51 protein-coding genes and 2 pseudogenes (2 of these 53 running past the window's edge) are annotated in these 56868 nt (G+C 62.5%); 30 read left to right on the top strand and 23 right to left on the bottom strand.

Translation table 11 applies throughout. The annotated features are described in order from the left end of the window. The 5 genes from AC788_RS06340 to AC788_RS06320 all read right to left on the bottom strand — a co-directional run. Positions 1–430: the start of a dihydrolipoamide acetyltransferase family protein gene (locus AC788_RS06340; RefSeq protein WP_049859752.1), read on the bottom strand. It extends 836 nt beyond the left edge of the window; 430 of the gene's 1266 nt are visible here — the first part of the coding sequence; it begins with the start codon at positions 428–430; its stop codon lies off the left edge, out of view. Next, positions 431–1480 carry an alpha-ketoacid dehydrogenase subunit beta gene (locus AC788_RS06335; protein WP_152965717.1) on the bottom strand — a complete coding sequence of 350 codons (1050 nt, stop codon included), beginning with the start codon at positions 1478–1480 and terminating at the stop codon, positions 431–433. 10 nt (positions 1481–1490) lie between these two features. After that, on the bottom strand, positions 1491–2723 hold the full coding sequence (locus tag AC788_RS06330) for a 3-methyl-2-oxobutanoate dehydrogenase (2-methylpropanoyl-transferring) subunit alpha (protein ID WP_049859750.1): 1233 nt from the start codon (positions 2721–2723) through the stop codon (positions 1491–1493). 267 nt (positions 2724–2990) lie between these two features. Further along, the gene (locus tag AC788_RS06325) at positions 2991–4184 is read right to left on the bottom strand and encodes an NAD(P)-dependent oxidoreductase (protein ID WP_049859749.1); all 1194 of its coding nucleotides are present in this window, start codon (positions 4182–4184) and stop codon (positions 2991–2993) included. Positions 4185–4360: 176 nt separating this feature from the next. Next, positions 4361–5443, bottom strand: coding sequence for a glycosyltransferase (locus AC788_RS06320; RefSeq protein ID WP_082223583.1), 1083 nt, complete (start codon positions 5441–5443; stop codon positions 4361–4363). A gap of 799 nt (positions 5444–6242) precedes the next feature. Here AC788_RS06320 and AC788_RS06315 point away from each other — a divergent pair. The 6 genes from AC788_RS06315 to AC788_RS06290 all read left to right on the top strand — a co-directional run bounded on the left by AC788_RS06315 (position 6243) and on the right by AC788_RS06290 (position 14467). Next, on the top strand, positions 6243–7790 hold the full coding sequence (locus AC788_RS06315) for an MBOAT family O-acyltransferase (RefSeq protein ID WP_049859748.1): 1548 nt from the start codon (positions 6243–6245) through the stop codon (positions 7788–7790). Positions 7791–7808: 18 nt separating this feature from the next. Next, complete coding sequence (locus tag AC788_RS06310; protein WP_049859747.1) at positions 7809–9728, top strand: HAD-IIIC family phosphatase; 1920 nt, start codon at positions 7809–7811, stop codon at positions 9726–9728. Further along, a complete protein-coding gene (locus AC788_RS06305; RefSeq protein WP_049859746.1) occupies positions 9725–9976 on the top strand; it encodes an acyl carrier protein in 252 nt (83 codons plus the stop codon). The genes AC788_RS06310 and AC788_RS06305 overlap by 4 nt, the downstream gene beginning before the upstream one ends. 3 nt (positions 9977–9979) lie before the next feature. After that, positions 9980–10993, top strand: coding sequence for a hypothetical protein (locus AC788_RS06300; protein WP_049859745.1), 1014 nt, complete (start codon positions 9980–9982; stop codon positions 10991–10993). Between the two features lie 132 nt (positions 10994–11125). Beyond that, complete coding sequence (locus AC788_RS06295) at positions 11126–13492, top strand: ATP-binding protein (RefSeq protein ID WP_049859744.1); 2367 nt, start codon at positions 11126–11128, stop codon at positions 13490–13492. Positions 13493–13597: 105 nt separating this feature from the next. Then, a complete protein-coding gene (locus AC788_RS06290; RefSeq protein ID WP_049859743.1) occupies positions 13598–14467 on the top strand; it encodes an EthD domain-containing protein in 870 nt (289 codons plus the stop codon). A 54-nt stretch (positions 14468–14521) separates the two neighbouring features. Here AC788_RS06290 and AC788_RS06285 read toward each other — a convergent pair whose 3' ends face one another. Together AC788_RS06285 and AC788_RS06280 are read right to left on the bottom strand one after the other, a co-directional pair. Continuing rightward, positions 14522–15844, bottom strand: coding sequence for a Gfo/Idh/MocA family protein (locus AC788_RS06285; protein ID WP_049859742.1), 1323 nt, complete (start codon positions 15842–15844; stop codon positions 14522–14524). A gap of 126 nt (positions 15845–15970) precedes the next feature. Next, positions 15971–18367: a DUF3772 domain-containing protein gene (locus AC788_RS06280; protein ID WP_442965526.1), complete on the bottom strand. Its 2397-nt coding sequence runs from the start codon at positions 18365–18367 to the stop codon at positions 15971–15973. A 249-nt stretch (positions 18368–18616) separates the two neighbouring features. Here AC788_RS06280 and pstS point away from each other — a divergent pair, with 249 nt between their 5' ends. The 6 genes from pstS to AC788_RS06250 all read left to right on the top strand — a co-directional run bounded on the left by pstS (position 18617) and on the right by AC788_RS06250 (position 23797). After that, positions 18617–19648 carry a phosphate ABC transporter substrate-binding protein PstS gene (pstS, locus tag AC788_RS06275; protein WP_049859740.1) on the top strand — a complete coding sequence of 344 codons (1032 nt, stop codon included), beginning with the start codon at positions 18617–18619 and terminating at the stop codon, positions 19646–19648. A 77-nt stretch (positions 19649–19725) separates the two neighbouring features. Further along, positions 19726–20691: a phosphate ABC transporter permease subunit PstC gene (pstC, locus tag AC788_RS06270; protein ID WP_049859739.1), complete on the top strand. Its 966-nt coding sequence runs from the start codon at positions 19726–19728 to the stop codon at positions 20689–20691. After that, positions 20691–21584, top strand: coding sequence for a phosphate ABC transporter permease PstA (gene pstA, locus AC788_RS06265; protein ID WP_049859738.1), 894 nt, complete (start codon positions 20691–20693; stop codon positions 21582–21584). The genes pstC and pstA overlap by 1 nt, the downstream gene beginning before the upstream one ends. A 76-nt stretch (positions 21585–21660) precedes the next feature. Beyond that, entirely contained in the window at positions 21661–22422 is a 762-nt protein-coding gene (gene pstB, locus AC788_RS06260; protein WP_010210300.1) for a phosphate ABC transporter ATP-binding protein PstB, read from the top strand. A gap of 54 nt (positions 22423–22476) precedes the next feature. Next, positions 22477–23178, top strand: coding sequence for a hypothetical protein (locus AC788_RS06255; RefSeq protein WP_049859737.1), 702 nt, complete (start codon positions 22477–22479; stop codon positions 23176–23178). Positions 23179–23239: 61 nt separating this feature from the next. Further along, entirely contained in the window at positions 23240–23797 is a 558-nt protein-coding gene (locus AC788_RS06250; protein WP_236690471.1) for a hypothetical protein, read from the top strand. Between the two features lie 9 nt (positions 23798–23806). Here the strand turns inward: AC788_RS06250 and AC788_RS06245 are convergent, their stop codons facing one another. Next, positions 23807–25744, bottom strand: a complete 1938-nt coding sequence (locus tag AC788_RS06245) for a sigma-54-dependent Fis family transcriptional regulator (RefSeq protein ID WP_049859735.1) — start codon at positions 25742–25744, stop codon at positions 23807–23809. A 233-nt stretch (positions 25745–25977) separates the two neighbouring features. On the opposite strand from AC788_RS06245, the gene AC788_RS06240 reads away from it, so the two are divergent. The 3 genes from AC788_RS06240 to AC788_RS06230 all read left to right on the top strand — a co-directional run bounded on the left by AC788_RS06240 (position 25978) and on the right by AC788_RS06230 (position 29020). Further along, positions 25978–26859 (top strand): DUF1932 domain-containing protein, encoded by an 882-nt coding sequence (locus AC788_RS06240; RefSeq protein ID WP_049859734.1) that lies wholly within the window; start codon positions 25978–25980, stop codon positions 26857–26859. A gap of 10 nt (positions 26860–26869) precedes the next feature. Next, positions 26870–27574 (top strand): S-adenosylmethionine--2-demethylmenaquinone methyltransferase, encoded by a 705-nt coding sequence (locus AC788_RS06235; RefSeq protein ID WP_049859733.1) that lies wholly within the window; start codon positions 26870–26872, stop codon positions 27572–27574. An 84-nt stretch (positions 27575–27658) separates the two neighbouring features. Beyond that, positions 27659–29020, top strand: a complete 1362-nt coding sequence (locus tag AC788_RS06230) for a CitMHS family transporter (RefSeq protein WP_049859732.1) — start codon at positions 27659–27661, stop codon at positions 29018–29020. A 262-nt stretch (positions 29021–29282) separates the two neighbouring features. On the opposite strand, the gene AC788_RS06225 is transcribed toward AC788_RS06230, so the two are convergent. After that, the gene (locus AC788_RS06225; RefSeq protein ID WP_049859731.1) at positions 29283–30200 is read right to left on the bottom strand and encodes a carbohydrate kinase family protein; all 918 of its coding nucleotides are present in this window, start codon (positions 30198–30200) and stop codon (positions 29283–29285) included. A gap of 226 nt (positions 30201–30426) precedes the next feature. Further along, positions 30427–31323 carry a LysR substrate-binding domain-containing protein gene (locus AC788_RS06220; protein ID WP_049859730.1) on the bottom strand — a complete coding sequence of 299 codons (897 nt, stop codon included), beginning with the start codon at positions 31321–31323 and terminating at the stop codon, positions 30427–30429. A gap of 173 nt (positions 31324–31496) precedes the next feature. Here AC788_RS06220 and AC788_RS06215 point away from each other — a divergent pair, with 173 nt between their 5' ends. The 9 genes and pseudogenes from AC788_RS06215 to AC788_RS22195 form a co-directional block, all read left to right on the top strand. Beyond that, positions 31497–32438, top strand: a complete 942-nt coding sequence (locus AC788_RS06215) for a branched-chain amino acid ABC transporter permease (RefSeq protein ID WP_049859729.1) — start codon at positions 31497–31499, stop codon at positions 32436–32438. Next, positions 32435–33526, top strand: a complete 1092-nt coding sequence (locus AC788_RS06210) for a branched-chain amino acid ABC transporter permease (RefSeq protein ID WP_049859728.1) — start codon at positions 32435–32437, stop codon at positions 33524–33526. Before AC788_RS06215 ends, AC788_RS06210 begins: the two co-directional genes overlap by 4 nt. After that, positions 33523–34296 (top strand): ABC transporter ATP-binding protein, encoded by a 774-nt coding sequence (locus AC788_RS06205; protein ID WP_049859727.1) that lies wholly within the window; start codon positions 33523–33525, stop codon positions 34294–34296. The genes AC788_RS06210 and AC788_RS06205 overlap by 4 nt, the downstream gene beginning before the upstream one ends. After that, a complete protein-coding gene (locus AC788_RS06200) occupies positions 34289–35005 on the top strand; it encodes an ABC transporter ATP-binding protein (RefSeq protein WP_049859726.1) in 717 nt (238 codons plus the stop codon). The genes AC788_RS06205 and AC788_RS06200 overlap by 8 nt, the downstream gene beginning before the upstream one ends. A gap of 144 nt (positions 35006–35149) precedes the next feature. After that, the gene (locus tag AC788_RS06195) at positions 35150–36304 is read left to right on the top strand and encodes a branched-chain amino acid ABC transporter substrate-binding protein (protein WP_049859725.1); all 1155 of its coding nucleotides are present in this window, start codon (positions 35150–35152) and stop codon (positions 36302–36304) included. A 44-nt stretch (positions 36305–36348) separates the two neighbouring features. After that, positions 36349–36840: an L-2-amino-thiazoline-4-carboxylic acid hydrolase gene (locus AC788_RS06190; RefSeq protein WP_049859724.1), complete on the top strand. Its 492-nt coding sequence runs from the start codon at positions 36349–36351 to the stop codon at positions 36838–36840. Further along, a complete protein-coding gene (locus AC788_RS06185) occupies positions 36837–38069 on the top strand; it encodes a Zn-dependent hydrolase (RefSeq protein WP_049859723.1) in 1233 nt (410 codons plus the stop codon). Before AC788_RS06190 ends, AC788_RS06185 begins: the two co-directional genes overlap by 4 nt. Before the next feature lie 123 nt (positions 38070–38192). Further along, positions 38193–39239, top strand: a pseudogene (locus AC788_RS22060) (PAS domain-containing protein); the annotation flags it as partial. 63 nt (positions 39240–39302) lie between these two features. Beyond that, positions 39303–39527, top strand: a pseudogene (locus AC788_RS22195) (methyl-accepting chemotaxis protein); the annotation flags it as partial. Positions 39528–39639: 112 nt separating this feature from the next. Here the strand turns inward: AC788_RS22195 and AC788_RS06175 are convergent. After that, positions 39640–40311, bottom strand: coding sequence for a Crp/Fnr family transcriptional regulator (locus AC788_RS06175; RefSeq protein WP_049859721.1), 672 nt, complete (start codon positions 40309–40311; stop codon positions 39640–39642). A 93-nt stretch (positions 40312–40404) separates the two neighbouring features. On the opposite strand from AC788_RS06175, the gene AC788_RS06170 reads away from it, so the two are divergent. Further along, the gene (locus tag AC788_RS06170; protein WP_049859720.1) at positions 40405–41076 is read left to right on the top strand and encodes a hypothetical protein; all 672 of its coding nucleotides are present in this window, start codon (positions 40405–40407) and stop codon (positions 41074–41076) included. A gap of 22 nt (positions 41077–41098) precedes the next feature. Here AC788_RS06170 and AC788_RS06165 read toward each other — a convergent pair whose 3' ends face one another. Together AC788_RS06165 and AC788_RS06160 are read right to left on the bottom strand one after the other, a co-directional pair. Next, the gene (locus tag AC788_RS06165) at positions 41099–42034 is read right to left on the bottom strand and encodes a sensor domain-containing diguanylate cyclase (RefSeq protein ID WP_049859719.1); all 936 of its coding nucleotides are present in this window, start codon (positions 42032–42034) and stop codon (positions 41099–41101) included. A gap of 90 nt (positions 42035–42124) precedes the next feature. Next, positions 42125–42439 (bottom strand): DUF7693 family protein, encoded by a 315-nt coding sequence (locus tag AC788_RS06160; RefSeq protein ID WP_049859718.1) that lies wholly within the window; start codon positions 42437–42439, stop codon positions 42125–42127. 14 nt (positions 42440–42453) lie between these two features. Here AC788_RS06160 and AC788_RS06155 point away from each other — a divergent pair, with 14 nt between their 5' ends. Then, entirely contained in the window at positions 42454–43281 is an 828-nt protein-coding gene (locus AC788_RS06155) for a YoaK family protein (RefSeq protein ID WP_330218325.1), read from the top strand. 92 nt (positions 43282–43373) lie between these two features. Here AC788_RS06155 and AC788_RS06150 read toward each other — a convergent pair whose 3' ends face one another. From AC788_RS06150 to AC788_RS06130, 5 genes are all read right to left on the bottom strand, one after another. Beyond that, positions 43374–44447, bottom strand: coding sequence for a polyamine ABC transporter substrate-binding protein (locus AC788_RS06150; RefSeq protein ID WP_049859716.1), 1074 nt, complete (start codon positions 44445–44447; stop codon positions 43374–43376). A 44-nt stretch (positions 44448–44491) separates the two neighbouring features. Beyond that, the gene (locus AC788_RS06145; protein ID WP_049859715.1) at positions 44492–44833 is read right to left on the bottom strand and encodes a cupin domain-containing protein; all 342 of its coding nucleotides are present in this window, start codon (positions 44831–44833) and stop codon (positions 44492–44494) included. Then, positions 44830–46254: an NAD(P)/FAD-dependent oxidoreductase gene (locus tag AC788_RS06140; protein ID WP_049859714.1), complete on the bottom strand. Its 1425-nt coding sequence runs from the start codon at positions 46252–46254 to the stop codon at positions 44830–44832. Before AC788_RS06140 ends, AC788_RS06145 begins: the two co-directional genes overlap by 4 nt. Positions 46255–46311: 57 nt before the next feature. Further along, the gene (locus AC788_RS06135) at positions 46312–47112 is read right to left on the bottom strand and encodes an AraC family transcriptional regulator (protein ID WP_049859713.1); all 801 of its coding nucleotides are present in this window, start codon (positions 47110–47112) and stop codon (positions 46312–46314) included. A gap of 315 nt (positions 47113–47427) precedes the next feature. After that, a complete protein-coding gene (locus AC788_RS06130; RefSeq protein ID WP_049859712.1) occupies positions 47428–48387 on the bottom strand; it encodes a DNA replication terminus site-binding protein in 960 nt (319 codons plus the stop codon). A 115-nt stretch (positions 48388–48502) separates the two neighbouring features. Here AC788_RS06130 and AC788_RS21260 point away from each other — a divergent pair, with 115 nt between their 5' ends. Beyond that, positions 48503–48655 carry a DUF2256 domain-containing protein gene (locus AC788_RS21260; RefSeq protein ID WP_082223581.1) on the top strand — a complete coding sequence of 51 codons (153 nt, stop codon included), beginning with the start codon at positions 48503–48505 and terminating at the stop codon, positions 48653–48655. 9 nt (positions 48656–48664) lie between these two features. On the opposite strand, the gene AC788_RS06125 is transcribed toward AC788_RS21260, so the two are convergent. Beyond that, on the bottom strand, positions 48665–49666 hold the full coding sequence (locus tag AC788_RS06125; protein WP_049859711.1) for a LacI family DNA-binding transcriptional regulator: 1002 nt from the start codon (positions 49664–49666) through the stop codon (positions 48665–48667). Between the two features lie 193 nt (positions 49667–49859). Here AC788_RS06125 and AC788_RS06120 point away from each other — a divergent pair, with 193 nt between their 5' ends. The 3 genes from AC788_RS06120 to AC788_RS06110 are packed head-to-tail and all read left to right on the top strand — an operon-like array spanning position 49860 to position 53384. After that, positions 49860–51032, top strand: a complete 1173-nt coding sequence (locus AC788_RS06120; RefSeq protein ID WP_049859710.1) for a Gfo/Idh/MocA family protein — start codon at positions 49860–49862, stop codon at positions 51030–51032. Then, complete coding sequence (locus AC788_RS06115; RefSeq protein ID WP_152965709.1) at positions 51029–52108, top strand: sugar phosphate isomerase/epimerase family protein; 1080 nt, start codon at positions 51029–51031, stop codon at positions 52106–52108. The genes AC788_RS06120 and AC788_RS06115 overlap by 4 nt, the downstream gene beginning before the upstream one ends. A 52-nt stretch (positions 52109–52160) precedes the next feature. Further along, positions 52161–53384, top strand: a complete 1224-nt coding sequence (locus AC788_RS06110; RefSeq protein WP_049859709.1) for a nucleoside permease — start codon at positions 52161–52163, stop codon at positions 53382–53384. A gap of 14 nt (positions 53385–53398) precedes the next feature. Here AC788_RS06110 and AC788_RS06105 read toward each other — a convergent pair whose 3' ends face one another. The 4 genes in view from AC788_RS06105 to AC788_RS06090 are tightly spaced (at most 5 nt apart) and all read right to left on the bottom strand, a layout consistent with a single transcriptional unit that may run on beyond the window. After that, positions 53399–55012: an ABC transporter ATP-binding protein gene (locus tag AC788_RS06105; protein ID WP_049859708.1), complete on the bottom strand. Its 1614-nt coding sequence runs from the start codon at positions 55010–55012 to the stop codon at positions 53399–53401. After that, positions 55005–55826 carry an ABC transporter permease gene (locus tag AC788_RS06100; protein ID WP_049859707.1) on the bottom strand — a complete coding sequence of 274 codons (822 nt, stop codon included), beginning with the start codon at positions 55824–55826 and terminating at the stop codon, positions 55005–55007. Before AC788_RS06100 ends, AC788_RS06105 begins: the two co-directional genes overlap by 8 nt. Before the next feature lie 3 nt (positions 55827–55829). Further along, on the bottom strand, positions 55830–56825 hold the full coding sequence (locus tag AC788_RS06095) for an ABC transporter permease (protein WP_049859706.1): 996 nt from the start codon (positions 56823–56825) through the stop codon (positions 55830–55832). 5 nt (positions 56826–56830) lie between these two features. Continuing rightward, positions 56831–56868 carry the final stretch of an ABC transporter substrate-binding protein gene (locus tag AC788_RS06090; RefSeq protein ID WP_049859705.1) on the bottom strand. 1507 nt of this gene lie beyond the right edge of the window, so only the last 38 of its 1545 coding nucleotides appear in the window; its start codon lies off the right edge, out of view — the gene reads right to left on this strand; the stop codon is at positions 56831–56833.

Here is a 56868-nt window from a genome sequence, read left to right as displayed (position 1 = left end):
GCACGGCGGGCGAGGCGAGCGGACGGGCGCTGGCCTCGCAGGTGGGTTTGCCCGAGGCGGCGGTGGCCTTGACTTCGGCTTTGGCCAGCGTTGCGCTTGACGGCGCCGCAGGCGCGGCTGCGAACTCGACGGAAATGTCGGGTTCGGCCGCCACCACGGGCGTATCGGCCTGGTGATGATTGCCGCTGCCGTGCACCTCGATGCGGATCAGCTCCGCCCCGACTGCCATCACCTCGCCCGGCACGCCACCCAGAGCGACCACGGTGCCCGCTACCGAGCTGGGAATCTCTACCGTCGCCTTGTCGGTCATGACGTCGGCCAAGACCTGGTCTTCACTGACGGCATCGCCGACCTTGACGAACCACTCCACCAGCTCGACCTGCGCGATGCCTTCGCCGATGTCCGGCATACGAATCACATGCGTGCCCATTCAGACCTCCATCACACGTTGCAAGGCAGCGCCGACACGCGTCGGGCCAGGGAAATAGGCCCATTCCTGGGCATGCGGATAGGGTGTATCCCAACCGGTGACGCGCTCGATGGGCGCCTCCAGGTGATGGAAGCAGTGCTCCTGCACCAGGGCCACCAGTTCGGCGCCGAAGCCGCAGGTGCGGGTCGCTTCGTGGACCACCACGCAGCGTCCGGTTTTCTTCACCGAGGCGACGATGGTGTCCAGGTCCAGCGGCCACAGGCTGCGCAGGTCGATCACCTCGGCGTCGATGCCGGTTTCTTCGGCGGCAGTGGCCGCCACGTAGACGGTGGTGCCGTAGGTCAGCACCGTGACATCGCTGCCCGGCCGGACGATGGCAGCGCTGTCCAGCGGCACGGTGTAGTAGCCCTCGGGCACGGCACTGGCGGCGTGCTTGGACCACGGGGTCACCGGCCGGTCGTGATGACCGTCGAAGGGGCCGTTGTACAGGCGCTTGGGCTCCAGGAAAATCACCGGGTCGTCGTTCTCGATGGCCGCGATCAGCAGGCCCTTGGCGTCGTAGGGGTTGGACGGCATCACCGTGCGCAGGCCGCAGACCTGAGTGAAGATCGCCTCGGGGCTCTGGCTGTGGGTCTGTCCGCCGTAGATACCGCCGCCGCAGGGCATGCGCACGGTCATCGGCGCGCTGAACTGTCCGGCCGAGCGAAAGCGCAGGCGTGCAGCCTCCGACGCCAGTTGGTCGTAGGCCGGGTAGACGTAGTCGGCGAACTGGATTTCCGCCACCGGACGCAGACCGTAGGCGCCCATGCCGACGGCGATGCCGACGATGCCGCTTTCCGAAATCGGTGTGTCGAACACCCGTGAGCGGCCGTATTTGGCCTGCAGCCCTTCGGTGCAGCGGAAGACCCCACCGAAATAGCCGATGTCCTGACCGAACGCGACCACCTTGGGATCTCGTTCGAGCATGACGTCCATGGCCGATCGAATGGCCTGCACCATGCTCATGATGGCCGTACTGTTGTGCTGCTCGATGCGTGTTTCTGTAGGCATGTTCATGGTGTCAGACTCCCATCTGCTGACGTTGCCGACGCAGGTGCTCGGGCATGTCCTTGTAGACGTCTTCGAAAATCGTCGCGGCGCTGGCCACCCGACCGCTGACCAGGGTGCCGAACTGCTCGGCCGCCTTCAGCGCGGCGCTCACCTGGGCTTCTATCTCCCCATGCAGCGCGGTGTGCTGATCCTCGCTCCACACACCTCTGACGATCAGGTGCTGCTTGAGCCGTGCGATCGGATCGCCCAGCGGAAAGTGCTGGCCATCGTCGGCAGGGCGGTACTTGGAAGGATCGTCGGAGGTCGAGTGCGGGCCAGCACGGTAGGTGACCCATTCGATCAGGGTCGGGCCATGATTGCGTCGGGCGCGTTCGGCGGCCCAGCGCGAGGCGGCGAACACGGCGAGGAAATCGTTGCCGTCCACTCGCAGCGAGGCAATCCCGCAGCCCACGCCGCGGCCGGCGAAGGTGGTCGCTTCACCGCCGGCGATGCCCTGGAACGAGGAGATCGCCCACTGATTGTTGACCACGTTGAGAATCACCGGCGCGCGGTACACGTGGGCGAAGGTCAAGGCGGTATGGAAGTCGGCCTCGGCGGTGGAGCCGTCCCCGATCCACGCCGAGGCGATGCGCGTGTCGCCCTGGATGGCCGAGGCCATGGCCCAGCCTACGGCCTGCACGAACTGGGTCGCCAGGTTGCCGGAGATGCTGAAGAAACCTTCGTCCTTGTAGGAATACATGACCGGCAGTTGGCGGCCCTTGAGCGGGTCCTTCTCGTTGGAGAACAGCTGACAGATCATGTCGACCAGCGGCAGCTTGCGCGCCATCAGGATGCTCTGCTGGCGGTAGGTGGGAAAACACATGTCGTCGTTGCGCAGCGCCAGCGCATGGGCGCTGCCGATAGCTTCCTCGCCCAGGCTCTGTATATAGAAGGACATTTTCTTCTGGCGCTGGGCGGTGACCATCCGCGTGTCGTAGATACGGGTGGTCAGCATCGCCCGCAGGCCGTCATGCAGCACCTGCTCGGGAATGTCTTCAGCCCATGGACCCTGGGCCTGGCCATGCTCGTCGAGGACCCGCACCAGGCTTGCGGCCAGGTCGGCCGTGGCCTGCGGCTCTATGTCGACAGAAGGTTTGCGCACGGCGCCCGCAGCGCTGAGTTGCAGGTAGGAGAAATCGGTCTTGCAGCCGGGGCGGCCGCTGGGTTCAGGCACATGCAGCCTGAGGGGAAGATAGTCGTTCACGTCGTCACTACCCTTGATCTTGTTGTTGTGGGTGCAGCGCTAGGGTTGAGTCTAGTCGGCCTTGGCGGGCCGCTCGGAACTTATGCTACGGCGCGGCGATGGCGAAATCATGTCCAAAACGCGGCTTGGCAGCGCATGTCTTGCATGAATCATGCGTCGTTGCATGACATTCAACAGAGTTCATGCGCGTTCCAGGCAAGCGCTTTGCGCAGCCCGGAAACGCAAAAACCCGCCGAAGCGGGTTTTTGTGATGAAGCGGGCAGGGCGTCAGCCCAGAACGGCTTCCGCGCCAGCGAACAGAGGCTGCGCGGCGGAACGACCGGTCACCAGGGACAGGTCGTCGACCAGAATGCGCGGCCCCTTGCGCTGCTGCATAACGATGTCCAGCGCACGGCTAGGCTGCAGCTCGACGTCGTCGAAGGTGATCATCTGACCTGGCTCCACGGCGCGCTTCATGATGGCATGGCTCATCAGACCGATCGGAACATGGTCTTCGTGACGGTCGATGATCACACTCTCGCCGCGCAACTGGAAACCGCCGATGCCACGGCTGATCAGCTCGCCCGCCGGCATGGCATGCTTGGCGATGGCCGCGACGCCCACGGTGGGGTTGGTCGAGTTGTTCAGCAGGATGCCGCCGCCGTTGAGTACCCGACGCAGGGTCTTGCCCACTTCCAGCGAGCACAGGTGGAACGGGCGCAGCAGTGCGTAGTAGGGGCCGGCGCCCAGTTTCAGGTACTGCAAGGCCTGGCTCTGGATGCGGTCGTGGCGACCGACCAGGAACACACCGCCGGCGGCGTAGCCGCTGGGGATGACGTAGTCGACGATCGATTGACCCAGGCCGTCTGCCAGGGCGCCGAGCACGGCGGCGCTTTCATCGAGATTGGTCGATGGCAGACCTTCCATGCCCTGGCGGGTGATGGTGGCGCCGAAACCGTTGGCGACCAGCGCCTGTTCGATCTGTACTTTGGTGCCGTCGGTGAAGGAGGTGGTCTGCTCGATGCTGATGCCCTGGCGCGAAGACCAGTAGGCCATGTCCGCGTGGGTCGGATTGTGGTTCAGATAACCCTTCATGTTGCCGTACACCAGCGGTTCGAAGCCCATCATGATGGCTTCTTCACGCAGCGCAGCCAAAGAGCCGGGCTGATCGCCTTCGGCTTCGGTGATGAAACCCTGGCCAGCCAGGTAGGAACCCGTTGTTACCTGCAGTTCGGCGTTCACCGTGATGACCCGCAGACCGGCACTGAACGCACGCTCGATCACCACCGTCCCGTGGCACACATCGCCGCTGCACTCGATCACCAGGTCGCTGTGGTCGATCAAATCATCGAGCGAATTGGTGAGGACGCCGTCCAACGGAAAATTCGCCAACTCCCGTACCGGGCGACGGGTCAGGACCCGCGTCACCTGTACGTCCTTGTAATGCTTGGCCAGAAGCAGGACCAGGGCGCGTGCAATCATGCCGGTTCCGCTCACACCAATTCTGGTAACAGTCGTTTTGTCCATGGGGCGTACTCTCGAATAGTTGAACAGCAGGAAACGGCTAGGCACAACAGGCCGTCCGCGATCCCTGGTCGGGGACGGCGCCTGGGGTGTGCAGGTCCATCAGGGCACAGCAAAATCAGGTACAGGCAGCATCAGCGCAGCGGGAACGTCGAACTCATGCCCAGCTTCGAGTTCTCGCCGTCATGAATGGCCCGCTGCAGCAGTGCCAGGCGATCCTGAGCATTGCGACGACGGGCGAAATAAGTCAGTAGCGAATTGAAGATCTTGCGGTTCAGGCGGTACATCCAAGGCGATGCCAGCCACACGTGTTTATCGAACCAGGCCTGGTTGCGCGCCGAGTAGTAGGCGCGGAAATCCGAGTTGCCGAGCAGGAACGACTCATAGATGTTGCGAGTGTTGGCCTTGTTGTTCCAGGAGTCCTCCAGCTCGTCGATGACCGCATCGGTAAGCAGGTACAGGTGTCCACCGTTGGCGGTGATGCGCCGGGTGTACTCGGTGTCGTCGACATACAGGACCAGCTCGCGGCGTGGCACGCCGATGCTTTCGTACAGGCTGCGGTGGCCGAGCATCCCGCCGTAGGGCGCGAAAGGCAGGCTGAGCATGGCCGCCGGTTTGCTGCCGCGCTTGCCCCAAGGGCGACGACGCCACAGCTTGTAGGGAATCTGCGCAACGTGGAAACCGAAGTAGCTCGACGGCCGCTGGGTGGCGAAACGCAGGGGCACGCCTTGGGCGATGTCTTCCTGCTGGCCGGGGCGAAAGCCCAGCACCGCGACCTGGGCGCTGCCGTGTACGCCTTCCAGGCGCTTGAGCTCGGCGTGCAGCAACTCGACGGCGGCCGGTGTCGGGGTATTGTCGTCGTCCATCATCCAGATGTATTCGGCGCCATTGGCCAGTGCAGCTTCTATACCCACCGCGTAGCCATTGGCCGAGCCGCTGTTTTCCGCCAGCTGGATCACCCGTACCCGGCCGGGCCAGCGTTCGGCCAGCTCGTCCACGGGGGCGGTCGCGGCATTGCTGACGATCAGCACTTCGTCGATTTGAGCGAAGCTCAAGGCGTCGGCAACCAATTGTTCGAGGTAACCCAGGCGATCGCCATAGGTCACCGTGACGATGGTCGTGCCCTCTCTTGGGCAGGGCTGCTCTCCGGAAAACACTTCGAGGTAAGAGTAGCCATCGATGAGGATCGTCGAGTGTTGTTGATGTGTATCGACCATGTGGATGCCTTCGCTTGAAAAGAGGAGGGGGTTTGCACCGCCTAGGGATTAACGCTGTTTTCCGCGTGTTGCAGCGGAACGCATTGAAACGAATTCCAAGCGAGGCAATAACACTGCATGTTCTGTACTTGCACTCAACGACACGTTTGACACTGTTCTCGATACACCGCACCCACGCGATACCGGACTTAACTTCTCGTTATCGAAAGTTAAAGCTACCGCCGGTCCTTGCCTAAGCAGTGGGTCAACTCATTCATGTGCCTAAACGGCGCTTTCGCCAGAACGGCTAAACGCTCTTCTTGCCTTCGAAAAGTCTCTGGAGCGAGGTTTCACGGGCGTTGAAGCGAATTTAAGGTGGCGTTGCCATGTAAGTCAATGCGCGGTGTCGCGATTTTTGACAAAAATTTTACATTTGGCCTTGGATTTTCATAAGTCATTGATTTATAAGGCAGTCAATGTTTTGTCGTGGCTATCTGTCAATAATCCGCGCGCCAAATCGGCCGCGTCAAAAAACTAATTGGCGGTATTTAAATAGTTTTCCGGCGGTGCTGTAAGTAAATAACCAGGTACTTTCACGAGGACTTGCACGGTGCCAAAGTTTGAGAGATGCTTATTTCCGTTCGTCAGAGGCAGTGAACTTTCTTCGCGCCTTGCACATGACTGCGTTTGTACGTGATCCACTTCTTGGCGTGGCCATTGGCACCCCAAGAGCGTGGAGCGCCTGGCTGTGTGCACCGTGAGCGAGCACCGAACTTCAAAAGATTTATCAATCGTCGCGCCATGCCGCGGGGTCATACCGATGTTGTTCAACTCGATGGTATTCATTGCCGGTTTTCTACCCGTGGTCCTGCTGGGGTTCGTCATGCTGGCCGGGACCGGGCGCAGGCGCCTGGCGGCGGTATGGCTGACCCTCGCCTCGCTGGTGTTCTACGGCTGGTGGAATCCGGCCAATGTCCCCCTGCTGTTGGGGAGCATCGTGTTCAACTACGTACTGGCGGGGCAATTATTGCGCACCCGTTCCAAGGCACTGCTTATCCTGGGGGTAAGCGCCAACCTGTCGCTGTTGCTGTACTTCAAGTACACCGGTTTTCTGTTCGGCAGCCTCAACGAAGCGTTCGGCCTGGGCTGGACATTGCAGAACATCACGCTGCCGCTGGCGATCTCGTTCTTCACCTTTCAGCAGATTGCCTATCTGGTGGACACCCATGACGGCGAGGTGGTCGAGCACGACTTCGTCAACTACTGCCTGTTCATCACCTTTTTTCCGCACCTCATCGCTGGGCCCATTACCCACCACAGGGAAATGCTCGAGCAATTCCGCGACGGCGACAACTTCCGGCCGCGACTGGTCAATCTGTCCATCGGCGCAACTGTTTTCTTCATGGGCTTGTTCAAGAAAGTGATCATGGCCGACCCCATGGGCGAGAAGGCTGCCCCGGTATTTGCCATGGCCGCCGACGGTACGTTGCCTGCTCTGCATGATGCCTGGATCGGGGCGCTGAGCTACACCCTGCAGATCTACTTCGATTTTTCCGGCTATACCGACATGGCCATCGGGCTGGGGCTGCTGTTCGGCATCAGCCTGCCAGCCAACTTCAACAGCCCGTTCAAGGCGCGCAACGTGATCGACTATTGGTCGCGCTGGCACATGACGCTGACCCGCTTCCTCACCAGCTACATCTACAACCCGATCGTGCTGCGCATCACCCGTCGGCGCATGGCCGCCGGTTTGCCGATGCCCAAGCGCGGCAAGATGAGCCTGGGTACGTTCTGCATGGTGGTGGCTTATCCGACCGTGCTGACCATGTTCATTTCCGGTGTGTGGCACGGCGCGGGTTGGCAGTTCGTGGCCTTCGGCCTGGTGCACGGTTTCTACCTGGTGGTGGCCCATGGCTGGCGCGCCTGGAAAGCGCGTCGTGGCTGGGCGGTGGACAGCGATCGCTGGATCCATCGGGTACCGGCGGTGCTGTTGACGTTCGTCTGCGTGGTGGTGGCGATGGTGTTCTTCCGCGCGCCCAGCCTGACCGGCGCTTTGGCGGTGCTGGGCGGCATGCTGGGTATGAGCGAACTGCCCACCCAGTTGGCACCCCAGCACCTGCGCAGCTCGATCATGATCGCGGCCCTGCTGGCGTTCGTCTGGTCGCTGCCCAACCTCCAGCAGTGGATGGGGCATTTTCGCACGGCGCTCAATGCCAAGCCGGATCTGCACTGGCTGCAGCGCCGAGTGCCTGCCAGCGCCTGGCAGCCCAGCGCGGCGATCGGCCTGAGCATCGGCGTGCTGGCCTTTTTCGCGCTGGCCACCGCGTTTTCGGTGGCGCCCAGCGAGTTTCTCTACTTTCAGTTCTGACAGATCAAGGTGCCGACGATGGAACAGTTAGCCTGGCTTGCACAACACCCCGACCTGGGCGCGGCGATCACTTCCGCCAAATCATTGAGCGATCCTGTAGCGCGCCTGCGCGAAGCTGCCCGGCTGGCCGGCTATCGTCGCGATTTCACCCTGACCCTGCGCCTGGATCGCCTGGCCAGGGAGGGCATCGATCTGCTCGCTGGTGACGGGCAGTCGGCAGTGCCCGGTTTCACCGCGTTGCGCATGGCCGTGCTGGCCTCGCACACCGTTGACCACTTGCTGCCGGGCATCCGCGTCGCCGCGCTGCAACGTCAGGTCGGTGTGTCGCTGTACCTGGCGCCTTATGGCCAGTATCGCCAGGCGTTGCTCGGCGACGATCCGGCGCTGGAGGCGTTCGCTCCGCAAATCATCCTGCTGGCCCTGGATGCCCTGGACTCGCCTCCCGCTTGCCCTCTGCATGCCAGTGCGCAAGAGGCCGAAAGCGCCGTGCAGGCGCGCGTCGCCGAGTTGCGCGGGCTCTGGCGCAAGGCCCGCGAGCGCTACGCCGCCCAGGTCATCCAGCAGACCTGGGTGCCTGCCGGCCCGCCGCTGTTCGGACACTTCGACGCGCAGGTGCCGGGCTCGCCGCGGGCCTTGCTGGAGCGCCTGAACAGCGAGATTCGCCGCGCCGCAGCCGAGGACGGCGTGTTGCTCATGGACCTGGCCTGGAGCGCTGCCTGCGGCCAGTACGGTGACGGCCTGGCCAATCCGGTGCGCTGGCATCAGGCCAAGCAGCTGGTCAGTCCGGTCTGGGCACCGCTGTATGGCGACCAGTTGGCGCGCATTGCCGCCGCCGTGGTCGGTCGGTCGCGCAAGTGCCTGGTGCTGGATCTGGACAACACCTTGTGGGGCGGCGTGGTCGGCGACGATGGCGTAGACGGTCTGTACCTGGGGCAGGGCAGCGCCACCGGCGAAGCCTTTCTGGCCTTCCAGCACTACGCGGTGCAACTGGCACGTCGCGGCGTGATTCTGGCGGTGTGCAGCAAGAACGACCAGCAGGTTGCCGAAGCGGCCTTCGATCACCCGGAAATGGCCCTCAAGCGCAGCGATATCGCGGTGTTCGTAGCCAACTGGGAAGACAAGGCGAGCAACCTGCGGCGGATTGCCGAGCAGTTGAACATTGGCCTGGACAGCCTGGTGTTCGTTGACGACAACCCGGCCGAACGTGACATCGTGCGCCGCGAGTTGCCTCAGGTGGCCGTTCCGGAACTGCCCGATGACGTCGCCGACTACCCGGCGCGGGTCGCGGCTGCGGGTTACTTCGAGGCTGTCGCCTTCACCGCCGACGATGGTGCGCGCGTGCAGACCTACCGGGCCAACAGCGAGCGTCAGACGGCCATGGCCGAGGCCACCGACATGGCCGGCTACCTCAAGGGCCTGCAGATGGTCATGCAGGCGCGGCCCATAGGCACTGCCGAGCGGGCCCGAGCCACGCAACTGATCAACAAGACCAATCAGTTCAATCTGACCACCCGGCGCTACAGCGAGGCAGAGGTGCAGCAATTGGCGGACAGCCCCGGCGCACTGGCGTTGAGCCTGCGCTTGACCGACAAGTTTGGTGACAACGGCCTGATCAGTGTGGTGCTGGCACGTGCCGATGCGGCCTGCGCCAGCGACGAATTGTTCATCGACACTTGGCTGATGAGTTGCCGCGTGCTGGGGCGCCAGGCTGAACAGGCGGCCTTGCAAGTGCTTGCCCAATACGCCACGACCGCTGGCTACAGCGCCTTGATCGGCGAGTATCGCCCGAGCGAGCGCAATGCGATGGTCGCCGAGCATTACCCGCAACTGGGTTTCGTTCACCAGCCGAACCCTGATCCTGCCTCGACTGCCACGTTCTGGCGTTACCCGCTGGCGACCCCACCTCACTTCAACCACCACATCGAGATACGTCCATGACTGAAACCACTACCGTATTGCAGGAACTGACCGAGCTGTTCCGTGACCTGTTCGACGACGAAAACCTGGAGCTGAACGACGACACCACGGCCGATCAGGTCGAGGGTTGGGACAGCCAGATGCACGTGATGCTGATCGTCGCCGCAGAGCAACGCTTCGGCATCAAGTTCCGCACGGCGGAGCTCGAGTCATTGCGCAACGTCGGACAATTCGTCCAGTTGATCGAAAGCAAACGTTCCGGGAGTTGACTCATGCAGCCGACCGTACAGCCACAAGCGTCGCCCGCCGATCGGGCGGCCATGGGTCCTGCCTACTTGATCTGGATAGCGGTCGGGCTGTTCGGCAGTCTGGCGCTGTTCGCCAGCGTGATCATGGGTCTGCACGTCACCGGCAACCTGCCGCCGCCGGCGTTCTCCAACAGCCTGTGCGCAGACGAAAAACTGGGGTTCATGCGTGAGCACCCGGTGCCGGCGCCCAACGTGCTGGTGATCGGCTCCTCGGTGGCCTGGCGCCACTTCGACGGGCAGACCGTGGCTGAACGAGCGCCCGGCGTGCGGCCACTCAATGGCGCGTTCTGTGGGCTGCACGCCAACCAGTCGGTGTACGTCGCCAACTGGCTGCTGGACCGCGAAACCACGGTCGAGCAGGTCCTGATGATCGTCGATCCGCTGGATTTCGCGGGATGCAGCACGGTTGCGACTGCGGTCTTCGATCGCCGCGACGCCGATGCCTATGTGTATGGACAAGGCTCGGCGTGGCTGCCCTACATGCGTTATTTCACCCCCGGCTCGCTGCTGCGCAACGCCCGCACGGTCAAGGCCCAGCGGGCCGGGCAGGTCGAGTTCGATCCACTGGTGTTCAACCGCTATGGCGACGGCCCGCTCGACACGCAGAATTCCCGGGATTTGCTCTATGGTCAGCCCGAACCGCTGGACCCGACCTGCTTTGCGGCGCTGGACAGCCTGGCCCAGCGCTTGAAGCGTGAAGGGCGCCCGTTGACCGTGGTGGCGACGCCGCTGCATCCGCAGTGGAAAGCCGAACACGAAAGCCGGGGCCGCTTGCTGGCCGAGTTCGACAGCCGGTTGCGCCAGACCCTGGCGCACAGCGGCGCGCAGTTCTGGAACGCCGATACCGATCACCGGATCAGCGAGACGGCCTTCGTCGATGCCATCCACCTGCGCTGGAGTGCGGCCCAGGCACTGTCCGTCGATATTGCCGCGCGCCTGGCGCCGGCCTCGCAGATGGCTGTGGTACAGCGCCAGTAGGCTTCGCTGCTGGCGCTTCGAGCGGCATGCAGGTCGCTGAAAAAATCCTTGCACAACCCGCCGAAACGTTAAAAACCTGTCACGCTTCGGCGCTGCTAGTCTGCCCGTACGCACCCTACGGGCAACTGCATCATGAAGGCTTGGGTCATTTCCCTGATCGCGCTGGGCTGCAGCGCTGCGCTCGATGTCCAAGCGCTGGCGTTGACTGACCCCGAGCGCGCCTGGATACGCGACAACCCGGTGGTGGAGTACGCGGTCGATCCGTATTGGCCCATCGAGTATGTAGAAAATGGCCAGCACCGCGGCTTGACCCGCGACTACATCGATCACATTCAGCGCACCACTGGCCTGCGCCTGGTTCGAGTGCCCAGCGCCAACTGGCAGGCGACCCAGCAGGCCTTGGTCACGGGACGATTGATGCTGGCCTCGGTCGTGTCCGAGCGGTTGCTGGGCGCGCAACCCCGCAGCCAGATGCTGTTGACCCAGCCGTATTTCTTTGGCGCAACGGTGGCCATCACCCGCGCCAGCACGCCGATGCTGTTCACTGCCAGCCGCCTGGCCGGGCAGACTGTGGCGGTGAAGGGCGGGGGTGGCTATGAAAACTACCTTCGCCAGCACCATCCCGATGTTCACCTGCTGCTGATTGCCGATGCCGAGCAGGCCCTGGCCGCCGTGGCCGAGCAGCGCGCTGATGTGGCGATCGGCCTGGATGCAGTGCTGCAACCCATGCTGCGCCGCAAATATGCCGGTCGCCTGCACTTGGCCGGGGTGGTGACAGACATGCCTGTGGTGCTGGCCATGGGCGTGTCACCCAGCGAGCCGCTGTTGCTGAGCATTGTCGACAAGGCGCTGCAGAGCCTGACGTCCAAGGCTACCGACGACATCTACGAGCGCTGGTTGGTGCAGACCGATTTCGGCGCGCCGACTTGGCAGACCCTGGCGCAATACTACTGGCCGGAAATCGTCGCCGGTGTCCTGCTACTGCTGCTGCTCGGGGCCCTGGCTCGCCGTGCCCGTTTAGCGCAGCGCCGCGCGCAAAGCAGCGAGCGACGCATGGCGCGTTTTCTGGCCATGCTCAGCCACGAGATCCGCACGCCGATGAACGCGGTGCTGTCGGCCATCGAATTGCTGTCGCGCAGCGCTTTGGGTGCCCGCGAGCAGCAATGGGTCGGCCTGGCCAACGATTCGGCCGTGAACCTGCTCGAGCTGCTCGACGATGTGCTGGAGATCACCCGCCTGGATGCGGGCGCCGTTCGACTGGACCCGCAGCCCACCGATCTCGTTGCATTGGGCCGCAGCGTCGCCGAACTGTATCGCCTGCAAGCCCACCGCAAAGGCCTGACCCTGGAGTACCACGCTCGCGGGTTGGATCACGCGTCGGTCAGGATCGACCGGCTGCGGCTGCGCCAGATCCTGTCCAATCTGCTGTCCAACGCGGTCAAGTTCACTCACCAGGGTAGGGTCGGTCTGGCCCTGGACTGCGGGATGATCGACAACGGCTCGGCCGCACAGCTCACCATCGAGGTCAGCGACAGCGGGGTCGGTATCGCATCGGATCGCCAGAACGAGGTGTTCGATGCCTTCACCCAGGCCCACGACGGCACGGCCGAGCGCTACGGTGGCAGCGGGCTGGGCTTGGCCATCTGCAGAGAGCTGGTGCAACTGATGGGTGGCAGCATTGCCCTGCACAGCATCGTGGGCCGGGGTACTGAGATCACCTGTCGCTTGCCCGTGGTGCTGGAAGCGCCTGCATCGGTCGTGTCGATAACAGTGGCGCCGGTTGTGCAAGACGCGCCGCTGGCGTTGCGCCAGACGGTGCTGGTGGTGGAAGACCACGTACTCAATCAACACGTCATCGCCCAGCAACTGGAGACGCTGGGCTACCCGAGCACCGCGGCCGGGACCGGCGCACAGGCCCTGGCCGCCATCACCGAGCAGGACGACCTAGGCCTGATATTGCTGGACTGCCAACTGCCGGACATCGATGGCTACACCCTGGCCCGGCGCATCCGGCAACTGTCCGGAACCAGCGCGCACCTGCCCATCGTCGCCATCTCCGGCGCCAGCGACCCCGAGCACGTCGAACGCTGCTACGCCAACGGCATGAACGATGTGTTGCTCAAACCCCTGCAACTGGCAGCACTGGCGCGGGTGTGCAGCCAATTCCTCTCACTGGATTCGCAGCGGGCCGCGCCACTGGTGATGACAGTCGATGCTGCGACCCAACAGGCCCTCGACCAGCTGCTGGCAGGCACCTGTCGGGACGATCTGCGCGACCTGACTCAGGCTCTGGAGAATCAGCAGCTACCAGCCGCTTTCGCCTTGGCGCACCGCATGCAAGGCGCTGCGCGCATGACCGGCGCCATGGACCTGGCCGATGCGTTGCATCGGCTGCAGCAGCGCCTGGAGTCGGGCCCGCTGCCGCTCGCAGGCTGGCAGTCGTGGGTAGAAGAGGTGTACCAGGCGCTGGAAGACCACGAGCGGTTGGCGCTGCGCTGAACGAATGGGCAACGAACGTGCACTCAAGTTGAACCCGTATGGAACCACCGGGCTCAGAACAGACACTGTTTCCCAAGATACGCTTTCCAATCCCACGGGTGATGCATGATCGAAATCAACAGCTATACCACTGTCAAACGTCGACCACGGGTACCGCACGACGTCTTCGCTCACTACTGGCGCGATGTGCACGGCCCCTTGTGTGCGCGCCTTCCAGGGCTGGGCCTGTACATTCAGCACCATCTTTCCCGCGAGCAGGATGCCCACTTGTGGCCCCTGGCCGAGGGTATCCAGGAAATCAGCGACTACGAACTCGACGGCGGTGTGGAAATCGGCTTTCTGTCTGCAGCGGATCAAAAGCAGTTTCAGGACGCCAGCTCGCTGCTGTTCAGCGACGAGCAGAACATGTTCGAGGAAACCCTGGCCTATGATCTGCCCGAAGGTTCGATCAATCTGGTCAACCGCACCGGCGATGAAGTGATGAATGGCCTGGACCAGGCGGATCGCATTCATCTGCACCTGAGCCCGCGCGGCACCCTGGAAAGCCTGCACAACTACCTGCGCGACGAGCTGGGCCCATTGCTGGCGGCCAGCGACGCGGTGCTCAAGGTGCGTCTGCACCTGTGCGCGCCGTTCAACAACGATGGCATGCATCCGCCGGCGCCGGATGTCGCCCACACCGCGACGCCGGTACGTGAGCAACTGGCCGTGCTGGAGATCGCATTCGTCAGTCCGCTGGCGCGTCGGAAGTTTTTCCAGAGCGACGAATTCCAGCAGTCGCAGGCAGCACAGGCACGGCATATCGCCCAACTCAAGGCCTTTGCGGTGTCCGGCGTGTATACCTATGTGTATGACGGCGAAATCACCACGGCTGGCCTGCGTGGCAGTCGCGCTGCCGAGCTGATCGACTACCTGGGCGCCAACAACCAGATCACCGCCGACATCAACGCCTTGTTCTCACCCGAGCGCAGCTGACCACTCGACTGGACTGGCGCGAGGGCGTGCGTCTGTACGCCCTAGGCCGATCCTTCAGCTCTGCTTGGGCGGCGTCCCACGGAAGTGATCCAGGCCCGGCACCGGTTCCAGCTTCACTGGCTGGCCGGTGCGGGCGCTTTCGTAGATCGCTTCCATCAGCTTGTGGTCCTGCACGCCTTCCTCCCCCGGTGTCCAAGGCTGCTGGTCGTGCAGCACGCACTGGGCCATGTGGTCCAGCTCCTGAGCAAACTGGTTCTTGGGTTGCAGGGTCAGGCGACCGTTGCGGGTCGCGTCACCGTCGCGCTCGATGATGGACAACTGCTGGCCCTGATAGAGAAACGCATTGGGCATGTCGACGCAGGCGCTTTCCAGATTCAGGCGCTGATACTTGTCGTCGCGCGCACCGTAGCTGGTGAGGCAGTTGGCGAAGGTGCCCGAGGGAAAGCGCAGGGTGAATTGAACGGTTTCCTCGACCTGCGCGTAACGCGGGTCACCGGCCGGCGAGTACAGTTGGGCGAACACTTCGACCGGCTCTTCGCCGGTGATGAAGCGGGCGGTATTCAGGCAATACAAACCGATGTCCGGCAGCGAACCGCCGCCGGCCATGTCCTTCTTGTGCCGCCACTGTCGCTCGCCGTCCTCGGCCACCGTCTGGGTATTGGTCGCGGTGTAGGCGACTAGGCGACCGTGCTCTTTGTCCTGCACCAGCTTGCGCGCGCGCAGGTTGTAGGGTTCGTACTGAATTCGGTAGGCGACCATCAGCTTGACCTTGGCCTGACGGCAGGCTTCGACCATCGCCTGACCGTCCCTGGAAGACACCGACATCGGCTTTTCGGTCAGCACATGCTTGCCTGCGGCCGCCGCCCGCTCGCAGAACTGGCGGTGCATGGCATTGGGCAGGACGATGTACACCACCTTGATGTCCGGATTGTCGGCGATCCGCTCGAAGTCCTCGTAGCTGTAGCAGGCCTCGGGCTTGATGCCGTACTGGGTCGCGACCGCCTTGAGCTTGTCCGGGGTACCGGACACCAGCGCCACCGGCTTGGCGTACAGCGATTCACCGAAGGCGGGAAGAATTTCCTCGAGGGACAGTCGACCCAGGCCGACGATGGCGAAGCCGACGCGCTGCTCAGGTGGCAATGGGCTAGCCGGTTGCGAGGAGGGCGTGTCGGCGGGACCGCGCCAAGGCGGGAAGGTCACGCTGCCGTTCTCGACCTTGCCCACGTCCACCACCGTAGGGGGCGTGAACCCCTCGGCCATGGCCTGAGGCGCGAGGGCCGCGGTGCCCGCCGCTGCAGCAAGCAGCTTGCACAGTGAGCGACGGTTGAGTTCGGGGGGGTTGAGTCCGGTGGGACGGTCGGGCGGGACGGAAGTCATGCAGCTTCTCCTTGAAGGCGACGGAACCGAGCGGTCGCTTGCGCACACGACCGCTACAGAACCGACCTTCGCGCCGCGGCTACGGTTTCCTCGCCTTGGGCAGGGACAGACCAACGGCGCCGGGCATCAAGCCACGGGCTTCGGCTCCTGCACAGGCGCGGCGTCCACCTTGTCGTTGATCAGCAACATGCTCTGCGGCGCGGACAGCGCCACGCCCATGGTGCGCAGGCGATCCAGAATGGTGAACAGCAGGTCGCTGCGCGTGCCGCCGACCGAGCGCGGGCTGTTGACGAAACCGCTGACGCTGATCAGCAAGCCAGCGCTGGTCAGGTCCTTGAAGGTCACCGAAGGTGCCGGGTCGGCGAGTACCGCTTCATGCTCGGTGTAGGCGGTCATCAGCAGTTCGCGGATCTTCAGGACATCGGTGTCCAGCGGCAGGGTGAGGGTGATGCCCACCACACCCAAGGCGTTGCCCATGGTCACGTTGCGCACGTTCTGGGTGATGAACTGCGAGTTGGGCACGATCACCGTGGAACGGTCGCCCATCTGGATCTCCGTGGCGCGGACATTGATGCGGCGAATGTCGCCTTCCACACCGGCCAGGCTGACCCAGTCGCCGACCTTGACGGGCCGCTCGGTCAGCAGGATCAGGCCGGAGATGAAGTTCTGCACGATCGCCTGCAGGCCGAAGCCGATACCCACCGACAGCGCACTGACCACCCAGGTCAGGTTGGTCAGGCTGATGCGCAGCGTCGACAGTACGCCGATCCCCAGCAGTACGAAGCCGATGTAGCCCACCAGCGTCACCAGCGAGGCGCGCATGCCGGCGTCCATGTTGGTTTCCGGCAGCAGGCGATCACCCAGCCAGTTCTTCAGGATGCGGATGCTCAGCAGTCCCCCGACCAGCAGCACCACGGCCAGGAGGATGTCGCCGGGAACGATATTGAGATCGCCAAGGGATTTGCTGCCCACGTCCAGGCGGGCGAAGCTGGCCAGCAGTTCGCTGGGGTTCGAGCCGGATGGCATGAAGGCCAGGATCAGCGCAATGCACAGCAGCAAGGTCCGGCCGATACCGGCGAGCAGGGTGCTGGCCTGGGCCTGATGGCGTGGCGACAGCCCGAGCATGGCGCCCAGGGCCTGACCGCCCGCTTGCTTGGGCGACAGCAGGGTTTCGCAGATGTCGACGAAGAACACGGTCAGCAGGTACGCCGTGGAGGTTACCAGGCCGATCCACAGCAGCTTCACGGTCAGCACGTAGGCCAGGGTCAGATAGCCGCTGAGCAGCCCCAGCAGGATGATGCCGACCCAGACCGCGAGAATGAACGGGATAAGCCCGACGAAGCCTGCGGTGCGCTCCAGCGCCAGGCGGCGACGGGTCCGGCGCACGCGCACCAGGCCGTAGACGAAGATCAGCGCGACCAGCAGCGCGGTGAGGCCGTTCACCGCGACCGACAGCGCGAGGCTGCTGGCGATCACGCTGTTGATGCGCTCGAATGTGCCGGTCACCATCAAAGACAGCGCCAGCACGGCCGGAAGACCACCGATGGCGGTGGCCACCGGGTCGGGAATGTTGGGCAGACGCCACGACGGATTGGGCAGCATCAGCAGGGCGCGGCCCATGCCCACCAGGAACGCGCAGAACAGGATCAGCGTCTGCACCTGATCGATCAGGTTGAGCACATTGGCACTGGGCTGGGAGTGGCTGACGATGCCCCACTGCAGCAGCGAGGTCGCGGCGCTGATGGTCAGCACCGTGGTCAATCCCGTGGCCAGGGCCAGGGTACTGCGGCGCAACCGACCCTCGGGAAACCAGCGGATCATGGCCCGCACGAGCAACCGTTCGATCAGGCGTCGGGCCACCACCCACACCAGCAGGGCGGACAGCACGATCATCACGAAGGTCCCGCGCGAGCCGGGCGCCATGGCGGTGTCGAAGACTTGCCTGACGTCTTGCCACAAGCCGCCGAGTTTTCGCACGTCCTCTTCGGTGGGCCGAATCAGGCTGGACCAGAAGGCCGAACTCAATGGACTGGCCGAGCGCGTGCTGATCTGGGTGTCGAGCAGGTTGCGGCGCAGGTTGAGGATCTGCGCAGCCAGGTCGCTGGCCGAGGTGCTCAGGGCAGTGGTGTCGGTCTGGTCGGTGGTCAGCGCTTTTTTCTGGTTGACCAGGGTCCGACGCTGCGCGGTCAGGGTCTGCGGCTCGTCGGGTTGGGCGGCGCCGAGCACGTTGAGCTGGTCGTCCAGATGGCCCATGTCCACGCTCTGGCGGGCGAGCAGGGCTTCGGCCTGACGCTGCACCTGCAGGGCGGCCTGGCGCAGACTGGCGAGCAGGTCATCATTGGCGGCGGTGGACACCTTCTGCCGGATCTGGTCGAGCTGGTCGCTGAGCTGCGCCGGCGTGGCCAGGACTTCGACCGGCGCGCTGTCGGTGCTGGCCGAGGGGGCCGGCGCGGGTTCGGCAAGGGCGGGCACACTGGCCCATAGGCACAAGGCCAGCAAGCCCATACACCAACGATTGATCATGGATTGCCGCATCTTTCGATTCTCTTTGAGCGGAGGTCCGCACGCGCGGACCTCGGAAACGTGAAAACACCGATTGCCCTTGCCTGACCACCGAGGATGGACACGCAAGGGCCGGGGGAGGTTACAACATGTGAATGAGATTGAGGCCCCCGTTTTGCACGAATTGGACTGCACCGGTCGTCGGATTCATCAAACCGTCACAAAAGCTGTGCACAGTTCCGTTGCCCTTTATCTCAGTGAGTTTCTTAGATGAAAAGTTTGATGAAGTCTGCCGCGCTCGCCGTTGCCGTTTCGCTCAGCGCCAGCTCCATGGTTTTCGCCGCTGACGGCATTCGCCTGACCGGCTCTGGCGCCAGCTTTCCGGCCCCGATCTACCTCACCTGGTTCAAGGACTTCAGCAAGAAATCCGATGGCGTGACCGTCGACTACCAGTCCAAGGGGAGCGGTGCGGGCGTACAGGACTTTTTGAACAAGACCGTCGATTTCGCCGCCAGCGACTCGGCCATGAAAGATGAAGACATCGCCAAGGTTGCCGAAGGCGCCCAGCTGCTGCCGATGACTGCGGGCGAGATCGTTCTGGCCTACAACCTGCCGGGCAGCCCCAAGGGCCTGAAACTGCCACGCGACGTCTACTCCAACATCTTTCTGGGCAAGATCACCAAGTGGAACGATCCGCAGATCGTGGCCGCCAACCCGGACCTGAAACTCACCGACATGCCGATCACCGTGGTCGTGCGTGCCGACTCCAGCGGCACCACCGCGGTGTTCACCAAGCACCTGGCGACCATCAACCCGGCGTTCAAGGCTGACCTGGGCGAGGGCAACACCGTCAACTGGCCTGCCAGCGACAAGTTCATCAAGTCGCCCAAGAACGATGGCGTGACCGCCACCGTGCGCCAGACCCCGGGCGCGATCGGCTACATCGAATACGGCTTCGCCAAACTGGCCAAGGTCGACTTCGCCGTACTGCAGAACAAGGCCGGCAAGTACGTGGTTCCGAACGCCGAGAGCGGCGCCGAGGCCTTGGCCGCGGTGAAGATGCCGGAAAACCTGGTGGCTTGGCTGCCGGACCCCGAGGGCGAGAAGTCCTACCCGATCACCACCTACACCTGGATGATCTTCCGCAAGGACAACGGCAACCCGGCAAAAGCCAAGGCCATGCGCGACATGATCGAGTACAGCCTGACCGAAGGCCAGAAGATCGCCGACTCGATGGGCTACATCCCGCTGCCGCCGTCGGTTGTCGAGCAGGTTCGCAAAGCCAGCGCCAACATTCAGTGACAGACGCGGGACCTCGCTCGGCAACGGCTTGACGGCCCTGGCCGGCGAGGTCTTCTTCCACACCCCGGAACTTATCGATGAACAGCCCTTTCGTTGTACCGGATAACCCGGACTCAGCCTGCCAGCCGCCTTCGACGAAGGACTTTCTGGTCGACCGCACGTTTCGTGCGCTTGCGCGCGTCGGTGTGGTACTGATTCTGGCCGTGGTATTTGCCCTGATTTTCGAAGTAGGGCGCAAGGCACTGCCCGGCATGGAAAAACATGGTTTCGACGTACTGTTCGGCAGCGTGTGGGACGTCAACCAGGGCAAGTACGGCATTCTGCCGGCCATCTGGGGCACGCTCTACAGCGCCTTCATCGCACTGGTCATCGCCGGTTTCTTCGGCATCAGCATGGCGATCTTCCTGACCCAGGATTTCCTGCCGGCCAAGCTGGCTTCCGTGTTCCGCACCATCGTCGAACTGCTCGCAGCCATCCCCAGTGTGGTCTACGGCCTGTGGGGCATCTACGTGGTGATCCCGGCCATTCGTCCGCTGACCACCTGGCTGCACACCGAACTGAGCTGGATCCCCTTTTTCGGCACATCGCTGAGCGGACCGGGCCTGCTGCCCGCCGCGCTGGTGCTGGCCATCATGATTCTACCGACCATCGCCGCCGTGTCTCAGGACGCCCTGACCGCCGTGCCGATGAAAACCAAGCAAGCGGCCTATGGCATGGGCACCACCCACTGGGAAGCGATCCTCAAGGTCATGGTGCCGTCTGCCGCGACCGGCATCTTCGGCTCGCTGGTGCTGGGCCTGGGCCGGGCCCTGGGTGAAACCATGGCCCTGGCGATGCTGGTGGGTAACGCCAACAACATCTCGCTGTCGCTGTTCGCTCCAGCCAACACGCTGGCGGCGCTGCTGGCGCTGAACTTCCCGGAAGCCGGGCCGGGCGAGATCGAAGTGCTGATGTACGCAGCCCTGGTGCTGATGCTGATCACCCTGATCGTCAACGTCATCGGCTCCATGCTCATGGTCTACGCACAACGGGGGACTAAATGATGAACAGCCTGAGCACGCCCACCGCCGCCTTGCCCAGTCTGCAACGCAAGTTCGAAGGCCGCGCCCTGCGCAGTCTGGTGCTGACGACTCTGGTCTGGGCGGGCGCGCTGATTGCCAGCGTGCCGCTGCTGTCGGTGCTGTACATGCTGATCACCCGCGGTGGGGCGCGTTTGAGCCTCGAGGTGTTCACCGAACTGCCACCGACCGGTTTCGAAACCGGCGGTGGCTTCGGCAACGCCATGGCCGGTACCTTCGTGATGGTCGGCATCGCTGCGGCGATCGCCGTGCCGGTCGGCATCATGGCGGCGGTGTTCCTGGCCGAACTGGGTCCCGACAGCAAGCTGGCCAACGCCGCGCGCTTCGCGGCGAAGATGCTCACCGGGCTGCCGTCGATCCTGGCCGGGGTATTCGCCTATGCGCTGGTGGTGATGACCACCGGTACCTATTCGGCCCCTGCGGGCGGTGTGGCCCTAGCGGTGTTGATGCTGCCGATCGTGGTGCTGACCGCCGAAGAGTCGATGAAGATGGTGCCCAAGGTGATGAAAGACGCCGCCTATGGCATGGGCTGCACGCGCTCCCAGGTGATCTGGAAGATCATCCTGCCCACCGGCATGCCGGCGATCCTCACCGGGGTCATGCTCGCCGTGGCACGCGCCGCCGGGGAAACCGCGCCGCTGTTGTTCACCGCGCTGTTCAGCAACTACTGGATCTACCACGACGGCAGCCTGGCGGTCATGAACCCCACCGCGTCGCTGGCCGTACTGATCTACAACTTTTCCGGCATGCCCTTCGACAACCAGTTGGAGCTCGCCTGGGCGGCCTCCCTCGTGTTGGTGATGATCGTGCTGTTTGTGAACATTGTCAGTCGTGTTTTCGGCAAGCCCAAGTTCTGAGAATGGGAGCACCTATATTGTGAGTGTACTATCCGTGCAAAAAGCCGTCCCGTTCGCGACCCAGGCACCTGTGGTCATGGACTGCAAGCTCGACAAGATTTTCTACGGCAACTTCATGGCCGTGCGTGACAGCCACGTGCCCATCGAGAAGAACAAGATCACCGGCTTCATCGGCCCCTCGGGCTGTGGCAAGAGCACCGTACTGCGCAGTTTGAACCGCATGAACGACCTGGTGAAAGGCTTTCGCTTCGAAGGCCACGTGCACTTCCTGGGTCAGGACGTGTACGGCAAGGGCGTGGACCCGGTGGTGGTGCGCCGTTACATCGGCATGGTGTTCCAGCAGCCCAACCCGTTTTCCATGAGCATCTTCGACAACGTCGCCTTCGGCCTGCGGCTGAACCGCTACAAGGGCGACCTGGGCGATCGGGTCAAGCACGCGTTGCAGGGTGCCGCGCTGTGGGACGAGGTCAAGGACAAGCTCAAGGTCAGCGGCCTGTCGCTGTCCGGTGGCCAGCAACAGCGTCTGTGCATCGCCCGCGCCATTGCCACCGAGCCCGAAGTGCTGCTGCTCGACGAACCGTGTTCGGCCCTCGATCCGATCGCCACGCGCCGGGTCGAGGAACTGATGGTGGAGCTCAAGAAGGACTACACCATCGCCCTGGTCACCCACAACATGCAGCAGGCCATCCGCGTCGCCGACACGACCGCGTTTTTCTCGGTGGACATCTCCCAGGGCACGCGCACCGGCTACCTGGTGGAAATGGGCCCGACCGCGCAGATCTTCGAGAACCCGCGCGAACAGATGACCGGTGATTACATCAGCGGCAAGTTCAGCTGAGCGATGGCAGGAAGCCCTCGTTTTGCCTCACTCCTCAAGGATTCAGGATCATTCATGTCGGTAACCCGTCGTCTTGATTTGGCCGCGATCGAACGAGCCCTGCGTGAAGTGCAGGGCCGCTTCGCCGAGCTCAGCAAGCACTTCACCGAGCAGCGTGATCCGTTGACCGACGAGGTGGTGGAGAACGTCCTGGCCGGCTACGCCCTGGTCGACGACTACGTGGCGCAGGGGGTGGACCTGTTCGATCTGCAACAGGTCAACCTCATGCTGGAGATCAACGCCACCGTGCTCTGCGGGCGTGATCCGGCGCGCCGCGTCGAGTTCGCCCAGCACCTGGCCGCCACGGAAGAGCATTTCTTCAACAACACCGAAGGCGGCATCAAGGACCTCTACAACTGGTACTGCACCTACCGCAGCGAGTCGGTCTGGAAACGTGCGGCAGGTGTGTACGTGCGCATTCTGAGCAAGCCGCAGCTGTTCATCGAAGGCAACAACCGCACCGGCTCGCTGATCGTCAGCTACCTGCTGATCCGCGCAGGGCTACCACCTTTCGTGCTCTCGGTGGATAATGCGCCGGGCTATTTCAACCCCTCGTCGGTGATCCGCAATTCCGCCAAGCATGGCGTCAAGGCGCTTTACGAATTGCCCAAGATCAAGAAGAAGTACGCCGCCTTTCTCGAAGAACAGGCGCCGGACCCGAAAAAGTTCTTCCTCACTCACAAGCAGCTGGCGCTGCATGAGGGCAGGGGACGATGAATCCGACACTCTACAAACGTGACTCAAACCGATGTGGCAAGCGATCACAGGTCTTATTCCGATGAATCCGTTCAACCGTCCGCGCGTGCGTATTTCATTCGACATCGACGACACCCTGGCATGCCTGCCCCATCACAGCGAGGCCGAGCGCAGCTGGCTGCCGGGCTTCGTCCACCGCTGGCTGGGTGAGCCACTGCGTATCGGCACCCGCTCGTTGACCCGTGAACTGCGCCGTCAGGGTTGCAGCATCTGGGTGTACACCTCGTCGGGCCGCACGCCGGCCTACATCAAGCGCTGGCTGCTGCTGCACGGTATTCGGGTGGATGGCGTGGTCAACAGCGAGGTCCACAGCCGGGCCCTGGCCAGCCATGGCATGAGCCTGTCGCCTTCGAAGTTTCCGCCGGCCTTCGATATCGACCTGCACGTCGACGACTCCGAAGGCGTGGAAAGCGAGGGCCACGAGCACGGCTTTCGTGTGGTCGTGGTTCGTCCCGATGACGATCGCTGGACGCACCGCGTGCTGGATGCGGTGGCCGTGGTCCAGGCGCAACTGACGCGTCAGCAGCAGCCTGTACGCCAAGCCCAGCCGGTCCGCCAGCGCGTCCAGGTCTATTCCTGAAGCCCCAGGCTAGCCCTTCAGCGATGATTCCTGCGGCCCGTAAAGACGGGTCGCAGCGAAGGCCTCCGGGTCTGTTTCCTGATACTTCTTCATGCGCCGCCACAGGGTCGTGGTGCTGATCTGCAACAGCCGCGCCGCCTGTTCGCGGTTGCCTCGCACGCTCTGCAACGTGTCGAGCAGCACCTGCTGCTCGCTGCGGGCAAGTCCAGGGGTGGCCGGGGCGGGCGGGGGCAAGTCTTCCAGTGCTTCTTCCACCCAGGCGCCGCTCATGTCGCGGCCCTGGCTCATGACCGCCAGACGTTCGACGATATTGCCCAATTGACGAATGTTGCCCGGCCAATCGTGGGCGCTCAACCGCGCCAGTAGCTGCGGCCCAGGGGGCGCAGCGGGGATGCCAGAGCTGGCCAGCAGGTGCGTGACCAGTTCCGGAATGTCCTGCCGGCGTTCGCGCAGGGCAGGCAGTTGCAATTTGAGCACGCAGATGCGGTAGAAGAAGTCCTCGCGAAACAACCCCTGGGCGACCAACTGCGGCAGGCGTTTGTTGCTGGCGGTGATGATGCGAATGTCCACCGGCGTGACCTTGTCGTCGCCGATTCGCACCACCTTGCGCTCCTGCAGCGTGCGCAGCAGTTTGAGCTGGATTTCCGCCGATGTTTCGCTGATCTCGTCGAGAAAGATCGTGCCGGTGTGAGCCAGCTCGAACACACCGGCCTTGCCCTCGGCCAGGGCACCGGTGAAAGCGCCTTTCACGTAGCCGAACAGCTCGCTCTCCAGCACGCCAGGTGCGAAGGCTGCGCAGTTGATCGCCACGAACGGACCGTGGCGGCGTTTCGAGGCGTTGTGAATGCTCTGGGCGAACAACTCTTTGCCGGTTCCGGTTTCGCCTTCGATCATCACCGTGCTGTCCACCGCAGCGAAGGTTTGCGCCAGCCGCTTGGCCTTGGCCAGCGCCGGACTGCTGCCGATGATCGAAGCGAAGGTGTTCTCGGCCACGTGCTGGCGCGCCAGTTGCCGACGCATTTTCTGCTCGATGGCTTTGATTTCAGTCTGCTTCTGCAGGGTTGCGACGGCGCCGATCACCTGTTGGCCCAAGTTGATCGGCGCGATGCTCAGGGTCAGCGACAGGCGCCCCAGGTTGATCAGGGCGCCACGCACCGCCTCGCCCTTGTCCAGCACACGGGCGAAGTAATCCTGGGGCAGCAGACCGGCCACCTTGTCGCCACAGCCTACGGCTCCCAGGTACTGGGTGGCGACATTGTTCATGTTGGTAATGACCCCGTCGCTGTCGATGCTGAAAATGCCTTCGGACACGCAATCGAGGATGGAGCGGATCATTTCGTAGCGGCCCTGCAGTTCCAGCCGCTTGTGCAGACGCTCCTGCTCGATGCGCAGCAGGTGCAGAGCTTCGTCGATGGCATCGACGGCGGCGTCGGCATCGGCCTCGGACATCACGTAGCGCAGGCCGCGTGCCCTGACCGCCGGCTCCAGCGACAGACCACCGATGGCCACTTCGATGCCTTCGGCCTGCAGACGGTCGAGTTGCAGGTCGGTGCTCTGGGCGCTGCCGAACGGGTCGATCGAGCAGATGGTCACCGCTGGCATGAAGGGCCGGGCCTTTTCCAGGATGGCGGCGTAACCGTCCGAGGTGGCGAGGAAGGCGATCCGCTCCGACACCTTCAGCGCCTGGTGATAGGCATTGATGCAATCGAAAAAGGTATGACGCACCTCCACGATCGGCACCTGGAAGCGCTCGCGCAGCACGCTGGCGGTCTTGCCGCGGCTGATCAGCACACTGGTGCCCGCGTCGAGCGCCTGCTGCGCCATCAGTACCGCCTGGTGCTGCGCGGCCTCCACCACGGCCACGGTCAGGCCGCGTCGTTCCAATACCTGGTTCATCACGGTGGTAAGGGTGGTGGAGGGGGAGATGACAGCCAGTTTGCCCTGCATGGGAGGCGTCCTTCTTGTCGGAGTTGTCATGGATCGATGGCGCGCATTGCACGTTAGGGGCTGATGAAAGCTTTTGCAATCAAGTGAAATCACCCTGCACGCGAGCGGACTTCAGTCCTGTATTCCCACCGACCTTAACTCCCTGATCCTGTTGGATAAAAACTCGGTCGGCCTACTTTGGCACATGCCTTGCTCCCACTCCTTCAATAACAATACAAAGAAGGAGCACACGGATGAAACTGGTCTTCATCGGATTTGGCGAGGCCGCCTACCACCTGGCCACCGGTCTGCACACCCAAGCCGATCTGCAACTCGGCGCCTACGATGCCCACGCAGACGATCCCCAGCGCGGCGCGGCGATCCGCCACCGTGCCGAGCACGCCCGAGTCACGCTCTTCGACTCTCTGGAAAACGCCTGCCAAGGCGCCCGCTTCATCCTCTGTCTGACCAGCGCCAGCAGTGCTCTGGCAGTGGCCGAGCGCATCCTGCCGCTGCTCGTTGCCGGGCAAACCTACGTCGACATGAACTCGGCCGCGCCCACCGTCAAGCAGGCCGTCGACGCATTGCCCAGAGCCGAAGGCGTGGCGTTCTGCGACGCCGCGGTCATGGGCACGGTACCCGGCAACAATCACCGTGTGCCCATGTTGCTGGCAGGTGAGGGCGCATCGGTTTTTGCAGAAGCGTTCACGCCCTACGGCATGCGCCTGACCGTGCTCGACGCCGAGGCGGGCGCCGCGTCGGCGATCAAGATGCTCAAAAGCGTGGTGATGAAAGGCCTGCCGCAACTGCTGATCGAAGCCTTTCAGGCGGGGGAGAAGTTCGGCGTGCTCGACACCCTGGTCGAGTCGCTGGGCGAATCCCTCGATGGCAAGACCGTCGAGCAACTGGCCAACACCTTTACCGCCCGCACCCTGATCCACGCCAAGCGCCGCAGCGCCGAGATGGACGACGTCGTCGCCACCCTCGAAGACGCCGGGGTCGACGCCACCATGTCCCGGGCCAGCCATCGCCAGCTGGAAAAACTCGCCGCCACCGACTGGCATACGCAACTGGGCGAGAACGGCAGCGAACTGGACTACCGCGCCGCCATTCGCCATCTGGTCAACCATCGCTGAGGACAACCCCATGAATACCGAACACTATCTGCCCCTGCCTGAACTGATCCCCCAAGACCTGCTCGACCGATTCCGCAAGCTCAGTCCCGCCCAGTTGTGCGATGGCATGGCCAAGCTGGGCATTGCCCGCAACGGCGCCATGGACGCCGACCTGATGCCGCTCGACGAGCGCAAGGTCATGCTTGGCACCGCGTACACCGTCGACACCGAAGACGGCGACAACTTTCCGATTCACGTGGCCGTGTATCAGGGACAACCGGGCTATGTGCTGGTGGTCGCCGGCAAGGGCTACCCTGGGCGGGCCTACATCGGCGACCTGATGGCGGGCGCTGCGCAGGCCGTCGGGCTCACCGGGCTGGTCATCGATGGCTGCGTGCGTGACAAGGTGCCGCTCGCCGAGCTGGACATCCCCGTCTACGCCAAAGGCTTCATGCAGCGCAGTCCGGGCAAGCAGGGGCCCGGCAAGATCAACACCACCGTGACCTGCGCCGGCGTCGAGGTGGCAGCGGGCGATCTGGTGTTCGGCGACTACGACGGCGTTACCGTGGTGCCGCGGGCACGCCTGCTGGAAGTGCTCGAAGCATCGGAAAAAAAGAGTGCCTACGAAGAGCAGCGCCGCGAAGTGATCGACCACTACGTACGCTGCCGCGACGGCGGCGAGCCGCTGCCCGAGCTGGCACCCGACTGGGTCACCCAATTGCTGCAGGGCCGCTGAAGCCCGACAGGCTCGGCGGCCGAGGCCGGGCCTGCGTAACAGACGCTGCTTCTCACGATAAAAATAATAGGTGGAGACGTTCGGATGCTGACCATTCTGGGCTATACGTTGATCACGTCGTTCCTGCTGCTGGTGATCAGGCAGAAACTTTCGCCCTTCACTGGCTTGATCGTCGTGTCACTGGCGGTCGGGGTGCTGGTGTGCCTGCTCAGCGGTGTGCCGCTGGAGATGATCATCAAGTGGATCAGGGAGGGCCTGTTCTATTCCCAGGGCGCAGACGGCAAGGTCTCTCTGGGCACCGTGAACCCGACGGTGATGATTCTGTTCGCCGTACTGTATTTCAGCCTGATGATGAACGTGGGGCTGTTCGACCCGCTGTGCACCTACCTGATCCGCAAGGCCAACGGCGACCCGCTGAAGATCATCCTGGTGACGGCATTCACCTCCTCGGTGGTGACCCTGGACGGTGACGGCACCACCACCATCCTGATCATCACCACCGCGTTCCTGCCGCTGTACAAACAGATGGGCATGAAGCTGTCCAACCTGGCCATGCTGATCATCCTGCCGTGCGGGCTGGGCAACTGCCTGCCCTGGGGCGGCCCGTTGGCAAGGGCAGCGGCGGTGCTCAACCTGGAGGTCAGCACGCTGTTCGTGGCGATCCTGCCGATTCTGGGGGTGTCGTTCATTTACGTGTTCGGCATGGCGTATCTGATGGGCATCAAGGAGCGCAAGCGCCTGGGCTTCGTTGCCGGTGAAAAGGTCATTGTCACCGCCGAGCAGATAGCCGACATGGTCACGGTCATCGAAGACCACGACAAGGAACTGAAGCGGCCCAAGCTGTTTCTGTTCAACCTGGCACTGACGGTGGCCATGCTGGTGATCCTCATCGCCGGCTGGGCCAGTGGCGCGGTGGTGTTCATGCTGGGCACGGCGCTGGCACTGACCGTCAACTACACCGCAGTGGAGCAGCGCGAGCGCATCACCGCCAACGGCGGCGATGCGGTGGCGGTGGCATCGATCATTCTGGCCGCGGGCTGTTTCCTCGGCATCTTCAACGGCAGCGGCATGGCCGGCGCGGTGGCCGAGCACATGGCCAGCCTGATCCCCGAATCGATGGGCAGCCACACGGCGCTGATCTTCGCTTTCCTCGGCGCGCTGGCCTGCTACGCACTGCCGGTGGACGCCTACTATTTCGGCATCCTGCCGGTGGTCGCGCCGATCGCGTACAGCTTCGGCATCACCCCCACCGAAATCGGCGTCGCTTCGTTCATGGGCCAGGCGCTGCGCTACGCCAGCCCCACCGTGGCCTGGCTGTTCCTGCTGATGAATCGCACCGAGATGACCTTCGGTGAATACCAGAAGGAGTTCTTCAAGTGGTCGTTGCCGATGTTCGGGATCTTTCTGGTCACGGCAATCGTGACCGGCGAACTGCCGATCGGTTGAGGTCAGTGGTTGGCATTCATCGTGCCTGCGGTGAATCCCGATCAAACGGCCGAGGGGTACCCTGGTCTATCCCTGTACAGCGAGTGTGGGGATATCCCCCGCGCCATCGTCGAGGGCAAAACATGAACCCTGTGTTCTAATCGCCTGAAACCGCCGACGCGCTGGGCTGCCGAATAGACGGCGTCGGCGGCTTCGCGGCCACGGACCGCTCCTACGGTAATCTGCAGCCCTCCCGTAGGAGCGGTCCGTGGCCGCGAAGGGCTCAGTGCGGTTCACCTGAACGCACCAAGAGCTGTTCGACTTCTTCACGATTGGGTGCATAAGCGCCCGCATTGGCGCACGACACCGAAGCACATGCCGCAGAGAAGGCCAGGCGCGCCTGCGCCGCTTCGATGCCCAACAGGCCCGAAGCCAGCCAGCCTGCCATGCTCGCGTCGCCGGCACCCACGGTGTCGGCCACCTCGACGGCGATGGCGGCCTGCTCGACCTTGCTGCCCAGGGTGAATAACACCATGCCATCGGCGCCACGGGTGAACAGTACCTGAGCGTTCGCGTTCATCTCGCGCAGCTGCTGCAGGGCCTGTTCTTCGCTCAAACCGGGATAGATGTGACGCAGGTCTTCATCCGACAGCTTGATGATGTCCGCCAGTTCCACCATGGCCGGAAAGGTCACCTCACGGTAACGGCTGTCCATCAGGTTGCGCCAGTTGGGGTCGTAACTGATCAGCTTGCCGTGTCGCTTCACCTGCCGAGCCACTTCCACCAGCCTGTCACCCAGTGGCTGGCGCGCCAGGCTGATGCAACTGAAATGGCAGAGCTGCGCAGCTTCCAGCCAGCCCGCCGGCAGAAGCTGAACGTCGAAATGCAGATCGGCCTCGCCGGCGAAAAAATAACGGGGAGGGTGGCTGGAGGGCACGATCGCCACCAACGGATCGACGTCGATACGCTGCAGGAAACGCATGTCCAGGCCTGCGGCTTCGGACTGCTTGAACAGCTCATCCCCCAGCGAATCGGTACTGATCGAACCGGCGAACGCCGTCGATACCCCAAGGCGACTCATGGCCCGCGCCACGTTCCACGGCGCGCCACCCGGATAGCCCTGCCAGCGCCCGGGTGCGTGTTGGACCAGGTCGGTGAGTGCTTCACCAAACACCACGACTGCGGGCAGTTGCCTGTTCATCCAGCTTCCTCTTGTTATGTGGGGCACCGCTCGAATGGATCGAACGTGGAGCCGGGCAACACCGCCGCAGGCATCCGCAAAGTTTCGGCAACATACTCTGAAAGACCGGGGCGCTGGTAGCCTGGTTCTTGCATCGTGCTGATACTTTTTTGCCAGCGAGTCCAGTCGCGTACACCGCTGCAGCTGCAGCGTCGGCCCGTTTGCAGCGTCCGTCAGCGCTCATGGATCATTTTCCCAGTGTGCGCTTTATCCACTCGTGCAGTTTGCTGCCCTCGACCGACAGCTCGCCACCCGTGCGGCGGCACAGGTAGTACGCGCGCCCATCGTCGATTTTCCGCGGCGACAGCCTGATCAGTTCGCCTGAGGCCTCCAGGTGCGCCACCATCGGCGCCCGCAACAGGCCGCAACCCAAGCCCGTGAGCGTTGCGGTCAGCGTCAGTTGGCCGTCTTCGAACAGCATGCCTTGCAGTGCGCCAGGGTGTTTGGTACCGCCTTCGGCAAACCACTGCGCCCAGGTGCCGCGCTCTTCATCGTGCAGCAGCGGCACCTGGCGCAGATCTTCCAGGCTGTCCAGTGGGCCACGGGCGGCGTGAAAATCCCGGCTGCAATAGGGGGTCAGCGCGCCGCTGAGCAGCAGCTCGCTATGGTAGCCAGGCCAGTGCCCGGTACCGAATCGGATCGACAGGTCCGCCGCATCGCTGGGATAACTGCGGTGGTTCGCGTACGTCACGTTGATGTCCAGCCCCGGGTTCTCCTGAAGGAACACCGGCAGGCGTGGAATGAACAGGTTGAAGCCGAACATGGGAATCATGCTGATGGTGATCTGCCGCAGTGCGGACTTTTCGCGCACATGTTCAGTGGCGCTGCGCAGCACCGCAAAGGCGGAGCGGATGGCCCGGTAGTATTCGCGGCCCTCTTCGGTCAGCACCAGGTTGCGCCCCTGGCGTATGGTCAGTGGCTGTTGCAGGAAGGTTTCCAACAAGCGCAACTGATGACTGACCGCAGAGGGTGAAATGTCCAGTTCGCGTGCCGCGGAATTGACCCCACCGTGACGGGCGAAGGCTTCGAACGTGCGCACTGCACGCAGCGGGGGATCGTTGGGCAATTGTTCTAAAATATTCATATATTGAATTTACCACGTCTTCGAAATGTGTGGAAACCCCTGATTTTATTCATCTGTTGAGCTGTATATTGCGTTAAATCAGATGGAATAAGCTTAGTAGAATTCGAGAGTTGATAAAAATAGAATAGATTATTACTGTGCCGCGGTCGTCGTCTTCGGAATGGTTCAACACCATGGATACCCTCATCCAGCAGGTGCTCAACGGGCTCTTGCTCGGCAGCCTGTATGCCTTGATCGCCCTGGGCTACACCATGGTCTACGGAATCTTGCGCATCATCAACTTCGCCCACGGCGATCTGCTCATGGTCGGTGCCCTGGTGGGCCTGTCGTCACTGCAGGGGTTGCAGGTTGCGCTGCCTGACTTGCCTGGCGTGGTCCAGCTACTGCTGGCAACGCTCCTGGCCATGGCCAGCTGCGCGGTACTGGCCATCGTGATCGAACGCGTAGCCTACCGCCGCCTGCGGCAGGCGCCACGGTTGGCGCCGCTGATCAGTGGAATCGGCGTGTCATTGCTGCTGCAAACCGTGGCCATGCTCATATGGTCGCGCAATCCACTGATGTTTCCCCAACTGCTGCCGCTCGACCCCATCCAGGTAACACCCGGCCCCACGGGCGCGATCACCAATGCGACCGCGCTGACGAGCATCGCTATTGCCTTGGCGGTGATGGCTGGTTTGTGGCTGCTGGTTGAACGCACCCGGCTGGGCCGGGCCATGCGCGCGGTGGCGGAGAACCCGCAGGTGGCAAGCCTGATGGGCATCGATCCCGATCGCGTTATCGTCATCACCTTTGCCGTAGGCGGCGCGTTGGCAGCATTGGCTGGCGTGATGATGGCCAGCAACTACGGAAGCGCCAACTTCTATATGGGGTTTCTGCCGGGCATCAAGGCGTTCACCGCAGCCGTGCTGGGAGGCATCGGCAACCTGCGCGGCGCCATGCTTGGTGGCATCTTGCTGGGTCTGATCGAAGCGCTGGGCACCGGTTATCTGGGGCAGGCCACGGGTGGCGTGCTGGGCAGCAACTATCAGGACGTGTTCGCGTTTCTGGTGTTGATCGCGGTACTGGTCCTGCGGCCCTCGGGCATTCTGGGCGAACGTCTGGCGAGCCGCGCATGAACGGTCTATCGATAGGATCCGTTGCCAAGGCACGAGCCGGAGGGCTATTGCTAGCCGTGGTGGTATTGCTGGCACCCTGGGTAGTGGGGCAGGCCGGTGGCAATTCTTGGGTGCGGACCCTGGACTTTGCGCTGCTCTACCTGATGCTGGCGCTGGGGCTGAACATCGTCGTGGGTTATGCCGGTCTGTTGGACATGGGATTTATCGCGTTTTACGCGGTGGGCGCCTACTTGACTGCGCTGTTGGCCTCGCCGCATATGGCGGTGCACTTCGCGTTGCTGGCGGACTGGTTCGGACCGGGGCTGCATGTCGGCATCGGTTGGCTGGTGCCGTTGGCCGCACTGCTGGCAGCCGGCGTCGGTGTACTTCTGGGCGCGCCGACCTTGCGCTTGCGCGGTGACTACCTGGCCATCGTTACCTTGGGCTTCGGTGAAATCATTCGTGTACTGATGCGCAACCTGGATCGCCCGGTGAACATCACCAACGGTGCCAAAGGCATTTCCTCGGTGGATCCGGTCAGCCTGTTCGGTTTCAGCCTGGCGCGAACCCAGGATGTATTGGGTCTGCGCCTGCCCTCGGTCTACCTCTACTATTACCTGTTCGCCGCCTTGGCGTTGGCGATCGTATTCATCTGCATGCGCCTGGAGAATTCGCGTATCGGCCGCGCCTGGGTCGCGATTCGGGAGGACGAAGACGCCGCCAAGGCCATGGGTATCGACACCGTGCGTTTCAAATTGCTGGCCTTTGCCATGGGCGCTGCATTCGGTGGCGTGAGCGGCGCCATGTTTGCTTCGTTTCAGGGTTTCGTGTCGCCGGAGTCGTTCAGCCTCAACGAATCCATCGTGGTATTGGCCATGGTGGTGCTGGGCGGTATGGGCCACATTCCGGGCGTGGTGTTGGGCTGCCTGTTGCTGGCGGCATTGCCCGAACTGCTGCGCGCCAGTCTGGCACCGCTGCAACAGGCCCTGTTCGGTTATGTGCCGGTCGATCCAGAGATCATCCGCCAGTTGATCTACGGCCTAGCCCTCATCCTGGCGATGCTGTACCGCCCGGCCGGGCTGTGGCCGGCATCGGGAGGTGGACGATGAGCGCGCCTGTATTGCAGATCGAACAGGTCAGCATGCGCTTCGGCGGAGTGCTCGCGCTCGACGACGTCAGCCTGAACATCACGCCAGGTCATGTGCATGGATTGATCGGGCCCAACGGGGCGGGCAAGACCACCTTCTTCAATGTGATCACCGGGCTGTACCAGGCCGAGCAAGGGCGCTTCCTGCTCGACGGCGTTGCCTACCGGCCGACGCAGGTGCACAAGGTGGCACAGGCTGGAATCGCCCGTACGTTCCAGAACATTCGCCTGTTCAAAGGCATGACGGTCCTGGAAAACGTCATGGTCGGGCGCCATGTGCGCACCCACAACGGCCTGTGGGCTGCCTTGACACGGCACCGCCGCGCGCGTGACGAAGAGCGCGAAACCCGCGACACGGCGCAGGAGCTGCTGGATTACGTCGGCATTGGCCAATGGGCCGACAGCCCAGCCGATTCACTTTCATATGGGCATCAGCGTCGTCTGGAAATCGCCCGTGCGCTGGCCACCGAACCCAGGCTGCTGGCGCTCGATGAACCAGCAGCCGGCATGAACGCCACCGAGAAGCTTCAGCTGCGCAGCCTGCTGGAGAGAATTCGCGATGACGGACACACCGTGCTGCTGATCGAGCATGACGTGAAACTGGTGATGGGCATCTGCGACCGCATCAGCGTCCTGGACTACGGTCGGGTGATTGCCGAGGGCGCGCCCGATGTGGTCCGTCGACACCCAGCTGTGATCCAGGCCTACCTGGGAGGAGGCGCTCATGTCTGACGTGCTGCTGGATATTCGCGACCTGCGCGTGCGGTACGGCGCCATCGAAGCGGTGAAAGGCATCGATCTGCACGTCAACGCCGGCGAGCGCGTCACTCTCATCGGCGCGAACGGCGCAGGGAAAACGTCGACCCTCAAGGCGTTGGCCGGCCTGTTGCCCATGGCCTCTGGCGACATCCGATTCGACGGTCATTCCATTCGCGCGGTTCCGGCCCACCGCCTGCCCCGGCAGGGTGTTTCCCTGGTGCCCGAGGGGCGCGGCATTTTTGCCCGCATGAGCGTGCTGGAGAATCTTCAGGCTGGCGCCTACCTGAGGCGTGACCGCGAGCAGGTCGATGAAGACATGGAGGGGCTGTTCGAGCATTTTCCGCGCCTGCGTGAGCGCTTGGGCCAGTCCGCCGGGCTGTTGTCCGGTGGCGAGCAACAGATGTTGGCCCTGGCTCGCGCGCTGCTGTCACGTCCACGGCTGCTGATTCTGGATGAACTGTCGATGGGCCTTGCGCCCATCATGGTCGAGAAGATCTTCGCGGTGATAGACGCGGTGTGCCAGGCCGGCATGACGCTGCTGTTGGTGGAGCAAAACGCTCGCCTGGCGCTGCAGGTGACCGACCGCGCCTATGTAATGGACAGCGGTCGCATCCATCTCACTGGCAACAGTGCCGCACTGCTCGATGATCCCGGCATCCGCGAGGCCTATCTGGGTGAATGAACGCTCGATCGGATGACGATGGCGCAGGTGTTCCTCTCCGATCTTTTTTCGAATTTTGCTGCACCTTCGACGCTACCGGACGGCCGGCGTGTTCCGACCCGCGTATGACTGGCATCGCCAGCCCGAGAACCACAGGAAATCGACATGAAACGCTCTACTCCATTCAAACGTGCCGCCGTCATCGGACTGGCCATCAGCGGCCTGGCCAGCGCCATCGCTCAAGCCGATCAGGAAGTACTGATTGGCCTGGCCGGCCCCCTGACCGGTCCCTCTGCCCGTATCGGCAAAGATCTGGAAAACGGCGCACGCTTGGCCATCAGCGACGCCAATGCGCGGCACATAAAGATTGGCGGCCAAACCGTTACCTTCAAACTGTTGAGCGAAGATGACCAGTCCGACCCGCGCACTGCGGTGACCGTGGCCCAGCGTCTGGTAGACGCTGGCGTCGTTGGCGTAGTGGGGCACTGGAACACAGGCACCAGCATTCCGGCGGCACGGGTCTACCACGATGCCGGTATCGCCCAGGTAGCACCGGTCGCCACCGGCCATGCGTACACCCAGCAGGGCTTCGATACCAGTTTCCGCATCATGGGCCATGACGACGATGGCGGTCAGGTAGCGGGCGATTACGCGCTAAAGACGCTGAAAGCGCAGCGTATTGCCGTCATCGATGATCGTACCGCCTTCGGACAAGGTTTGGCTGACCAGTTCGTCAAGTCGGTCGACAACCACGCAGGCCACGTTGTCGCCCGCGAATACGTGGACGACAAGACCGTCGATTTCAGCCCGGTGCTGACAACGCTCAAGGCGCAGAATCCGGACCTGATCTTCTTCGGCGGCGTCGATGCTCAGGCGGCTCCTTTGGCTCGTCGCATCAAGCAACTGGGCATCAATGCCACGTTGATGGGCGCCGGTGGTTTCGTCAGCCAGACGTTTCTGGAACTGGCGCAGAAAGACGGAGAAGGCGTAACGGCACTGGAGCCGGGCCTGGCGGTGTCGCAGATGCCGGGTGGCAAGGCTTTCGAACAGGCCTACCGCGAGCGTTTCAAGGCGCCCATCGAATTGCACGCGCCGTTTGCTTACGACGGTGTCGGCGTCCTGATCGCCGCCCTGGAAAAAGCCGACTCGGTGGATCCGGCCAAGTACTTGCCGGTCTTGCGTGCAAGTCAGTATTCAGGAGTCACCGGCACCATCGCCTTCGACGCTCAGGGCAACCTCAAAGACCCTTCGTTCACGGTGTACCAGGTCAAGGCCAATCAATGGCAGCCGGTCAGCGTGGCTCACGGCGAACAACAGTAACCAGAATGGCGCGGGCCAACCCGCGCCTTTGCAGGAGAGAGAGCATGAGCAGTCATGACGGTGAGCTGGGCATTCTGGCCCGTCGGCGCATCGAAGCCGAAATCATCAAGCCGATCTACGAGATTCTCAAACGCGAACACGGCCAGGCCCACGCCGCTGCGGTGATCGGCGAGGCCGTGGGCAACGCCGCGATCGAAGCAGGCCGACACTTCGCCGCACGTGAGCCTGAGGGTGCCGACCTCCAAAGTTTCGTCGAACTGCAGGTACTGTGGGAGAAGGACGATGCCCTGAAAGTCGAAGTCATCGCCAGCGATGCCCAACATTATGACTATGACGTGCAGCGTTGCCGCTATGCCGAGATGTACCACGAAATGGGCCTGGGCGAGATCGGCCATCTGCTCTCATGCAATCGCGACGAATTGTTCATCGTGGGCTATAACCCCGACATCGAATTAACCCGTACCCAAACCATCATGGGCGGTGCGCCGCGGTGTGATTTTCGCTATCGCGCCAAGCCTCAGGAGGCAGGCTCATGAGCGCGGCGCTGCGAGTCGACGGCGAGCGTCTATGGGAATCGCTGATGACCATGGCCCAGCATGGCGCCACATCCGCTGGCGGCGTCTCGCGCCTGGCATTGAGCGACGAGGATCGTCTGGGCCGCGATCTTTTCGTGCAGTGGGCGCGAGCGGTCGGCTGCAGCATTCGTGTCGACACCATGGGTAACATCTTCGCGCGCCGCGAAGGCACTGACCCCAGCTTGGCGCCTGTGCTGACCGGCTCGCACGGCGACTCCCAGCCGGCTGGCGGCAAGTTCGACGGCATCTATGGCGTGCTGGCGGGCCTGGAAGTGCTGCGCACCCTCAACGACCACGGTGTCCAGACGCAGCGGGCCATCGAGGTGGTCAACTGGACCAACGAAGAGGGTTCGCGCTTCGCTCCGGCGATGATCGCTTCCGGGGTCTATACCGGTGTCTTCGACCTGGCCTATGGTTTGTCGCGTACAGACGCGCAAGGCGTGAGCCTTGGGCAGGCGCTGGAGCACATCGGCTACGCGGGTAGCCATCCCTGCCAGGCCGGGCCGGTGCATGCGGCGTTCGAGTTGCACATCGAGCAGGGGCCGATCCTGGAGGCACAGGATTTCACCATTGGCGTCGTAACTGGGGCGCAGGGGCAGCGCTGGTACGAAGTCGACCTGATCGGACGCAGCGCTCACGCCGGTACCACGCCAATGGACCATCGCCTTGATGCCCTGTTGGGATTTGCGCGGGTCGTGGAAGCGGTGAACGGCCTCGGTCTCGCCCACGGCGACGAAGGCCGCGCCACGGTGGGCATGGCGCAGATCCATCCCAACTCACGCAACGTGGTGCCGGGGCGGGTGCATTTTAGCGTTGAATTCCGTCATCCCGATGAGTCCGCACTGGAGCAACTCGATGGCCTATTGCGCACGGCGGTACGTGACATCGCCGAGGCCATAGGTCTGCACTGGCACGTCGAGCAGATTTTCCAGTATGCCCCCATCGCGTTCGATGCCGACTGTGTGGCTGTGGTCCGCAGTGCCAGTGAAAAGCTGGGCTATCGCAGTCGTTCGATCATCTCCGGTGCCGGGCATGACGCCTGTTACCTGAACCGAGTGGCGCCCACCGCCATGATCTTCGTTCCCTGCGTGGATGGCCTGAGCCATAACGAGGCAGAGCACATCCACCCGCACTGGGCTGAAGCCGGTGCGAACGTGTTGTTGCAGGCGGTGTTGGGCAAGGCTGAGTGAGGGGACTGGCCCGTATCCAATCATTCTGTTTGCAGCAATCTCATGACTCACGGACTGACCGGAAAAACCTTTAAATACCTATACAGTTTTCCAGTTCTGTGACGATACAGATGGCGAGGTGCCATGGATCAGGCCCGCCACCTGTATAGAGCTCTATTCATGCCTGTCCTGTTTCCTTTGCGCCGCGATCGGCGCGCCTTGCAACAATTGCTGTCCGCCCTCACTCAGGGTACCGAACCTCAGCTGCGAGGGTGTGCCGCCGCCCCGGCGGTCAATCGCGCGCTGGAGGCCGTCAATCAATCCCGCAGCCACGCCGAAACACGGATTGCCGCCCTCGAAGCGGAACTCGAAACCGCCCGCGAACTGTTGCGCGAAACCGAACAAGCGGCTCGTGCCCACGAGGTCAGATTCGACCTGGTCAACCGCGCCTCCAGCGAAGGCTTGTGGGACATGGAGGTCGTGGCCGGCGACCCGGTCAATCCCAACAATCGCTTTTGGTGGTCGCAGCAGTTGCGCAACCTGCTGGGTTTCAATGACGAGCGTGATTTCCCGAACGTGCTGGCCAGTTGGGCAGATCGCCTGCATCCGCAGGACAAGCAAGCGACGCTGGATGCCTTCGCACGTCACCTCAACGACAAGTCAGGCCACACGCCATACAAGGTCAAGAATCGCCTGGCGATGAAAGACGGCAGCTACCGTTGGTTCTACGCCCAGGGCGAGACCCTGCGCGATGCCCAGGGCCGGCCTGTGCGGGTCGCCGGCTCGTTGCGCGACATTCACGATGAGCTGCAACGGGACCACGAGCACGAAGTCATCATCACGCGGTTCGAACTGGCTCGGGAGATGCTGTCCGATGGCCTCTGGGACATGGAAGTGATCGCTGGGGATCCGGTCAACCCGAAGAATCCCTTCTGGTGGTCGACGCAATTCCGCAGGCTGCTGGGCTTCGAAACCGTCGAAGAGTTCCCCGATGTACTCGACAGCTGGGCCTCCAGACTGCACCCGGAGGACAAGGAACGCAGCCTGGCCGCTTTCGGCAGCCACCTGAACGATCGCTCGGGCAAGACGCCATTCGACATCGAGTACCGGCTGAAAATGAAAACCGGCGAGTATCGCTGGTTCCGCGCTCGCGGCCAGACGCGTCGGGATGCGCAGGGCGCACCCCTGCGCGTGGTCGGCGCGCTGGTGGACGTCAATCTGCTGCACGAGCAGCAGGCGTTGCGCGAAGCGGAGGTGGAGCACCAGCGCACCCTGGAAGACAACATCGCGCAGCTGTCGCAGATCGTCTCCACCATCCAGAGCATCGCCAACCAGACCAACCTGCTGGCGCTGAACGCAGCCATCGAAGCAGCGCGCGCGGGCGAAGCCGGGCGCGGGTTCGCCGTGGTCGCGGACGAGGTGCGCAAGCTGGCGACGCGGACGACCGAAGCGACCGAACAGGCGGCCGGGATGATTTCGCGGTAGGTCGTTGCCACCGCGTGCGCTTACGGCGCGCGGTGGCACAGGACCATTGATAACATCATGACACTACGGTTATCCGCGACCATCCCTCTACTTTTGCGAGGGCAGCCTAGTGTTCTCGGGTGGCGTTTTCGAGCTTTTGCAGGTCGACAATGACGATCGCACGGTACTGGAGTGTCAACAGCCCTTCGCTTTCCCAGAGTTTCAACTGCCGATTGACGCTCTGGCGAGAAACGCCCAGCTGCTGGGCGAGACTTTCCTGACTGATCTTGAGGATGGGCGCCTGTTGGCTACCCGAGCGATGAATCATGGCCGCAAGACGCGTGGCCAGCCTGACGGGCAGGGGCGTGAGGATTGCACTTGCGGCCCAATCCAGCGCCATTCGGTATCTGCTGCAGACCAGACGTGTGATAGCCAACAGCACATCCGGTCGCTCCTCTATGATCTGCCAGAACTCGCTTGCAGGAAGCACGGCCACCTCAACTGAAGAGCTGGCGCGAACATCATAGGTTCTCGGCAAACCATCCAGAAGCGGGACTTCCCCGAACCAATCACCCATACCCAGGGAAGTAAGAAAAAGCGGACGTCCGCTGGCGCTCTGGCTGTTGACTCGCAACGTGCCCCTGATCACCCGGAACATGCCGAGGGGTTCCGAACCCTGGGGAAACACTGCCTCGGACTTCACCAGCCTTTTGACGCGCGCGCCTTGGAGCAGACGCGCATCGACTTCGGGCGGTAGCGACCAGAGTGAGGAGGGCACTGCGGTAAATGGTCCCGACATTGCCAATACCCGACAATCTTGTTTTCGAGCCTTGGATACTATCAAAAGCCTCTAGCCTGTAGACGACAGGCCTACTGGAAGCAGGAACACAGCATGTACGTTGGTCACTTCGCAATTGGCCTGGCAATCAAGGCCCGTTACCCCAAGGTTCCCGCGTTGCCCATCATGATGGGCGTCGGCTTCCTGGATCTGTTGGACGGGATCTTCATTCTGCTGGGTTTCAATACAGTAACCCCCAATCTGGCCAGTGGGCCCTACCTGTTTTTCGATCTGACCTTTATCGATTGGGACCATTCCCTGCTCGCTGCGCTGTTCTGGTCCGTGATCTGGGGGCTGCTGTTCAGCAAGCACCGTGCAGTCGCGGCGGTGGCGGCCTTGGCGGCCTTCTCACACTTCATCGCCGACTGGCCGATGCACAATAGCGACCTGGCACTTTACCCACACTCGGTCGAGCACTACGGGTATGGGCTGTGGGGCAAACTGGGAACGCTCGCCTGGGTCCTCGAAGGCGTTTTCTCGGCGGTGCTGGCTGTCTATGCCTGGCGGATCAGCGCGCGCCGCGGAGTCAGCCTGGTCTGGCCCTGTACGGTGCTGGTCGTCCTGTTCCTGCAGCTTTCCCCAGTGGCTTCGCCGATGAAACTCGTGGCTACCTTGCAGGAGCCGTTGACGCACATCTTCCACGGAGCCCTGGTCTCACTGGGGTTCCTGATCCCCGGATTGTTGCTGACGTGGCTTCTGGACAGGGCGGAGCGAGTGTCCAGGTGAGCCTGGCGCCCAAGTGGGTCGATCACTGCGCCGAATACACCTTGATCTGCGATCTGCCCGCGCGCTTGGCCTGGTACAGCGCCTCATCCGCATGGCGCAGCAGCGTGTGCACGTCCTCGCCCGCTTCCGGGAAGAACGCGATGCCTATCGAGGAGGTGGTGTGGATTTCCTGGCCCTTCACGTTCCACCGATGGCTCAGGGATTCGCACAGGCGGCTGGCAACCTGAAGCGCCTGTTCCTGATCGGTGTGCGGTAGAAACGCAACGAACTCGTCGCCACCAATGCGCCCGAACAGATCGCCTTCGCGCAGGCAGAGGCGGGGGCGGCGGGCGGAAGCGATCAGCAACTCGTCGCCGAGCTCGTGACCCCGCTGGTCGTTGATCAGCTTGAAGCGATCCAGGTCCATGTAGATGAGTGCCGAAGGCAGTGGGGTGCTGGCAGGCGTCGTAGGTTGAGCCAATGCATGGGCGATCAGGTCGAGAATCCCCCTGCGGTTGGATATACCGGTCAAGGCATCCAGGTGGGCGAGGTTCTTGAAGCGTTCCTCGCTGGCTTGCAGGGCCTTCTCGGCAAGCTTGCGTTCGGTGATGTTGCGGCTGACGATCAGCAGCCGGTAGCGCGTACCGTCGGCATTGAAGGAGGGCGTCTTGATGACCTCCCAGGTATTGATGCGGTCATCCTGACCCATGAAGGATTTTTCGACGATCGTTGCGCGGCGGTTGCGCCAGGCCAACTCGTCTGTCTCGACGTTGCGCGCGAAACCCTCGGCAAACTTCGGCTGCAAGGTGAGCAGTTCGGCATCGGTGATACCGACGTAGTCGAAGCTGCTCATTTCGTAGGCGGCAAGGGCCGTCTTGTTGCAGAACAGCCATCGTCCGGCGCCGTCCTTGACGACGATGAACTCCTGAATGGCATTGAGGAGGGACAGAAAATCTACGTGGTCGGCATTCGGAGGCATGGTGGGGTGTTACCAGCGGGGCAGGGTAGCTTGATGAAAGGGTATCGGCTGCGGCTATGTGGTCTGAAGACCGGCTGTCGAAGGCTCGGCTCAGACTTCAGCCAGCAATTGCGCCAGCCGAGCATGCTCCCAGGTGCTCAAGAGTTCGATAGGATCGGTGCCGTACCGCTGGGCCGAGTCCAAGGCATACAGTCGGCCTTCAGGACTCAGGCAACGCTCGCAGTGGAAGCGACCGTCGTCGTGCTGATGGAAGGTGATGAGCCACCCATCGGCACCGACCGTCAGCGTTGAGTCGAGGGTGTTGGCCCAGCACGCGTCGCCCAGACGGTATAACGTGCGAGTCCCCAAGGCGATGTCTCGAAGCAACTGGCAGGTTTCGCGTGCGGTGAGAGGAGTTACGGACACCAGAAGGCTGCCACTTGAAAAAAGAAGGGCATGTTACAGGACTTTGGCGTATTGAACGGCTCATCACATCGAGAGTGGACAGCATGCCGATTCACTATTCAAGAAAGCTGACCGGCAGAGACCGCAGCAAGGCTGGCAACACGCAATTGGGATGTATCCTGGCGTTCGTTGCCGGAGCCATCAACGCAGGTGGATTTCTGGCCGTGCAGCAATACACGTCGCATATGACCGGTATCGTGTCGGCGATGGCCGATCATCTCGCTCTGGGTGCTTACGAAGTCGCCCTTGCAGGCATCGGAGCATTGTTTTCGTTTCTCGTTGGGGCGGCCTGTTCAGCCATCATGGTGAACTACGCTCGTCGTCACGACCTGCACAGCGAATACGCGTTGCCACTTCTGGTGGAGGCCGTATTGCTGCTGTGCTTTGGCCTGCTGGGTGCTCGACTCTCGGGGGTCGACGGCTTGTTCGTTTCCCTGACGGTGATGCTGCTGTGTTTCATCATGGGGCTGCAAAACGCGCTCATCACCAAACTCTCTGGAGCGGAGATACGCACGACTCATATCACGGGCATCGTGACCGATATCGGTATCGAGATAGGGAAGTTGCTGTATTGGAACGGCCCCAGTCCAATCAATCCGTTGAAGGTATCGGCAAACCTGCCGCGCCTGATGACTTTGACTTCGCTCCTGGGTTTTTTCTTTCTGGGGGGGCTGATCGGGGCACTGGGGTTCAAGACCATTGGCTATGTTGCAACGATTCCGCTGGCGTTGACGCTGATGTTGCTGGTTCTGGTGCCTGTTGCCGACGACCTGAATCGGGTTGCGAGAAACCGAAGCCGGTAAAGTGTTCCCGTCATCGCTGCAAATCATCATATCCGAACGCCGCCTGCGCCGAGAAACACCGCCAATGATTCCAGTCTCATCGGCGGATGACTTCACTGTCCGTTCTTGACCCGGCTCCACACCCGTGTGCGCAGACGGTCGTTTTCCAGAGGCATTGCCTCCAACACGAAGAGCTTCTTCATCACGCTCTCAGGTGGGTACACCATCGGATCGTCGAGGATAGCCTTGTCAGTCAGGGCCTCGGCAGCGGTATTGCCATTGGCGTAGTGCACGTGGTTGCTGATACCGGCCATCACTTTGGGTTCGAGCAGGTAGTTCAGAAACGCATAGCCGGCGGCCTCGTCAGGCGCATCGGCGGGCATGGCGACCATGTCGAACCACATCGGTGAGCCTTCCTTGGGAATGGCGTAGGCAATCTGCTGGCCATTCCCGGCTTCGCTGGCTCGGGCGGCGGCTTGCATCACGTCGCCAGAGAAGCCGACCACCAGGCACACGTCGCCGGTCGCAAGATCGCTGGTGTATTTGGAGTTATGGAAGTAACTCACATACGGACGCACGTTGAGCAGTAAGGCCTGTGCTTTCTCGTAGTCGGCCTTGTTTTTGCTGTGATGCGGCAGGCCAAGGTAGTTCAGGGCAATAGGCAGGATCTCGGGACCATTGTCGAGCATGGCCACGCCGCATTGGGCGAGTTTCTTCATGTTCTCGGGCTTGAACACGATATCCCACGAATCGATCTGCACGTCGCCCAGAACCGCCTTGACTTTGGCCACGTTGTAGCCGATGCCGGTGCTGCCCCACAGGTAGGGAAAACCGTAGCGGTTGCCAGGGTCGTTGGCCTCGAGCACCTTCATCAGGGTCGGGTTGAGGTTTTGCCAGTTAGGGAGCTTGCTTCGGTCCAAGGGTTTCAGCGCGCCGGCGGTGATCTGCCGGGCCATGAAGTGGTTGGAAGGAAATACCACATCGTAGCCGGAATGCCCGGCCATCAACTTGGCGTCGAGCACCTCGTTGCTGTCGTACAGGTCATACTGCGTCGGGTGTCCGGTCTGGGCGGTGAAGTTCTGCAGGGTGTCCGGGGCGATGTAACTGCTCCAGTTATAGATCCTGACGGTATCGGCTGCCTGAGCGGTAGACGCGATCAACACTAATGGAACGATCGACTTCAACATACAAGACCTCAACCTTTGTTCTAGGCGTTATGGATGAAGGCAGTTCAGAAAATCAGCACATAGCTTTTGCGGACGGTTTCTTGTACGTCCCAGATGCCCGTCGTGTTCGCGGGGAACATCAACGCGTCGCCGGCCTGGATATGAAGGGGCTCACCGCCATCGGGAGTGAAGGTGCAGCGCCCCTGGATGAAATGGCAGAACTCCTGCTGCACGATCTGGCGCCGCCAGCGGCCGGGCGTGCACTCCCAGACGCCGGCCTCGACTCCGTCATCACGCTCCACGTTCGTCGTGGCAACCTGTGAACGTGGCTCGCCCAGTGGTACGGCCACAGCACCCGGCTCGCCCAAGGGCAAGCGGGCAGTGTCGCGAAAGTGATCGATCTTCATGCAAACGGCTCCTTGGACTTCATCAGACGTTCCATGCAACCGGCCAGGCCTTCAGCCATCTGGCGCCGCCACCTAGGTGCATGGAGATTGGCCAGTACCTGATCCTCGTGAACGAAGCTCTGGATAATGGCGTTGTAACCCAGCCAGCGCAGCGGCTCAGGCTCCCAGCGAGGCAGGGCGGTCAGGGGCCGATCACCCAGTACCCAGGGCTGACGAGTCAGTTCGTTGTCCCGACCCAGGATCAACGCCGCGACCGTGCGGCCACCCAGGTTGCTGGCACCTACGCCTTCGCCGCCATAGCCTCCCGCCAGTGCGACCTGCTGGCTGCGATCGGCGAGCATGTGCGGGTGAAAACGCCGGGCGACGCCCAGGTTGCCGCCCCAGGCATGTGTCAGCCGCACGTTCCGCAGCATTGGAAACAGTTCACCAAACAGATGCCGACGCAACTCCCGTTCCGTCTGGGTGAGGTTGAAATCACTGCGCAGGCGGCCCCCGAAGCGGTAGCCTCCGCGGGCGCCAAACACCAGGCGGTCGTCTCGGCTGCGCTGACCGTAGGTGACCTGGCGGCTGTTTTCGCTGAAAGCCTGACCCCGGTTAAGACCGATTTCGGCCCAGACATCGGCCGGCAAGGGTTCGGTCGCGACGATCAGGCTTTGTGCAGCCACCTGGTATTTGTTCAGCGGGGGCAGGGCGCTGGCATAACCTTCGACTGCTGGGACGACCCAAGCGGCCTTCACCCGACCGAGTTCGGTTCGAACCTGGCCCGGCTTCCAGTCGAGCACTGTGCTTTGCTCGAAGATGCGTACACCCAGACGTTCCACGGCCTCGGCGAGCCCCCTGACCAGCCGTGCGGGTTGGATGGTCGCGCAGTGCGGTGAATACAGGGCGCCGTAGGCCTGGGCCACGTTCAGTTGCTCGCGCAAGGCTTGTGGACTCAACCAGCGGTAGTCCTCTTCACTCAAGCCTTGAGCACGAGCGGCATCGAGCTGTTCGCGCAGACGCCGTTCCTGCTCTGGATACCGCGCCGCGCAGTACAGCACGCCGCCTTTGCGCAGATCGCAATCGATGCTTTCAGCTTGGCATACCCTCGCCACTTCATCGGGAATCCCATGCAGCAGGTCATAGCCGGCTTGGCGCTGCGCCGCCGACAGCGGCCCAAGCAACCGGTCTTCGCCCAGCAGATTGCCCATCAACCAGCCGCCATTGCGTCCAGAGGCGCCAAAGCCGGCAATCTGAGCTTCCACGATAACGACGTTCAGGTGGGGTGCCTGTTGTTTGAGGTAGTAGGCCGTCCAGAGGCCGCTGTAGCCGGCGCCGATGATCACGACGTCTGCGTCCAGATCCTCACGCAACGCCGGGCGCGGCGTCAGTGCCTCACCCAGCTGTTCCATCCACAAGCTCACGCCAGCCCAGCCCGCCATCACATGCTCCGTCGGTTGATTGCCGATGCAGATTAATGCGCTGGGGCAGGGGAGATGTTATCTGCGGGCACGCACGCAATGGGTTTTGAGCCAGGCCTTGGGCGTACAGCCGGTATGGCTGCGGAAAGCCTTGTAGAACGCCGAAGTGGAATTGAACCCGGCACGCTCCGCCAAGGCGTCGATGGGCGCGTCTTCACCATGACGGGCCAGGTGTTCAAGCAGGTACGCCAGGCGTGCCTGGGTGACGTAGCGGTAGAAGCTCTGCCCCAGTACTTGATTGAGGAGGTAGGACAACTGGTTGCGGCTGTAGCCGGTAGCGCTGGCGATTCGCGCAAGGTCCAGGTCGGGGTCCAGAAAGGGCTGCTGTCGGGCGAAATAGTCGACCAGGTCCCGTGCCATGAACCCCAATTGGCGTGTCGAGAGCCCCAGCTTGCTGATGGCAGGGGCCTGACGCCCGGCCTGCGGTTCGCCGTCGCGGACCAGCGATGCGTATTCATTTATCCGCAGGATCAGGCCATCACAGACCGTGATCGCTTCGCTGGTGCGAAACACCACACGCTCGCCACTGCCTTTCAAGGCCGTCTGGTACTGAATGAACGCGGTGCAGCCGTCCGCTCGGATGCGGTCGTTGTGCTCGAGATACTCATCGGGATGACGCGGCAGGGTGCTGGAGACGTAGGCACGCAACTCGGCCAGGCCCATGCTTCGATTCTGAAAGAAATCGTTGTACTGCACCTGAGGATGGTAGATCGCAAGAATCGCCTCAAGATCACGACGCTTCCACGCCAAGTGGTAGCGCAGCACCACCTCAAGGGTGAGTGCTGTCTGTTCGGCAGTGTCGGGCGGGACGATGGACATGAGTTGAGGGGCCTGATGGCAGGGCAGGCTAGTTTAGCCATTAAGAATCGAGCGCAGCACATGGCACGTCAATCGGTGAGCAGTAATAACATCATGGCAGGCAGCCCCAGCGTCTTCAATCTACTCTTCGCGTTCCGTGAGCATAGAAGGGGCCGCCATCGCGCTTGACTGAGATCCCGCGCTGCAATGATTACCTTAATCCAATAACAATAACATCATGACATTGAAGCCGTTTTAGATGACCCATAAACCGCGTTCACAGCCTGGTTAACAACAGAAAGCGCACTTGAGTTCTGTTCCCAGTCCAAACCTTTCTCAATGCTCTTCCGACTTCTTGGGCATCGGTCCATACACACGATGCTCTTGCTTGTAGCGGAACAGGTTCATCGCTTCCACATATGGATCATCTTCCAGCAATGCCAGGCGGGTGTTTTTCTTCACCAGGATCTTCGGCTCGTAACTTTGAAGCGGTTTGACCTTCGGCGCTGGCTGGCCTAGTTCGTAGACGAAGGGGACCGGTGCAATGATCGGCTTCACTTTCGCGTCTGCATTGCGAACCCGCGCGCGAATATGAGGCTGCACCAATCGACGAATCGCGACCTGTTCGCTCGGGTCGAGCTTGGCCAGCATGTCGATGCCGTAGAGCAGGGCGTTCTCGGCCGCAGCTTCCGAGGAGTGATGCACGGTCGCTTGTTTGTCGCGGTATTGATCGAGCAACTCTTTCCATTCTTCGATCAAGTCGCCGGCCATCTTGCGTGCGCCGGAAGAGCCGGTGTCATCCCAATAGAAGTTGATGACCTGGGGATCGGTAAGCACATGGGTCAAGCGCAAAGCCTGTTTGGGAACGATGCCGTTCCCGCGGCCCTTGAAGCGGCCCCAGACATTGCGGCGGTCGTTGGTCTTTTCGATGGCCCCGATCAACTTGCCCAGCTCGCTACGAGTGACGTTCGTCTGCAGGATCTTGTCGATGGCCGCGCGGGGCAGGGCGATCACACCGGGTACACGCAGCGTTTCCCGTGGGTGCTGGCCAACTTTGACCCAGATACTGGTGAGTGCTTCGAACGCCGCGTGTACTGCCTCATCGCCGTAGAGCGTACGAACTTCAATCGGTTCATTGCGCACCGCATCCTCGGGCCGGAAATCCAGGCCGAACATGACATCGACATGGGCTTGATCCCTGAAGGCCCGCAGCACTTCGCCCAGCTCCATCAACTCGGACTGGAGCCGGTTGACCATGGCGACGGCCGCGCTCGTTTGGCTAAGATGCAGGTCCATACGTTTGTCCAGGTGATGGGCGGATGGCGCATTCTAGCGAGGTACTGTGGTTCTATACAGCCTCTGATGATTTTCGGATCGGGATGATTTCGGTGCTGGTCGATGGAGACAGTGTTTGAAAAAGAGTGAACTACCGGTAAAGCACTGCGCCACATGTGGTCTGCCCTTCACTTGGCGCAAGAAATGGGAAAGATGCTGGGATGAAGTTCGTTATTGCTCGGAGCGGTGTCGACGGCAGAAAAAGTCCGCGTCGGCCTCGAATCAATAACGGGCATCATCAGCCCGCTACCCGAGCGGTGCTCTGCCGGATCGTCAGCTGATAGGGCAAGGTCACGTGCCGTGCCGCCAGCGGGCGTTTCTCGATCAGGCTGATCAACATCTCTACCGCCTGCTGGCCGAACTGTTCGGCCGGCTGGGCGATGGTCGTCAGCGGCGGATCGCAGTAGGCGGCCAGTTCGATGTCGTCGAACCCGGCCAGTGAAACGTCTTGAGGTACGCGCAAGCCCATTTCCCTGATCCGTTTCAAGGCGCCGATGGCCATTTCATCGCTTTCGCAGAACAGTGCGGTGGGGCGCTCGGGCCCAGCCAGCAACTGCAGCGCACCGTCATAGCCGGCTTTCAGACTGAAATCGCCTGGGCAGATCATTGCCGGGTGGGGTGCGATGTCGGCTTCGCGCAGCGCCGCTTCGTAGCCCGCGCGGCGGTCGTGAGTCAGCGGGCTGTCGGCCGGTCCGTTGATCAAGCCGATGCGTCGGTGGCCCAGGTCGAGCAGGTGCTGGGTGACGGCTTTGGCAGCCGCTCGGTTATCCAGGCTGACGGTTGGATGACGACCGCTTTTCAGCACCTCGCAGGCGTTGACGATGGGCGGCACGTCCGAGAGCCCGCTGGTTGAAGCGAACGGGTCGTAGGCGCGCAACTGCAGAACCCCGTCGGCTTGATGGGCGTGTACCAGCTCGGCAAATTCGCGCTCGGTGGCTTCGCACCCCAGGGTGTCGCACAGCAGCACGCGATAGCCGGCGGCCTGGGCGGCTTTCTGGGCGCCGCTGATGACGCGGGCAAAAAAACCGTTGGCAATGTTCGGCACCAGAACGACCAGGTTGAACGTGCGCCGCGAGCGAAACTGCACGGCCATCAGGTTGGGTCTGTAGCCGGCCTGTTCCACGGCGACGTTGACCCGGTCACGGGTCTCGGGCAGCACTCGCTCCGGGGACTTCAAGGTGCGCGATACCGTCGCCACCGAAACCCCGGCCAGACGCGCCACTTCACGAATGTTCGACAAGTCCACCTCGTTTCTCGGGAATACCTAGGCGAAGCTTACCGCAGTTCGCGGTAGGGTCCGGGACCGATTTTCAGCGGCTGTCCGTTTGACAGAGCACAGTTTGGCGCCTAGATTCGATGTAAGGATGTAACCGGTTACATCGGCTGGTTGCGTATCGTACGTCAGACAGGTAACTGCTTTGAGGCTGGGTTTCATGCACAAGACAAGAATGGGGTTCGTCGGCGGTGGAGAGGGTTCTTTCATCGCCAAGGCACACCGTCAGGCCGCCGCGCTGGACGGGCGTTTCGAACTGGTGTGCGGCGCCTTCAGTCGCGATCCTTCGAATAACCAGCGGACGGGCAATGCCTTGGGGCTTCAGCCGGCGCGTACCTACGCGGACTGGCAACAGATGATCGAAGCCGAATCACGGCTGCCCAGTGACCAGCGCATGCAACTGCTGGTCAACGTCACGCCGAATCATCTTCATGCCCCGGTCGCTCGGCGGGCCATTCAGGCAGGCTTTCACGTATTCAGCGAGAAGCCCGCCGCGTTGAACCTGGCCGAGTTGCAGGCGCTCGATCGCGTGCTGCTCGGCAGCGATCGCCTGTACGGTCTGGCCCACGTTTACCTGGGTTACCCCATGGTCTGGGAAGCCCGTGAGTTGGTGCGCAACGGCGGGATCGGCAAGGTGCGCAAAGTCATCGTCGAATACCCCCAGGGCTGGCTGAGCCAAGACATCGCCCGCGATGGCAACAAACAGGCCGACTGGCGTGACAACCCGGAACAGTCCGGTATCGGCGGCTGCATCGGTGACATCGGCACCCATGCGTTCAGTCTTGCCGAGTTCATCGCCGATCAGCAGGTGCAATCCCTGAATGCCATGCTCGGCTCCCATATCGAGGGCCGCCGGCTGGACGACGATGCCAGCATGCTGTTCAAGATGAACGGCGGTGCGAGCGGCGTGCTCATCGCCAGCCAGGTCTGCGCCGGCGAGGAAAACCCGCTGAAAATCCGCATCTACGGCGAGCAAGGCGGACTGGAATGGCGTCAGGAAGAGCCGTCCAGCCTGATCCATCGCTCGCTGGATCAGCCCATGCGTGTGCTGCGCTCGGGCCTCGGACAGCCGTGGCTCAGCGCTGCGGCAACACGACGGATGCGTCTGCCGGCCGGTCATCCCGAGGGTTACCTGGAGGCGATGGCCAATCTCTACGTGGATTTCGCCAATACCATCCAGGCTGGTGGCGGCGGCAACCAGGCGCCGGGCGTGCCGGGCATGGAGGTGGGTCTGCGTGGAATGGCCTTCATCGAAACCGCCATCGCCAGTCATCGCAGCGATGCCAAGTGGACCGAGATGGTCTGTCCTCTGCACTCACGGAGCCTTTCATGATGAACGTTGCAACCGAACACGGACTGCGTGGACCGGGCATATTTCTGGCCCAGTTCATGTCGGACCAAGCGCCTTTCGACAGCCTGGCCAACATCGCCAGCTGGGCCGCATCCCAGGGGTACAAGGCCATTCAATTGCCCACGCTGGGCACTCGCTACATCGATCTGGAACGAGCCGCGCACAGTCAGACGTACTGCGACGAACTCAACGCCATTTGCGCAAACGCCGGCGTCCAGATCAGCGAGCTGTCCACCCATCTGCAAGGTCAACTGGTGGCGGTGCATCCGGCTTTCGATGCGGTGTTCGACGAGTTTGCGCCGGTCCACGTGCGCGGTCGGCCCGAGGCCCGTACGCAATGGGCCAGCGACCAGCTCAAGCTTGCTGCCCGTGCCAGCCAGCGGCTGGGTCTGAAAGCCCACGCGACCTTTTCCGGTGCGCTGCTGTGGCCCTATGTCTACCCGTGGCCGCAGCGGCCAAAGGGTCTGGTCGAACAAGGGTTCGCCGAACTCGCCAGGCGCTGGCTGCCCATCCTCGATTGCTTCGAAGACGCTGGCGTTGACCTGTGCTACGAGATCCACCCCGGCGAAGATCTGCACGATGGTGCTTCGTTCGAGCGTTTTCTGCAGGCGGTCGACCACCATCGGCGGGCCGCAATTCTCTACGACCCCAGCCACCTGCTGCTGCAGCAGATGGACTATCTGGGCTTCATCGACTGCTATCACGCGCGCATCCGCATGTTCCATGTCAAGGATGCCGAGTTTCGTCCCGATGCGCGCGCGGGTGTCTACGGAGGTTATCAGGATTGGGTCGATCGGCCTGGACGCTTCCGCTCCCTGGGCGACGGTCAGGTGGATTTCAAATCGATCTTCAGCAAGTTGACCCAATACGGATTCGATGGCTGGGCCGTGCTGGAGTGGGAATGCTGCCTGAAGGATTCGGCGCAAGGCGCAGGTGAGGGGGCCGCGTTCATCGAGCGCCACATGATCACACGCACCCAACGGGCCTTCGACGATTTCGCCGGGGTGTCTGCCGATGTTCATTCCAACCGGCGATTACTGGGCCTGCCTGAAGACTGAAATCTGCGAGCCTTCGACCGACACCTGCCATAACAATAAAACGGTGAGTGCAATGAAAACCATGAACGCGCGATTGAGCGTGATGATGTTCCTGCAGTTCTTCATCTGGGGCGGCTGGTTCGTCACCCTGGGTACTTTCCTGGCGACGGGACTGGGGGCAAGCGGCGGCCAGATTGGCCTGGCGTTCTCCACACAATCGTGGGGAGCGATCATTGCGCCGTTCGTCATCGGCCTGATCGCCGACCGCTGGTTCAACGCCGAGCGCATCCTGGCCGTGCTTCATCTGCTGGGCGCTGTGCTGTTGTATCAGCTGTATCGAGCAGCGGATTTCGCCACGTTCTATCCCTATGTCCTGGCCTACATGATTGCCTACATGCCCACCCTGGCCCTGGTGAACTCGGTCGCCTTCCGGCAGATGCAGGATCCGGCGCGGGAATTTTCCCGTATCCGAGTATGGGGCACGATCGGCTGGATCGTGGCCGGTCTGGTCATCAGCATGGTGTTCGCGTGGGATTCGGCGCCAGGCATTGCGGGCGGAGCACTGCGCAATACCTTCCTGATGTCGGCCATCGCCTCTCTGCTGCTCGGTTTCTACAGCTTCACGTTGCCCGCCACCGTGCCCCTGCAAACCAGCGGCGAGCGCCGGGGACTGCGCCAGGTGTTGGGCCTGGATGCACTCGGGTTGCTGAAGGATCGCAGCTATCTGATCTTCTTCCTGGCCTCGATCCTGATCTGCATACCGTTGGCGTTCTATTACCAGAACGCCAACCCGTTCCTGGCCGAGATCGGTTTCGCCAATCCCACGGCAAAAATGGCGATCGGGCAGGTGTCCGAAGTGCTGTTCATGCTACTGCTGCCGTTGTTCATTGCCCGTTTCGGGATCAAGATCGCGCTGCTGGTGGGCATGCTCGCCTGGGTGCTGCGCTACGTGTTGTTTGCTTACGGCAGTGGCGGTGAGGCGGTCGCGCTGCTGCTGATCGGCATCGCGCTGCATGGCGTCTGCTACGACTTTTTCTTCGTCTGTGGGCAGATCTACACCGATGCCAAAACCCCCGAGCGCTTTCGCAGCTCGGCACAGGGGCTGATCACGCTGGCCACCTATGGGCTGGGCATGCTGATCGGGTTCTGGGTGGCGGGGAAGGTGACCGACCACTACGCATCGGGAACGCTGCATGACTGGCGGAGTATCTGGCTGTTTCCGGCCGGGTTCGCAGCGGTGGTGCTTGTAGGGTTTTGCCTGATGTTCCGGCCCGAGCGGCGCGTGCAGGGGCTATGAACGGCATTAAACAGTCACCCGGCCATTTGCATCAGCCAGTCCTGCCGCATCTGCGGCACGGCTTCGACCAGGCGCCGTGTGTAGTCGTCGAGCGGTGCGCTGAGCGCCTCGGCCATACGGCCGTGCCGAACAATGCGTCCGTCGTGCAGCACGGCGACCTCGTGGGCAATTTCCCTGGCGACGTGCAGGTCATGGGTGATGAACAGATAGGACACGCCCGTTTCACTTTGCAGCCGTCGCAGCAATGCCAACACGTCCAGGGCAACCAGTGGGTCGAGGGCCGAGGTCGGTTCATCGCAGATGATCAGGGCGGGTTCTGCAGCCAAGGCACGGGCGATGCAGACGCGTTGTTTCTGCCCACCGGAAAGGGTGTGCGGAAGTCGCTTCGCAGTGTCCGCAGGTAGGCCGACCTGTTCAAGCAGTTCGGCCACGCGCCGTTGCCGTAGCGGTCGGCTCAGCCTGGTGAATGTCTGCACGGCGCGCTCCAGTTGATCGCCGATGCAGAGTCTGGGGTTGAGTGCGTTGTCCGGAATCTGATGGACCATCTGAATCTGTTGCAGATGCTCACGGGTCCGCCGACTCAGGCTTGGGTGCAACGGCTGGCCGTTGAGCGTCATCGACCCGCCCACGTCGCCGAGCAGGCCACAGATGGCTCTGCCCAAGGTGGACTTGCCTGATCCGGATTCACCGATCAGCGCCAGCGTGCGGCCTTGGCACAGGCTCAATGAGAGGTCGTTGAGCACCGGTCGCTGCCGGTAGCTTGCGGTCAGCGAGCGGATGACCAGCAACTCAGCTGCTGCGGCATCTGTGCTACCCAAGGTGCGACCCGCGCGCCCGGCATTGAGCAGATCCTGGGTGTAGCCCTGCGCCGGACGCTGGAGGATTTGCTCGGTGGTGCCATGCTCCACGCATCGCCCATGACGCAGCACCATGATCTGGTCAGCCAGTTGTGCGACCACCGCCAGATCATGGCTGATATAGATAGCCGCAACACCTGCCTGGCGAATCACCTGAGCGATCGCTTGCAGAATCCCCAGTTGGGTGACGACGTCCAGTGCCGTGGTCGGTTCGTCGAAAACAATCAGTTGCGGCGAACTGCACAGGGCCATGGCGATCATCGCCCGCTGCAGTTGCCCGCCCGAGACCTGATGCGGGTAGCGTGAAAAGAACGCCTCAGGCTGCGGCAGCGAGAACTGGGCGAACAGCTCCAGCGCCCGCGCCTTGGCGGTTTGTGCGTCCATCAGCCCGTGCAGTTGCGCGGCCTCGATCACCTGGGCTCCGATGGTAAGGGCTGGATTGAACGCCGATCCGGCGGATTGAGCGACGTAGGCAATGCGTTTGCCGCGAATCCGGCGCAACTCGGGTTCCGACAGGTGCAGAAGGTCGCGCCCTTCGAACAAGATACGTCCGCCGGCAACTGCCATGCCTTCGCGCAGATGACCGAGCAGTGCCTGCCCGATGGTCGACTTGCCCGCCCCCGATTCGCCAATCAAGCCTAGTACTTCGCCTGCCTCGAGGCTGAAGGAGACGTCGTCGACCAACAGCCGTTCAGGCTCGCCCTTGGCAGCGATCCGCAGCTGCTCGACACGCAACAGCGGCGCCGTTGCAACCGGTGTGAAATCAACCATGGTTGCGCGCTCCCCATTGGCGGGTGTTGGTCCTCAACAGCCAGTCGGCCAGGCTATTGATGCACAGCGCCAACGCGGCGATCGCCGCGCCGGGCACCAGCGCTGCCCAGACCCCGAACAGGACACCGTCCTTGTTGTCCCGGGCCAGGCCACCCCAGTCAGCGGTGGGTGGCTGGATACCGAGACCCAGGAACGACAGCGCGGAAAGAAACAGCAGAATGAACACGAAACGCAGGGCGAACTCGGCAATCAGGATCGGCAACGCATTGGGCAGGATCTCCCGCAACAGAATCCAGCCCAGGCGCTCACCGCGCATGCGCGCCACATCGATGAACTCCATGGCGGCGATGTCTACGGCCACGGCGCGGGCCACGCGCAGAATACGGGTGGCCTCCAGCACCCCGAGCACGAGAATGATCACACCCAGGGTCTTGGGCAGCGTTGCCAGAATGACCAACGCCAGAATCAACGTGGGTATGGCCATGAGCACATCGTTGACCCGCGAGATCAGTTGGTCGATCCACCCCCCTGCAGCCCCAGCGATGAAACCCAGCGTCGTTCCACACACGAAGGCCACCACCGCCGCGGCGGCGGTCACCGACAATGACGTGCGCGTACCCCAGATCAACCGTGACAGCAGGTCGCGACCCAGGTTGTCGGTGCCCAGCGGTGCCAGCGCCGACGGCAGGTCCCATGCGGAGCCGATCACCTGATCGGGGGAGTGAGGTGCCAGCCAGGGCGCGAGGAGGGCGACGACAACGAACAGGCTCAAGCCAACGATGCCGGGCAGGTGAACGATTCTTGGAGCGGGCATGGACTAGTTTCCGTGGCGTAGGCGGGGATTGGTCAACAGCGCAATCACATCGGCGAACAGATTGAGCAGGATGTAGATGGCCGCCAGGACCAATGCACAGCCCTGTACGACGGGTACGTCGCGCTTGGCGATGCTGTCGACCAGGTATTGGCCCAGGCCGGGATACACGAAAACGTTCTCCACGATCACCACACCCACCATCAAATAGGCCAGGTTCAGCACGATGACATTGATGATCGGTCCCCAGGCGTTGGGCAGCACATGGCGCCACAACACCCGCATCGGCGAGAGACCCTTGAGCACGGCGGTGTCGACATAGCTGCTGCGCTGGGCGCTGAGCAATGCTGCGCGGGTCATGTTGCTCATGTGGCCGAGCACGGCCAGCACCAGCGTGGCACCGGGAAGCGCGATCGCCAGCAACCGCTGCGACAACGGCATGCCCAGTTGCACGCTGCTGTTGCTGGGCAGCCAGGCAAGGGTCATGGAGAAGACGAAGATCAGCAGATAACCCGAGAAAAACTCCGGCAAGGCCACGGTCATACGACTGAACAGGTTCAGCAGTCCGTCGATCCAGCCACCGTGAAAGCGGACCGAAACCAGACCCATGAGCAGCGCCAGGGGCACCGCCACCAGCGCCGTGCTGCCGGCCAGGAACAAGGTGTTCTGCAGCCGTTCCGAGAGCGCGACGGAAATGTTTTCCCGTGAAGTCAGGCTGATGCCGAAATCGCCCTGCAGGATTCCGCCCAGCCAGTGCAGATACCGCCAGCCCGCTGGCTGATCCAGCCCCAGTTGCAGCTTCAGCGCCTGGATGGCCGCAGGGGTCGCGGATTGACCGAGGATCGCGGTGGCGGTATCGCCGGGCAGCAGGTTCAGGCCGATGAAGATCAACAGCGAAGTGGCCAGCAGCATCGCCAGGCCGACCGCCAGCCGTCGCACGATCATGCTCGCCAACACGCTTTGCCCTTCTGCGCCTACGCTAACCGGCAATGTCGCAGGCATGATGGCTATCCTTCCAGCCAGACTTTTTCGGCGGCGCGGTTGC

Origin of the sequence: Pseudomonas sp. RIT-PI-a, from assembly GCF_001187875.1 — a bacterium.
GTDB lineage: Bacteria > Pseudomonadota > Gammaproteobacteria > Pseudomonadales > Pseudomonadaceae > Aquipseudomonas > Aquipseudomonas coleopterorum.
This window is presented reverse-complemented; position numbering and strand designations above follow the sequence as displayed.

Bases quoted from the DNA above. Each gene is read 5' to 3' on its own strand.
- AC788_RS06285 (WP_049859742.1), bottom strand. From the start codon at position 15,844: ATGACTTCCGTCCCGCCCGACCGTCCCACCGGACTCAACCCCCCCGAA.
- AC788_RS06115 (WP_152965709.1), top strand. From the start codon at position 51,029: ATGATGAACGTTGCAACCGAACACGGACTGCGTGGACCGGGCATATTT.
- pstA (WP_049859738.1), top strand. From the start codon at position 20,691: ATGAACAGCCTGAGCACGCCCACCGCCGCCTTGCCCAGTCTGCAACGC.
- AC788_RS06230 (WP_049859732.1), top strand. From the start codon at position 27,659: ATGCTGACCATTCTGGGCTATACGTTGATCACGTCGTTCCTGCTGCTG.
- AC788_RS06195 (WP_049859725.1), top strand. From the start codon at position 35,150: ATGAAACGCTCTACTCCATTCAAACGTGCCGCCGTCATCGGACTGGCC.
- AC788_RS06190 (WP_049859724.1), top strand. From the start codon at position 36,349: ATGAGCAGTCATGACGGTGAGCTGGGCATTCTGGCCCGTCGGCGCATC.
- AC788_RS06235 (WP_049859733.1), top strand. From the start codon at position 26,870: ATGAATACCGAACACTATCTGCCCCTGCCTGAACTGATCCCCCAAGAC.
- AC788_RS06250 (WP_236690471.1), top strand. From the start codon at position 23,240: ATGAATCCGTTCAACCGTCCGCGCGTGCGTATTTCATTCGACATCGAC.
- AC788_RS06140 (WP_049859714.1), bottom strand. From the start codon at position 46,254: ATGGCGGGCTGGGCTGGCGTGAGCTTGTGGATGGAACAGCTGGGTGAG.
- AC788_RS06300 (WP_049859745.1), top strand. From the start codon at position 9,980: ATGCAGCCGACCGTACAGCCACAAGCGTCGCCCGCCGATCGGGCGGCC.
- AC788_RS06280 (WP_442965526.1), bottom strand. From the start codon at position 18,367: ATGATCAATCGTTGGTGTATGGGCTTGCTGGCCTTGTGCCTATGGGCC.
- AC788_RS06215 (WP_049859729.1), top strand. From the start codon at position 31,497: ATGGATACCCTCATCCAGCAGGTGCTCAACGGGCTCTTGCTCGGCAGC.
- AC788_RS06205 (WP_049859727.1), top strand. From the start codon at position 33,523: ATGAGCGCGCCTGTATTGCAGATCGAACAGGTCAGCATGCGCTTCGGC.
- AC788_RS06130 (WP_049859712.1), bottom strand. From the start codon at position 48,387: ATGGACCTGCATCTTAGCCAAACGAGCGCGGCCGTCGCCATGGTCAAC.
- AC788_RS06245 (WP_049859735.1), bottom strand. From the start codon at position 25,744: ATGCAGGGCAAACTGGCTGTCATCTCCCCCTCCACCACCCTTACCACC.
- AC788_RS06200 (WP_049859726.1), top strand. From the start codon at position 34,289: ATGTCTGACGTGCTGCTGGATATTCGCGACCTGCGCGTGCGGTACGGC.
- AC788_RS06210 (WP_049859728.1), top strand. From the start codon at position 32,435: ATGAACGGTCTATCGATAGGATCCGTTGCCAAGGCACGAGCCGGAGGG.
- AC788_RS06165 (WP_049859719.1), bottom strand. From the start codon at position 42,034: ATGCCTCCGAATGCCGACCACGTAGATTTTCTGTCCCTCCTCAATGCC.
- AC788_RS06135 (WP_049859713.1), bottom strand. From the start codon at position 47,112: ATGTCCATCGTCCCGCCCGACACTGCCGAACAGACAGCACTCACCCTT.
- AC788_RS06315 (WP_049859748.1), top strand. From the start codon at position 6,243: ATGTTGTTCAACTCGATGGTATTCATTGCCGGTTTTCTACCCGTGGTC.
- AC788_RS06240 (WP_049859734.1), top strand. From the start codon at position 25,978: ATGAAACTGGTCTTCATCGGATTTGGCGAGGCCGCCTACCACCTGGCC.
- AC788_RS06100 (WP_049859707.1), bottom strand. From the start codon at position 55,826: ATGCCCGCTCCAAGAATCGTTCACCTGCCCGGCATCGTTGGCTTGAGC.
- pstB (WP_010210300.1), top strand. From the start codon at position 21,661: ATGGACTGCAAGCTCGACAAGATTTTCTACGGCAACTTCATGGCCGTG.
- AC788_RS06225 (WP_049859731.1), bottom strand. From the start codon at position 30,200: ATGAACAGGCAACTGCCCGCAGTCGTGGTGTTTGGTGAAGCACTCACC.
- AC788_RS06175 (WP_049859721.1), bottom strand. From the start codon at position 40,311: ATGTCGGGACCATTTACCGCAGTGCCCTCCTCACTCTGGTCGCTACCG.
- AC788_RS06145 (WP_049859715.1), bottom strand. From the start codon at position 44,833: ATGAAGATCGATCACTTTCGCGACACTGCCCGCTTGCCCTTGGGCGAG.
- AC788_RS06220 (WP_049859730.1), bottom strand. From the start codon at position 31,323: ATGAATATTTTAGAACAATTGCCCAACGATCCCCCGCTGCGTGCAGTG.
- AC788_RS06185 (WP_049859723.1), top strand. From the start codon at position 36,837: ATGAGCGCGGCGCTGCGAGTCGACGGCGAGCGTCTATGGGAATCGCTG.
- AC788_RS06310 (WP_049859747.1), top strand. From the start codon at position 7,809: ATGGAACAGTTAGCCTGGCTTGCACAACACCCCGACCTGGGCGCGGCG.
- AC788_RS06105 (WP_049859708.1), bottom strand. From the start codon at position 55,012: ATGGTTGATTTCACACCGGTTGCAACGGCGCCGCTGTTGCGTGTCGAG.
- AC788_RS06095 (WP_049859706.1), bottom strand. From the start codon at position 56,825: ATGCCTGCGACATTGCCGGTTAGCGTAGGCGCAGAAGGGCAAAGCGTG.
- AC788_RS06295 (WP_049859744.1), top strand. From the start codon at position 11,126: ATGAAGGCTTGGGTCATTTCCCTGATCGCGCTGGGCTGCAGCGCTGCG.
- pstS (WP_049859740.1), top strand. From the start codon at position 18,617: ATGAAAAGTTTGATGAAGTCTGCCGCGCTCGCCGTTGCCGTTTCGCTC.
- AC788_RS06170 (WP_049859720.1), top strand. From the start codon at position 40,405: ATGTACGTTGGTCACTTCGCAATTGGCCTGGCAATCAAGGCCCGTTAC.
- AC788_RS06120 (WP_049859710.1), top strand. From the start codon at position 49,860: ATGCACAAGACAAGAATGGGGTTCGTCGGCGGTGGAGAGGGTTCTTTC.
- AC788_RS06290 (WP_049859743.1), top strand. From the start codon at position 13,598: ATGATCGAAATCAACAGCTATACCACTGTCAAACGTCGACCACGGGTA.
- pstC (WP_049859739.1), top strand. From the start codon at position 19,726: ATGAACAGCCCTTTCGTTGTACCGGATAACCCGGACTCAGCCTGCCAG.
- AC788_RS06110 (WP_049859709.1), top strand. From the start codon at position 52,161: ATGAAAACCATGAACGCGCGATTGAGCGTGATGATGTTCCTGCAGTTC.
- AC788_RS06325 (WP_049859749.1), bottom strand. From the start codon at position 4,184: ATGATTGCACGCGCCCTGGTCCTGCTTCTGGCCAAGCATTACAAGGAC.
- AC788_RS06305 (WP_049859746.1), top strand. From the start codon at position 9,725: ATGACTGAAACCACTACCGTATTGCAGGAACTGACCGAGCTGTTCCGT.
- AC788_RS06255 (WP_049859737.1), top strand. From the start codon at position 22,477: ATGTCGGTAACCCGTCGTCTTGATTTGGCCGCGATCGAACGAGCCCTG.
- AC788_RS06150 (WP_049859716.1), bottom strand. From the start codon at position 44,447: ATGTTGAAGTCGATCGTTCCATTAGTGTTGATCGCGTCTACCGCTCAG.
- AC788_RS06320 (WP_082223583.1), bottom strand. From the start codon at position 5,443: ATGGTCGATACACATCAACAACACTCGACGATCCTCATCGATGGCTAC.
- AC788_RS06335 (WP_152965717.1), bottom strand. From the start codon at position 1,480: ATGCCTACAGAAACACGCATCGAGCAGCACAACAGTACGGCCATCATG.